At 68.5% G+C, this 45,638-nt stretch carries 44 protein-coding genes; 22 read left to right on the top strand and 22 right to left on the bottom strand.

Annotation, left to right across the window (positions count from 1 at the left end; all coding sequences use genetic code 11):
• A partial coding sequence (locus ON39_RS41985; RefSeq protein ID WP_040742598.1) for an IclR family transcriptional regulator occupies positions 1-603 on the bottom strand: 603 nt, incomplete at its 3' end.
• 40 nt (positions 604-643) lie between these two features.
• Positions 644-1,432: an IclR family transcriptional regulator gene (locus tag ON39_RS41980; protein ID WP_040742597.1), complete on the bottom strand. Its 789-nt coding sequence runs from the start codon at positions 1,430-1,432 to the stop codon at positions 644-646.
• Between the two features lie 108 nt (positions 1,433-1,540).
• Here ON39_RS41980 and ON39_RS41975 point away from each other — a divergent pair, with 108 nt between their 5' ends.
• From ON39_RS41975 to ON39_RS41945, 7 genes are read left to right on the top strand one after another with little or no spacing between them, the layout of a single operon-like run.
• Positions 1,541-3,163 (top strand): FAD-dependent monooxygenase, encoded by a 1,623-nt coding sequence (locus ON39_RS41975; RefSeq protein ID WP_246002706.1) that lies wholly within the window; start codon positions 1,541-1,543, stop codon positions 3,161-3,163.
• Positions 3,156-4,085 carry a VOC family protein gene (locus ON39_RS41970; RefSeq protein WP_040742596.1) on the top strand — a complete coding sequence of 310 codons (930 nt, stop codon included), beginning with the start codon at positions 3,156-3,158 and terminating at the stop codon, positions 4,083-4,085. Before ON39_RS41975 ends, ON39_RS41970 begins: the two co-directional genes overlap by 8 nt.
• A 3-nt stretch (positions 4,086-4,088) precedes the next feature.
• On the top strand, positions 4,089-4,931 hold the full coding sequence (locus ON39_RS41965) for a fumarylacetoacetate hydrolase family protein (protein ID WP_040742594.1): 843 nt from the start codon (positions 4,089-4,091) through the stop codon (positions 4,929-4,931).
• Positions 4,928-5,920: a TAXI family TRAP transporter solute-binding subunit gene (locus ON39_RS41960; protein ID WP_051187793.1), complete on the top strand. Its 993-nt coding sequence runs from the start codon at positions 4,928-4,930 to the stop codon at positions 5,918-5,920. Before ON39_RS41965 ends, ON39_RS41960 begins: the two co-directional genes overlap by 4 nt.
• Positions 5,917-6,567 carry an MBL fold metallo-hydrolase gene (locus tag ON39_RS41955; RefSeq protein WP_040742592.1) on the top strand — a complete coding sequence of 217 codons (651 nt, stop codon included), beginning with the start codon at positions 5,917-5,919 and terminating at the stop codon, positions 6,565-6,567. Before ON39_RS41960 ends, ON39_RS41955 begins: the two co-directional genes overlap by 4 nt.
• A gap of 10 nt (positions 6,568-6,577) precedes the next feature.
• Positions 6,578-7,282 (top strand): class II aldolase/adducin family protein, encoded by a 705-nt coding sequence (locus tag ON39_RS41950; RefSeq protein WP_040742591.1) that lies wholly within the window; start codon positions 6,578-6,580, stop codon positions 7,280-7,282.
• On the top strand, positions 7,279-8,352 hold the full coding sequence (locus ON39_RS41945; RefSeq protein ID WP_211336241.1) for a quinone oxidoreductase family protein: 1,074 nt from the start codon (positions 7,279-7,281) through the stop codon (positions 8,350-8,352). The genes ON39_RS41950 and ON39_RS41945 overlap by 4 nt, the downstream gene beginning before the upstream one ends.
• A gap of 9 nt (positions 8,353-8,361) precedes the next feature.
• Here ON39_RS41945 and ON39_RS41940 read toward each other — a convergent pair whose 3' ends face one another.
• From ON39_RS41940 to ON39_RS41885, 12 genes are all read right to left on the bottom strand, one after another.
• Entirely contained in the window at positions 8,362-9,327 is a 966-nt protein-coding gene (locus ON39_RS41940) for a VOC family protein (protein WP_040742590.1), read from the bottom strand.
• Between the two features lie 21 nt (positions 9,328-9,348).
• Positions 9,349-10,437 (bottom strand): 4-oxalomesaconate tautomerase, encoded by a 1,089-nt coding sequence (locus ON39_RS41935; RefSeq protein WP_040742589.1) that lies wholly within the window; start codon positions 10,435-10,437, stop codon positions 9,349-9,351.
• Positions 10,430-11,143 (bottom strand): 4-carboxy-4-hydroxy-2-oxoadipate aldolase/oxaloacetate decarboxylase, encoded by a 714-nt coding sequence (locus tag ON39_RS41930; protein WP_040742587.1) that lies wholly within the window; start codon positions 11,141-11,143, stop codon positions 10,430-10,432. The genes ON39_RS41935 and ON39_RS41930 overlap by 8 nt, the downstream gene beginning before the upstream one ends.
• Position 11,144: 1 nt before the next feature.
• Positions 11,145-11,963 carry a DUF1932 domain-containing protein gene (locus tag ON39_RS41925; RefSeq protein ID WP_040742586.1) on the bottom strand — a complete coding sequence of 273 codons (819 nt, stop codon included), beginning with the start codon at positions 11,961-11,963 and terminating at the stop codon, positions 11,145-11,147.
• Positions 11,960-12,646 (bottom strand): class II aldolase/adducin family protein, encoded by a 687-nt coding sequence (locus tag ON39_RS41920; RefSeq protein ID WP_040742585.1) that lies wholly within the window; start codon positions 12,644-12,646, stop codon positions 11,960-11,962. Before ON39_RS41920 ends, ON39_RS41925 begins: the two co-directional genes overlap by 4 nt.
• Before the next feature lie 16 nt (positions 12,647-12,662).
• Positions 12,663-13,307, bottom strand: a complete 645-nt coding sequence (locus tag ON39_RS41915) for an MBL fold metallo-hydrolase (RefSeq protein ID WP_040742584.1) — start codon at positions 13,305-13,307, stop codon at positions 12,663-12,665.
• Positions 13,304-14,401 (bottom strand): alcohol dehydrogenase catalytic domain-containing protein, encoded by a 1,098-nt coding sequence (locus ON39_RS41910; RefSeq protein WP_040742583.1) that lies wholly within the window; start codon positions 14,399-14,401, stop codon positions 13,304-13,306. Before ON39_RS41910 ends, ON39_RS41915 begins: the two co-directional genes overlap by 4 nt.
• A complete protein-coding gene (locus tag ON39_RS41905) occupies positions 14,398-15,390 on the bottom strand; it encodes a cupin domain-containing protein (RefSeq protein ID WP_040742582.1) in 993 nt (330 codons plus the stop codon). Before ON39_RS41905 ends, ON39_RS41910 begins: the two co-directional genes overlap by 4 nt.
• A 44-nt stretch (positions 15,391-15,434) precedes the next feature.
• Positions 15,435-16,391 carry a TAXI family TRAP transporter solute-binding subunit gene (locus tag ON39_RS41900; RefSeq protein ID WP_040742580.1) on the bottom strand — a complete coding sequence of 319 codons (957 nt, stop codon included), beginning with the start codon at positions 16,389-16,391 and terminating at the stop codon, positions 15,435-15,437.
• Positions 16,388-17,125 (bottom strand): PIG-L deacetylase family protein, encoded by a 738-nt coding sequence (locus tag ON39_RS41895; RefSeq protein ID WP_040742578.1) that lies wholly within the window; start codon positions 17,123-17,125, stop codon positions 16,388-16,390. Before ON39_RS41895 ends, ON39_RS41900 begins: the two co-directional genes overlap by 4 nt.
• Positions 17,126-17,294: 169 nt before the next feature.
• Positions 17,295-17,951: a GntR family transcriptional regulator gene (locus ON39_RS41890; RefSeq protein ID WP_040742577.1), complete on the bottom strand. Its 657-nt coding sequence runs from the start codon at positions 17,949-17,951 to the stop codon at positions 17,295-17,297.
• Between the two features lie 73 nt (positions 17,952-18,024).
• On the bottom strand, positions 18,025-18,810 hold the full coding sequence (locus ON39_RS41885; protein ID WP_211336240.1) for an IclR family transcriptional regulator: 786 nt from the start codon (positions 18,808-18,810) through the stop codon (positions 18,025-18,027).
• A gap of 210 nt (positions 18,811-19,020) precedes the next feature.
• Between ON39_RS41885 and ON39_RS41880 the strand changes: the two genes are divergently transcribed.
• The 5 genes from ON39_RS41880 (at position 19,021) to ON39_RS41860 (ending at position 24,527) form a co-directional block, all read left to right on the top strand.
• Entirely contained in the window at positions 19,021-19,893 is an 873-nt protein-coding gene (locus ON39_RS41880; RefSeq protein ID WP_040742576.1) for a fumarylacetoacetate hydrolase family protein, read from the top strand.
• A gap of 2 nt (positions 19,894-19,895) precedes the next feature.
• A complete protein-coding gene (locus ON39_RS41875; RefSeq protein WP_040742575.1) occupies positions 19,896-20,822 on the top strand; it encodes a VOC family protein in 927 nt (308 codons plus the stop codon).
• A 31-nt stretch (positions 20,823-20,853) separates the two neighbouring features.
• Positions 20,854-22,434, top strand: a complete 1,581-nt coding sequence (locus ON39_RS41870) for an FAD-dependent monooxygenase (RefSeq protein ID WP_083895029.1) — start codon at positions 20,854-20,856, stop codon at positions 22,432-22,434.
• On the top strand, positions 22,431-23,684 hold the full coding sequence (locus tag ON39_RS41865; protein ID WP_040742573.1) for an MFS transporter: 1,254 nt from the start codon (positions 22,431-22,433) through the stop codon (positions 23,682-23,684). The genes ON39_RS41870 and ON39_RS41865 overlap by 4 nt, the downstream gene beginning before the upstream one ends.
• 303 nt (positions 23,685-23,987) lie before the next feature.
• The gene (locus ON39_RS41860; protein ID WP_040742572.1) at positions 23,988-24,527 is read left to right on the top strand and encodes a hypothetical protein; all 540 of its coding nucleotides are present in this window, start codon (positions 23,988-23,990) and stop codon (positions 24,525-24,527) included.
• 49 nt (positions 24,528-24,576) lie between these two features.
• Here ON39_RS41860 and ON39_RS41855 read toward each other — a convergent pair whose 3' ends face one another.
• A complete protein-coding gene (locus tag ON39_RS41855) occupies positions 24,577-25,062 on the bottom strand; it encodes a GNAT family N-acetyltransferase (RefSeq protein WP_040742571.1) in 486 nt (161 codons plus the stop codon).
• A 273-nt stretch (positions 25,063-25,335) separates the two neighbouring features.
• Between ON39_RS41855 and ON39_RS41850 the strand changes: the two genes are divergently transcribed.
• Positions 25,336-28,518: an MMPL family transporter gene (locus ON39_RS41850; RefSeq protein WP_040742569.1), complete on the top strand. Its 3,183-nt coding sequence runs from the start codon at positions 25,336-25,338 to the stop codon at positions 28,516-28,518.
• Between the two features lie 15 nt (positions 28,519-28,533).
• Here ON39_RS41850 and ON39_RS41845 read toward each other — a convergent pair whose 3' ends face one another.
• A complete protein-coding gene (locus tag ON39_RS41845) occupies positions 28,534-31,302 on the bottom strand; it encodes an AAA family ATPase (protein WP_169335964.1) in 2,769 nt (922 codons plus the stop codon).
• A gap of 793 nt (positions 31,303-32,095) precedes the next feature.
• Here ON39_RS41845 and ON39_RS41840 point away from each other — a divergent pair.
• Positions 32,096-33,298: a cytochrome P450 gene (locus ON39_RS41840; RefSeq protein ID WP_040742565.1), complete on the top strand. Its 1,203-nt coding sequence runs from the start codon at positions 32,096-32,098 to the stop codon at positions 33,296-33,298.
• Between the two features lie 144 nt (positions 33,299-33,442).
• Here ON39_RS41840 and ON39_RS41835 read toward each other — a convergent pair whose 3' ends face one another.
• Together ON39_RS41835 and ON39_RS41830 are read right to left on the bottom strand one after the other, a co-directional pair.
• Positions 33,443-34,108, bottom strand: a complete 666-nt coding sequence (locus tag ON39_RS41835) for a dioxygenase family protein (protein WP_040742610.1) — start codon at positions 34,106-34,108, stop codon at positions 33,443-33,445.
• Between the two features lie 495 nt (positions 34,109-34,603).
• On the bottom strand, positions 34,604-35,293 hold the full coding sequence (locus tag ON39_RS41830; RefSeq protein ID WP_157195628.1) for a (d)CMP kinase: 690 nt from the start codon (positions 35,291-35,293) through the stop codon (positions 34,604-34,606).
• A 124-nt stretch (positions 35,294-35,417) separates the two neighbouring features.
• On the opposite strand from ON39_RS41830, the gene ON39_RS47945 reads away from it, so the two are divergent.
• Entirely contained in the window at positions 35,418-35,936 is a 519-nt protein-coding gene (locus ON39_RS47945; RefSeq protein WP_083895025.1) for an HIT family protein, read from the top strand.
• Here the strand turns inward: ON39_RS47945 and ON39_RS41820 are convergent.
• Together ON39_RS41820 and ON39_RS41815 are read right to left on the bottom strand one after the other, a co-directional pair.
• Complete coding sequence (locus ON39_RS41820) at positions 35,933-36,538, bottom strand: class I SAM-dependent methyltransferase (RefSeq protein ID WP_051187790.1); 606 nt, start codon at positions 36,536-36,538, stop codon at positions 35,933-35,935. The genes ON39_RS47945 and ON39_RS41820 overlap by 4 nt on opposite strands.
• A complete protein-coding gene (locus ON39_RS41815) occupies positions 36,538-37,143 on the bottom strand; it encodes a hypothetical protein (RefSeq protein WP_146251003.1) in 606 nt (201 codons plus the stop codon). The genes ON39_RS41820 and ON39_RS41815 overlap by 1 nt, the downstream gene beginning before the upstream one ends.
• A 355-nt stretch (positions 37,144-37,498) precedes the next feature.
• On the opposite strand from ON39_RS41815, the gene ON39_RS41810 reads away from it, so the two are divergent.
• Both ON39_RS41810 and thiL read left to right on the top strand, forming a co-directional pair.
• Positions 37,499-38,173 (top strand): HIT family protein, encoded by a 675-nt coding sequence (locus tag ON39_RS41810; RefSeq protein WP_040742562.1) that lies wholly within the window; start codon positions 37,499-37,501, stop codon positions 38,171-38,173.
• 2 nt (positions 38,174-38,175) lie between these two features.
• The gene (thiL, locus tag ON39_RS41805; protein WP_040742561.1) at positions 38,176-39,225 is read left to right on the top strand and encodes a thiamine-phosphate kinase; all 1,050 of its coding nucleotides are present in this window, start codon (positions 38,176-38,178) and stop codon (positions 39,223-39,225) included.
• A gap of 140 nt (positions 39,226-39,365) precedes the next feature.
• On the opposite strand, the gene ON39_RS41800 is transcribed toward thiL, so the two are convergent.
• The gene (locus ON39_RS41800; RefSeq protein ID WP_246002704.1) at positions 39,366-39,734 is read right to left on the bottom strand and encodes a hypothetical protein; all 369 of its coding nucleotides are present in this window, start codon (positions 39,732-39,734) and stop codon (positions 39,366-39,368) included.
• A gap of 318 nt (positions 39,735-40,052) precedes the next feature.
• Here ON39_RS41800 and ON39_RS41795 point away from each other — a divergent pair, with 318 nt between their 5' ends.
• The gene (locus ON39_RS41795; protein WP_146251001.1) at positions 40,053-40,568 is read left to right on the top strand and encodes a hypothetical protein; all 516 of its coding nucleotides are present in this window, start codon (positions 40,053-40,055) and stop codon (positions 40,566-40,568) included.
• A gap of 146 nt (positions 40,569-40,714) precedes the next feature.
• A complete protein-coding gene (locus ON39_RS41790; protein WP_051187789.1) occupies positions 40,715-41,914 on the top strand; it encodes a glycoside hydrolase family 76 protein in 1,200 nt (399 codons plus the stop codon).
• 32 nt (positions 41,915-41,946) lie between these two features.
• On the opposite strand, the gene ON39_RS41785 is transcribed toward ON39_RS41790, so the two are convergent.
• Positions 41,947-42,567 carry a TetR/AcrR family transcriptional regulator gene (locus ON39_RS41785; protein WP_040742558.1) on the bottom strand — a complete coding sequence of 207 codons (621 nt, stop codon included), beginning with the start codon at positions 42,565-42,567 and terminating at the stop codon, positions 41,947-41,949.
• A 97-nt stretch (positions 42,568-42,664) separates the two neighbouring features.
• On the opposite strand from ON39_RS41785, the gene ON39_RS41780 reads away from it, so the two are divergent.
• From ON39_RS41780 to ON39_RS41770, 3 genes are all read left to right on the top strand, one after another.
• Complete coding sequence (locus ON39_RS41780) at positions 42,665-44,260, top strand: MFS transporter (protein WP_040742556.1); 1,596 nt, start codon at positions 42,665-42,667, stop codon at positions 44,258-44,260.
• Positions 44,261-44,510: 250 nt separating this feature from the next.
• Entirely contained in the window at positions 44,511-44,780 is a 270-nt protein-coding gene (locus ON39_RS41775; RefSeq protein WP_040742555.1) for a hypothetical protein, read from the top strand.
• A 163-nt stretch (positions 44,781-44,943) separates the two neighbouring features.
• Positions 44,944-45,638: cytochrome P450 (locus tag ON39_RS41770; protein WP_169335963.1), on the top strand; the 695-nt coding region annotated here is incomplete at its 3' end.

Genomic DNA, 45,638 nt, shown 5'->3' with positions numbered 1-45,638 from the left:
GCCACGGGTGACGGCGATTCCGTCGCGCCGCATGGCCGCCAAGCGCTCGCGCAGCACCGAGCCGTCGGTGACGGTCGCGTCGGTGAGCTGCGGCAGCGCGCCCTTGCCGACGATGTCCGCGATCTCCTGCTCGTCCGCCCAGGCCAGCAGGATGAGCGCGGCCGCGCCCGCGTTGATGGGCAGCACGTGGCCGCGTTCGTAGGACAGCCGGACCGGGTGGGCGGACTCCTCGCGCTCGAGACAGACCACCGTCGCGCCCGCGCGACGAGTGAGCAGCACGGTCTCGCCGACCTGGCCGACCAGTGCGCGCATCACCGGCCGGGCCACCTCGGACAGCCCGAGCCCCTTGCGGGCGAGGCGGGCCAGTTCGAACACGCGCGGCCCGAGCCGATAGCCCGCGGGCTTCTGCTCCTCGGCGAACCCGGAGGACACGAGACTCTGCAGATATCGATAGGCGGTCGAGCGCGCGACGCCGAGTTCGTCGGCGACCTCCTGCCCGCTGAGCACCAGCCGGTGGTCGTCGAACAGCGCCAGAATGTCGAGTGCGCGGTCGGCGGTCGAGTTCCGCTCCCGGTAGTTGCTTCCCCGCCCTTGTCCTGCCATGCAGGAAAACCTACACGCTATGCAGGTCTGGCGCGCCGCGTTACGAATCGCGAAGCGTGAGCCGCTGGGTGATGGCGGTGGCCGCCGTGTGCACCGCCGTCACCACGCTGCCGAGCCGATCGCGCGGAATCCGCGCGGCGAGCGCGGCCACGCTGACGGCCGCGCACACCGATCCGGCCGCATTGCGGATGGGCGCGGCCACACCGAGGATGTGGTCGTCGAGCTCGCCCTGGGAGACGGCGACACCTCGTTTCCGGATGTGCGCCAAGCGGATTCGCAGCAGCTCCGGGTCGGTGAGGGTCTTCCTGGTGAAGCGCTGCAGCGGCGCCTGGGCGAGCACGGTGGTCACCTCGCCGGGATCCGACCAGGCCAGCAGCACCTCGGCGGCGGCGCCGGCGTTGATCGGCAGCACGTGCCCGCGCTCATAGGAGAGCCGCACCGCCTGCTGGGCTTCGACGAGATCGAGGCAGACGATGGAGCGGCCGGAGCGCCTGGTCAGCAGCACGGTCTCGTCGAACTGGGCGGCCAGCGTGCGCATGGCAGGCAACGAGATCTCCGACAGCCCGAGTCCGGCGCGGGCCAGCCGCGCGAGGTCGAAAACCCTTGGGCCGAGCCGCAATCCACCGTCGGCCTCCTCGAGAAACCCGGAGCCGACGAGGCTTTGCAGATAACGGTAGCCGGTCGAGCGGGCCACGCCCAGCGCAGCGGCGATGTCGGGGCCGGTCCATACCGGTTTGTCCGCGGTGAACAGCAGCAGGATGTCCAGCGCGCGATCGGCCGTGGAGTTGCGTTCCCGGTAGCCGCTGCGCGGGGTGTGATGCCCGGTCATGCTAGCACCGTACGCCATGTCCTGTAATCCAGGACAGCACTTCCTAAAAACAGGACACACTCCGTACGGTGAGGCCGAACCGACGAGAACCGGAAGAGGGTGAGGCGTGTGACGCCGAGTGTGCGAACCGGCGGCCGGGCGGTGGTGGTGTGCGGCGCCGGCCCGGTGGGCCTGACCGCGGCCGCGCTGCTGGCCGCCCGCGGCGTCGCGGTGACGGTGCTCGAACAGCGGGCCACGACCAGCGACGAGCCGAAGGCGATCAGCATCGACGACGAGGCGCTGCGGGTGTTCCAGCAGGCCGGGATCGTCGACCGCATCCTGCCGGTGCTGGTGCCGGGCATTGGAACGCGCTACTACGGCCGCGACGGGCAACCGCTGTTCCACGCGCGCGGCCCGCGACCGCTGCGGCTGGGGTACGCGTTCAAGAATCCGTTCGCCCAACCGGATCTCGAGCGGGTGCTCGCCGCCGCGCTGGCCGAAATGCCAAGGGTAGACCTGCGTTTCGGCACGCGCGTCACGGGCTTCGAGCATCGGCCCGACGGGGTGACCGTGACCGCCGTCTCGGCGGACGCGAAGGAGATCGCGCTCGAGGCGGCCTATGTCCTCGGCTGTGACGGCGGGCGCTCGGCGACGCGGCTGTTGCAGGGCATCGGCATGACCGGGCGCAGCCACGACGAGGTGTGGCTGGTCGCCGACACCCTCGACGACCCGCACACCGAGCGGTTCGCGATGCACTTCGGCGATCCGCGCCGTCCGCACGTCATCGTGCCCGGACTGGACGGCCGCTGCCGCTACGAGTTCCGATTGTTCGACGGCGAGGGCACCCCGGAACAGCCGCCCGCGTTCGAGTTGATCGAACGGCTGGTCGCGCCGTACCGGCCGATCACCCCGAATCAGGTCGAGCGCGCGGTGAATTACCGATTCAACGCCGTCGTCGCGGACGAATGGATGCGCGGCAGGTCGTTCCTGCTCGGCGACGCCGCGCACATGATGCCGCCGTTCGCCGGTCAGGGCCTCAACTCGGGCATCCGGGACGCGGCCAACCTGGTCTGGAAGATCGCGGAGGTCCTCGACGGACGGCTCGATCCGGCGATCCTCGCCACCTATCAGGCGGAGCGAATTCCGCACGCGCAGGCCACGGTTCGGATGTCGGAGCGACTCGGGCGGGTCGTCATGACGACCTCGCCGAGGCTGGCCGAGCGGCGCGACGCCTATGTCGCCCGGGTGCTCGACACCGGTGACGGACGGGCCTATCTGGAGCAGATGCGCTATCGCCCGCCGCAGCGGTACGACGAGGGTCTCATCGCGCCGACCGACCGGCCCGAACTCGTCGGCGTCCCGATCGGTCAGCCGCTGGTGTTCGACACCGATAGCCACACCATCCGCCGCTTCGACGATGTCCTCGGTCCCGGCTGGGCCGTGCTGGGCATCGGCGTCGAGCACGGCGACTGGACGGCCGTGGACGCCGTCGTACGCACGCTGACCGCGGCGGCGGTACAGGTCGCCGTGGCCGACCGGATGCCGCGCACCCGCCGCCGCGTCGTCATCGACGTCGACGGTCACCTGCTCGATGAATTCGCTGTCTACACAGGGCGATTCGTACTGCTTCGACCCGATCGCTTCGTGGCCGCCGCGTGGTCGCCGTCGGACAGCGCCGACGTCGTAGCCGCGGTCCGGTCGTGGACCCCGTCCCCCATTCGAACACTGGAGAAAGCCCTCAGCCATGAATAGACCATTACGAGTCGTGCTGCCCGAGAACGGCGCGGCCGGAGCCCTGACGCGTACCGCGGTGTCGCACATCGGTTTCGCCGTACCCGACGTGGCGGCCACCGTCGACTTCTACTGCCGCATACTCGGTTTGACGGTGCACGACGAACTCCCCGACGGAGGCGTGCGGCTCGGCTGGGGGAGCGGGCACCACGTCATGGAACTCGTCACCGGGCCGAAGGGCCTGCGACACTACGGTTTCGAGGTCCGCGACGCCGACGGCCTCGACGGCATCGCGAAACGCCTTGTCGCCGCCGGGCACTCGGTGGCCGAGCTGAGTGCGGAGTACCTCGATCACGCGCCCGCCACGGCGCGGGGCCTCACGGTGACCGATCCGCACGGCACCGAGGTGCACTTCCACACCGCCGTGCGCCGCCACGGCGAGAGCGCCGCCGACACCGGCCGCCGCCCGATCAAATACCAGCACATCACCCTCGGCACCGACGATGTCGCCGCCATGGTCGCCTTCTACGTCGACGTGGTCGGATTCCGCATCTCCGATCAGCTCGACGACGGCGGCTTCGCCTGGCTGCGCAGCGACCGCGACCATCACAGCCTGGCCGTGGTGCACGTCGGGCGGGGCGGCGACATCGACCACTTCTCCTTCGACCTCGCCGAATGGGCCGACTTCAAGGCCTGGTGTGACCGGCTCACCGACGAAAACGTCGACGTCACCTGGGGTCCCGGGCGTCACGGCCCCGGCAACAACCTGTTCGTCTTCTTCGACGACCCCGCGGGCAACCACATCGAGTTGTCCGCCGAGATGGAGAAGTTCCACGACGACCGCGTCACGTATGTGCCGCGCCGCTGGAAGCCGATCCCCAACACCGTCAACCTGTGGGGCGGCCAGCTCGCCTCCTGGCGCACGACCAGCGAAGGAGCATGACCCGTGGCGTACGCGACCTACGAATATCACGGTGCTCGCCACGTCGGCGAGGTCCAGGACGACACGCTGGTGCCGCTGACCGGCGTCGGCGAGCTGAGCGCCGAGACGACGCCCGAACGACTGCGAGAGGCCACCCGCCGGACCGATGCGCGCGTCGCGCTGGCCGACGTGCGCCTGCTGCCGGTGGTCCCGCGCCCGGCGAAGATCTTCTGCGTCGGCCTCAACTACCACGCGCACGTCACCGAGACGCACCGCGAATTGCCCACCTACCCGGTGCTTTTCCCGAAGTTCGCCGACAGCCTGCTCGGCCCCGACGACGATATCCTGCTGCCACCCGAGTCGACCCAGGTCGACTACGAGGGCGAACTGGTCGTCGTCATCGGCCGTGCGGGCCGGCGCATCGCCGAGGCCGACGCCGCCGCGCACGTGCTCGGCTACACCGTCGCCAACGACGTCACCATGCGCGATTTCCAGTACAAGACCCACCAGTGGATGCAGGGCAAGGCGTGGGACGCCAGCACCCCGGTCGGCCCCTACCTCGTGCCACCCGACGAGGTCGACCTCGAAAAGGCCGGTATCCGAACGATTCTCAACGGTGAGACGGTGCAGGAGGCGGACCTGTCCATGCTGATCTTCTCGATTCCGCGCCTGATCGCCACCCTCTCGACCTTCACCGCGCTGGCCCCCGGCGACCTGATCCTGACCGGAACCCCGGGCGGCGTCGGCTACCGCCGCGACCCGCAGGTCTTCCTCACCGACGGCGATCGGATCAGCGTCGAGGTCGACGGGGTCGGACGCTTGCACAATCTGGTCCGCGCGACCACACCCGACGGAGGAGACCGATGACCGCCCCGCGCCCCGCCGCGCCCAGCATCGAACGCTCGCTGACCCTGCACCTGCGCGGCGACTGGGGCATGGCCAACCTGCACCGCGTGTGCGGGTGGATCGCCCAGGAGCTGACCGACCGCACCGAGCCCGGGTCGCGGATCGCGATCTGGAACGGCCGCGGCTTCGCCGACTCGGTCCGGGCGGCCGGGCATCGCCTGGTCGACGTCGCGCTCGCCACCCCTGCGGCGTTCGCGGCCGCCGCGATCGACGGCCGCGGCATCTACGGGGTCGAGTACTTCCCGCAGCTGCGCGCGCTCGGCGTTGTGCCGCAACGCGATCGGCTCGTCGTCGGCGTGCACCGATCCCTCGGCATCAAGACGTTCGCCGAGCTCCGCGAGCGCGCGCCGCGATTGACCGTGGCGACCGGCAAGCTCGACGGGATCAACCATGTCGGCCTGGCCGCTCGGGCGCTGCTGGACCGCGCCGGGGTGGACATCGCCGGATGGGGCGGCGGCTACCTCGACGACGAGCGACCCGCCGAGGCGTTCGAGCACATCGCGTCCGGTCGTGCGAACGCGATCGTGCAGGAGGCCGTCATGCTGCCGCAGTGGCAGCGGTTCGGCGGTGATCTGCACTTCCTCGAGGTCGAGCCCGACGTGCTCGCGGCGCTCGAGGCCGAATTCGGTTGGCCCGCCGCCACTGTCGAAGAGGGCTACTTTCCCGGCGCGCCCGCGTTTCGCACCTTGGACTTCTCCGACTTCCTGCTGTGCACCACCACCGAGCTGCCGGACGACGTCGCCTACGCGATCGCCTGGATTCTCGGCGAGACCCGGCTGCTGCTGGAGCAGCAGTACCGTCACTTGACGCCGGAGCGGAGCCCGGTCACCTATCCGCTGGACCCGGTTGCCATGGGGCGCACGCCCATTCCGCTGCACGACGGCGCGGCCCGCTACTACAACGCACTGCCGGACCACGAATCGGGCGCTACCACAGGGGATTACGCATGAAAGTCACTCACTTCGGTCACGCCTGTGTGCTCGTCGATCTGGTCACCGACGCCGGGCCTCGTCGGGTGCTGTTCGATCCCGGCACTTACTCGCGCGATTTCGAGAGGGTATCGGGCATCGACATCGTTCTGGTGACCCATGCGCATCCCGACCATCTCGATGTCGATCGGCTAGGGGGCGTTCTCGACGCGAATCCCAGTGCGGCCGTTGTGCATGGAGCAGGGGCTGTTTCGGCGCTGGCCGACTATGGGGACCGTGCTCGGCTCGTCCGGCCGGGCGAGGCGGTGCGCGTCAACGACGTCGAGGTGCGGGTTACGGGTGGCGAACATGCCTGTGTGCACGCGGATCTGCCGGCGTCCGACAACAACGGCTATCTCCTCGGCGGCGCGGTGTTCCATCCCGGTGACGCGTTCGACTCGCCCCCGGCGCCCGTCGATGTGCTGCTGATCCCGGCCGCCGGCCCGTGGATGAAGATCGCGGACGGCATCGACTACTTGCGCGCCGTCGCGCCGCGCATCGCCATCCCGATCCACCAGGCGGGTCTCGCCGAGGTCCATCAGCGGATGCACCATCGGCTGCTGACGGAGCTGGCCCCGCCCGCCACCACGGTGAGGGTGCTGGAACATGCAGTGCCGCAGTCGTTCTGACAGGAGACCCATGGACGAGGTACGCCGCCTGGTGATCCAGGCGAGCCACGCGCTGGCGGCCGCGGGGCTCGGTGACATGGTCTGGGGGCACGCCTCGGTGCGTGACCCCGACGGCCGCGGCGCGTGGATGAAGGCCGCCGGCTGGGGGTTCGAGGAGATCGATGAAGATCGGGTCGTGCTCGTGTCACCATCCGGGAGCGTGCTGGACGGGACCGGTCGGCGTCACCTCGAGTACCCGATCCACACCGAGATCATGGCCCGCCGCGACGATGTCGGCGCGGTCGTGCACACTCACGCACCGGCACTGGCGGCGTTCGCGTCGTTGGACCGTGTGCTGCACCCGATCTCGCACGACGCGGTGCCGTTCACCTATCCGCAGCTCCCGCGTTTCACCGAAACCGGGGCCTTGATCGCCACGCCCGAACTCGGCGGCGCGCTGGCTCGGTCCCTCGGCGACGCCGACGCCGTGCTCATCCCGAACCACGGCGCGGTCACCGTCGGCCCCGACGCGGCCACCGCGGTCATGTATGCCGTGCTCCTCGAAAGAGCCTGCCGAACAGAGCTTCTCGCCGCCGCCGCGGGCGGCCCGATGGTGTGGTCCGACGAGGACGAAACCCGCTTCAAGCGCGAACAGGTCTGGAATCCCGCTCAGCTCGACGCGGGCTGGCACTACCTCGTCCGGCGATCCGGACCCTTTCCTACGGAGGGACATTGAGCACCACCAAGGCCGTGCGGGTCTTCGAGCACGGCGGGCCCGAAAAGCTGATCTACGACGACTATCCGCTCGAGCCGCTCGGACCGCACAGCGTGTTGGTCGCGGTCCACTCGGCCTCGGTCTCGGGGTGGGATCTGAAGTACCGTTCCGGGCAGCTCTCGGGTGTCACCCTGCCGGGACGTCGTCCGTTGCCGATGCCTCAGCAGCTGGGCCGGGAGGCGTCGGGCACCGTCGTCGCCGTCGGCTCGGCGGTCACCCGCTTCGCGCCCGGGGAAAACGTTGTCGCCGTGGTTCATCCGGAGAATCCGTACTCCCCGCAGACATACCGTGGGCTGGGCAACCTGTCGATCGGCATCGATGTGCCCGGCCACGCCGGACTCGGTTCGTACGCACAGTATCTCGTCCGTGACGAGCGAATGTGGTTGCCGCTGCCCGAACACGTCGACCTCGAACAGGCCGCCGTCGTGCTGTGGCCGTACGCGACCGCGCACCGGCTCGTCCGCGATCGGCTCCGGGTACGGCTGGGGGACACCGTGCTCGTCTGCGGGGCCTCCGGCGGAATGGGCGAGGCGACAGTGCATTTGGCCCGCCTGGCCGGTGCTCGGGTGGCGGTCACCACGCGGCACGCGGACAAGACCGAACTGCTCGAGCAACTGGGCGCCGAGCTCGTCGTCGTCACCGCCGACCACCAGGCGGCCCGGGAGCGGCTGCGGGAGTGGACCGCCGGAGAGGGCGTCGACCACGTGGTCGACTACACGGGCGACCCGGACCTGTTCCGTCTCGGCGTCGACAGCCTTCGCCTCGGCGGCAAGATCTGCCCCGCCGCGGGCAACCAGCGCGGTGGTGGCTCGATTCCGTTGACCATGAACGACTTCACCCGCTTGGAGATGACCGTCGTCGGTATCCGCGGCGCCCGCCACCACGACGCGCTCACCGTGCTGGACCTGCTCGCCCGCGAGCGCATCGGCATCCGCATAGCCGCCCGCTTCCCGCTGTCGGACGCCGCCTCGGCCCACACCCTCCTGGAGGACAGCACCACCCTCGTCGGCAGGGTCATCCTCCAACCCTGACGCGCGGAGTCAGTCCTCGAGGGCGAGTTCGTCGGCGGTGGGAGTGCCTCGGGTGTGGAAGGATTCGATGGTTTGCAGGCCCCAGGCCTGTCCCTTGGCGCGCTCGGCCTCGGTCCAGTCGATGGGCCGCCAGTCGGGGGCGAGGATGAGGCGGGCGCCGGCGTTGCACAGCTCTATGCGGTTGCCGCCGGGCTCGTAGACGTAGAGGAAGAAGGTCTGCTGGATGGCGTGTTTGTGCGGGCCGGTCTCGATGAACACGTCCTGCTCCAGCGCGATGTCGCAGGCGCGCAGGATGTCGGCGCGGCTGTCGGTGGCAAAGGCGATGTGGTGCAGTCGTTTCGACAGGCCCAGGTTGTCGCGGGTGTAGACGAGGTCGTAGCTCTTGTTCGTGAGGGTCGTCCAGGTTCCGGCGACGGTGCCGTCGTTCAGGACGATCTGCTCGGTCACCATCGCGCCGAGCATGTCCACCAGGAAGTCGCGATTGTCGGCGGGGACGCGGCCGAGGAAGTTGACGTGATCGAGGCGGCGCACCCCGACGCCGACGCCCGGATACGCCTCGGCCTGGTTCTTCAGGGAGGGGCGGCTGTCCGCCGCGGGCGTGAACCACTCCGATTCGTAGTAGACGCCGAACTCGTGACCGTCGGGGTCGGTGAACAGATAGGTCGGCCCGTAGCCGGGTTCGCCGTCCACCCAGCCGATTCCGCGTCCGGCGGCGGAGAGCGCGTCCACTCGCCGCCGCAGCGCCTCCGGGCTCGCCGCGCGCAGGTGGGTGCGGCCGATGCCGGATCGTTTGCGCGCGGTGAGCGTGAGGGTGTGGTGTTCGTAGTCGTCCCACGTGCGCAGATAGACGTCGTCGCCGTCGGTCCCGGCGATCCGCAATCCCAGGAAATCGGTGCAGAATTCGACGCTGCGCTCGGGGTCGGGGGTGAACAGTTGGACATGCGCCAGATGCGCGATTTCGTGAGCGGGGGCCATGGGAGTCTCCTTGGAGGCGCGTCAGGTGCGGGGAAAGGCTGTGCCCGCGAACAGTTTTCGGGCGGTCCGTACGACCCCTGCGTGACGCACGCGCGGGGAAGTGGCGGTGGTGTCGAGGTCGACATCGACCACGAGATGCCCGGACGGATGTTCGAGATCCACCCGTCGCGACCAGTCCGCGGTCAGCTGGTGGCCGATCGCGCCGGGGACTCGCATCGCGGTCACCGCGCTGATCGCAGCGAACACGCCGACCGAGGCGTGGGGCCGCACCGGAATGAACGAACGGGTGCACACCTGGCCTCCGTCGCGCGGCGGCGCTATCAGCATGGTCTTGGGAACGGAGGACGCCGAGACATCGCCGAGTCCCATCAAGTGCGCTGCCGCGTGGCGGAGGCGATCGACTCGCTCCAGAAGTGCTGTGTCGGAAGCGAGTTCGTCATGCGTCTCATAACCGGTGCGGCCGAGGCTCGCGGCTTCGGCGACCACCACCGGCATGCCGTTGTCCACGCACGTGACCTCGACCCCGTCGACGACGTCGCGCAGCCGTCCGGTCGGGAACAGGCCGGAAGTCGATGACCCTGCCGTGTCTTCGAAGGACAGCAGCACCGCGGCCGCCGTCCCCGGCACCCCGTCGATGCGGGTGTCGCCGTGATAGACGGGCAGGCCATCGCGAACGGGGAACGTCGCGGTGGCGAGGCCGTCGGAGTTGACCATGCGGATGCGCACCGCGCACTCGTTCCCGACCGCGCGCACCAGGCCGGTCTCCACCGCGAACTGTCCTACGCCGGCGAGGATGTTGCCGCAGTTCTGCGCGTCCGACACCGTGGGCTCGCCGACGCCGAGCTGGAGAAACAGGTAGTCGACGTCCACGCCGGGCGTGCTCGACGCCGAGACCACGGCCACCTTGCTGGTCAACGAGCTGGCTCCGCCCAGGCCGTCGATCTGTCGCGGGTCCGGCGTGCCCATGATGCGCAGCAGCAGGTCGTCGCGGGCGGCGGGATCCGCGGGAAGGTCGTCGGCGAGAAAGAACGCTCCTTTGGACGTACCCCCGCGCATCCATACGCACGAGATGCCCGCTGCCTCAGCGGCTTCAGTGTCGAGCTCACCCACGGCTTTCCTCTTCGGCCCGGTAATCCTGGTGGGAGACATAGGTGATGCCGAAGTCTCCGAGCCGTTCCCGCAATCCGTAACGGTCGAGCCCGAGCTCACCGGCCCGAAAGGCCCTGCGGCTCGCCTCCTCCTTCGCGGCCCGTGCGGCGGAAAGCTCCAGTACCGCAGGCACATCCATGCGCGGCACGCAGACCACGCCGTCGTCGTCGGCGACGATCACGTCCCCGGGCCGGACCAGCCGGCCCTCGACCACGACCGGCACATTGACCGCGCCCGGCGTGGCCTTCACCGACCCCTGCGCGCTGACCGCCGTCGACCACGCGGGAAAGCCCATCGCCCGCAACTCGGCGACATCGCGGACGCCGCAGCCCAGAACGACGCCGCGCACCCCGCGACGGTGCAGCGCGGTGGCGAACAGCTCGCCGAACAGACCGTCGACCGACGGCGAATTCGTCGCCACCACAAGCACATCCCCCGGCCGGCACTGCTCGATCGCCACGTGGATCATCAGATTGTCGCCGGGCCAGCACAGCACCGTGACGGCGGTCCCGCCGATCCGGGCCCCGGGCCACGCCGGTCGCAGCCGCGGGCCGAGGTATCCGACGCGCCCCGCCGCCTCGTGGACCGTGGCGACGCCGTAGGCGCCGAGGCGTGCGGCGTCGTCGACGGACGCACGCGGGGGATCGGTCACCACAACGTTCTTCATGTCAGCACTGCCCTTCTCCGGTATGTCTCGGCTCGCCGTCGGCGATGGCGCGCAGCGCGTCGCGGGTGGCGGTCGCGATCCGCGGCCGGACGCCGAGATCGGCCAATTGCTGTGCGGCGGCGTCCATCTCCTCGGTTCGCCGGGCCGCGTGCGTGTACGTGCCGCGCACGAGCCGCTCCATGGTGTGCGCGTCGAACTTCGGGAACTCGGTGGTCATGTGCTCGCGGAACCAGTCGGCGCACCCTGCTGCCTCCGCGCCCGCGAGCGCCTCGACCACGGCGGCCGCCAAACCCTTGTAGACGACGCTGCGTAACAGCTTCCGTGAACTCGCCGCACCCACTGGGCCGTGGATCGCCTCTACGACGACACCCAGGGCGTCCATGACGGCGGCGAAACGCGCGGCGGCCGAGCCGGATACGCACATCGGCGTGCGCAGTCCCGAGCCCGGCACCGGTGCCATGATCGCGACATCGACAAGGTCCACCCCGCGTGTCTGCGCCAGTGCCGCGAGACGCGCCTTCGCCGCCGGTGCGGACGTGTTCGCCTCGGCCCACAGCGTTCCCGCGCGCAGTCGAGGCAGACAGTCGCGCAACGCCGCTTCGGCCTCGGCCGCCGTGGTCAGACTGAACACCAGCTCGGCGTCCCGGACCGCGTCGGCGTCGTCGACACGCTGCCGAACACCGTGCGGCGCGGCGACTTCCGGATCGAAGCCGCGCACATCCGCTTCGGCCGCGACGAGGTCGGCAGCGAATTCGATGCCAGCCTCGCCGAATCCGAGCACCGCGACCCGCACCGGCTCGGCATACCGCGCCTCGCTCATGCGCCGGATCTCCGGACGAGATACTGCCAGCCCGCGTCGAGCTGGGCGGGATTCCAGACCTGCTCGCGTTTGAAGCGGGTTTCGTCCTCGTCGGACCACACCCTCGGCCCGCCCGCGGCGGCCGCGAGAAGTTCTGTCCGGCAGGCACGTTCGAGCAACACCGCGTACATGACCGCCGCCCGCACGTCAGGACCGACGGTGACGGCGCCGTGGTTGGGGATCAAGATCGCGTTGGCGTCGCCGAGGCGATCGGCGAGCGAGCGGCCCAGTTCCGGCGTCGCGATCAGCGCGCCGGTCTCGGTGAAGCGCGGCAGCTGCGGATAGGTGAACGGGACCGCGTCGTGCGAGATCGGGTGCAGCTCGCGATCCAGTGACGCGAACGCCGCCAAGGCCGGTGCGTGAGTATGCACCACGCTGCCGACCTCGGGTCGCCGGGCCATGATCTCGGTGTGGATGGGGTATTCGAGGTGGCGTTTCCCGGTCCCGTCCAACACCTCTCCCGACGGGGATACCAGGACCACCTTCTCGTCATCGATCTCCTCGAATCCCCAGCCGGAAGCCTTCATCCACACCCCCGCGCCGCCGGGGTCGCGCACCGAGGCGTGGCCCCAGACCATGTCGCTGAGTCCCGCGGTGGCCAATGCCCGGCTGGCCTGCACCACCGAGTTCCTGATGTCGTCCATGTGCCTGCCTCCTAGTTCACAACGTCCGGGCCACCGCGTGTTCCAGCACGATGACCTCGGTGCCCTCAGGAGCCAAACTCCCGAGGAGGTGGTGGTGCATCCGCTGATGGACCTCGGCGAGGCCCGCCTGGTGGATCGGGATGGCGATGCGCGGCGCGACGGCGCGCAGGTAGTCGACGCCTTCACCGACCTTCATCCATGGTCCACCCGCGGGCAGGAGGAGGGTGTCCACGGCGGCGGGCGGTGGGTCGAACGCGTCGCCGGGGTGGAAGACCGCGCCCGCGATGAGATAGCCGTTGTTGTCCGAGCCGGGCAGGTCCGGGTGGACGCACGCGTGTTCGCCTCCGGTGACGGCGATCTCGATCCCGGCGAGCCGCACCGTGTCGCCGGGGTGGGTGAGGTGAGTCCGCGCCGAATAGTCGGCGAGCGCGTCGGCGGCACTGTGGCCGTGGACGATTCGCGCCGCCGGGTTGTGCTCGAGCAGCGCAGGCAGCCGGTTCGTGTCGAGGTGATCGGGGTGTGCGTGGGTGAACAGGATCAGATCGAGGTCACGCAGGTCCTCGAAATCGCGGGAGTAGCTGCCGGGGTCGATCAACACCCGAATCGGCTTGTCGCCCAGCTCGATCAGTACGCAGGCGTGTCCGTAGTGGGTGACGTTCACGGATTGACCACCGTCATCCACATCGGTTCGCTGCGGCGCTGCATTGCCTCGATCGCGGCCACGGTGTCGGCGAGCGCGAAGCGCTGGGTGATGAGCTCATCGGCGACGAGAGCGCCGGAACCCAGAAGCGTCAACACTTCTCGCGCGTCGTTGCGGGTGCACGCCCGGGTGCCGACGTAGCGCCAGCAGTTGATCATCATCGCCTGCGGGGTGAACGGCAGCGGCGTGCTGTTGGCGCCCATGTGCACCAGCGTGCCGCCGGTCGCGAGCGCGCCCATGGCCTGGCCCGTCGCCGGACCGTCCGGGATGTAGTCGAGCACGGCTTCCGCGCCCTCGGGCACGATCTCGCGCAGGCGTCGGGTGAGCCCGTTCGTCGAGGCCCAGTCGGGGAGCTCGTCCAGCGCGACGACCTCGGTGTCGACCCGCCCCGCCAGGCCGCGCACCGCGTCGAGCCGCTGTGCGTCGCGCGCGACCAGCACCAGGCGGCCGACGCCGAAGTGCTCGGCGAGTTTGATGGTCGCGGTGCCCATGGTGCCGGTGGCCGCGGTGACCACCACGGTCGAACCCAGCGAGGGCTCAGCGCATTTCAGCGCGCGCACCGCGTTGGCCAGATCGTGCACCTTGGCGCCGACGTCGAAGCCGACCCGGTCGGGCAGCGGGTCGATCAGCCAGTGCGGGACGCGGACGTACTCGGCGAGGCCGCCGTTGTGGTACTCGTCGTACAGCGGCAGCGCCCGGTTTCCGAAGGCGGCGTGGCCGACCATCGCCTGCTGCGCGCACATCATGTCGCGGTCGGTGCGGCAGTATCCGCAGTCGCGGCAGTTCAGGTTCGGGTGCATCCGCACGCGGTCGCCGATCGCGACGTCGGTGACCTCGGCGCCGATCGCCGTCACCGTGCCCGCGGCCTCGTGGCCGAGGGTGGTCGGAAGGTGTTTGAACGCACCGGATTCCAGCAGCCGCATCATGCCGGTCGCCAATCCGGCGGAGGCGACCTGGACGACCACGTCGACCGGGCCCGGTTCCGGAACCGGAATCTGTTCGAGAACAAGGGCGTTCGAGCTGTGATGGGCGCGGGCGGCGAGCATGGTGGTCATCGGTCGGCCTCTCCGGTGGCGGACGCCAGCCGTTGCGGTGAATAGGGGTCGGCGGTGCGGGCGGTCTCGGCGACCTGGGGAAGTTCTCGGTGCGACAGCAGCGTGATGTACTGCCCGGCTTCGATGTTCACGTTGGCGTGCGCGACGCCGAGGGGGATGCGCACGAAATCGCCCGGGCCGAGATCGACGATGCCGCGCTGGGTGATCAGCGTGCGGCGCCCGCTCGCCTGGTATTGGATCTCGTCGGCGTCGAGGGTGCGGCGGTAGCGACGCGGCGCGCCGGGCTCGACAGTGACTGTGCCGAGCCGCATCTTCGGCACCTCGTACAGCCAGGTCCGGCCGGGCTCGTCGCCGCCGCGCAGGACGGCCATCCGCTCCCGCTCCTGATGGACTCGGTCGAGCAGCAACTGCTCGTCGACGGGGAACATGGTGATGTCGTGGCCGTGCGCGCCCATGCACTGGGTGACCGATTCGTTGACCGGGCCGGGCTCCCAGCCGGGGAACGGCGGCGAAACCGGTTGCGAGGTACGCACTCCCGCGACGAGCTCGGTCGCCGGGGCCGCGAGGTAGAACAGGAGATGGCTGTCCTGCCGGCCGTAGTTGTCGTGGGCGACGCCGCGCGGGATGCGGGAGAACTCGCCGGGCTGGAACTCGATGATGCCGAGCTCGCTCAGCAGTGTGCGTTCGCCGGCGATCTGGTAGCCGATCTCCTCGACGTCGCAGTTGCGATGGTAGAACGGCTGTCTGCCGTTCATCGTCTGCCATTCGACGCGGCTCTCGTCGTTCTCGTAGACGCCGCGGGGTGGGGCGAACGGCCGGGGCTCGTACTGCTGCGGGAAGTGCACCACGGTCAGCGGCGGGTGATCGCTCCACAGCTGCTTGCCGCCTCGGCCGGGATGCGGCGGGGAGAGCAGCAGATGCTCGTCACGCTCGACGCTGTACAGCGGTTGATCGGATCCCATGACCACGACGTCCTCGACGACATGCATGGAGACCTCCTTGTCTCTTTAATCAAATTGCGGCGCTGCGGTTGTCAGGTCGACGGCAGCGCGCGGTAGTAACGCTCGGCGCCCGGGTGCAGCGGAATGGGCGTGCGCCCCATGGTGATCGGGTCCAACGGGTAGGTGATGGGGCTGCGCTCCGGCGGCAGGTGCCGGTATTGCCGTTCGATGACGGCGCGGGTCTCGCCGAGGATCCAGGCGATCGCGTAGGCGACGTCGTCGGGCAGGTCGTCGCGGGTGAGCATCAGGAAGTCGGAGAAGTCCAGCGTGCGAAACGCGCTGCGGCCGGGGAAGAATCCGTCGGCCACCGTGGCGGCGGGCCAGCCGAAGTCGTCGGCGAGTCCGGCGAGCACCTCCGGCTCGACCTCCAGGAAGTCGAAGTCCGGGCCGAACTGCTGCCAGTGCGGCAGCATGACCGCCTCGTGCACGATGACGTTCGCGCGACCGGACAGCATATGGTCGAAGGACTCGAAAGGGCGCTCGTCCTCCAGGAACTCACCACCCCAGCCGACCACGTCGATCCCGGCCCGGGCGAGCAGCAGGTGGGCGGAGAGGCCGACGAGATTCACGCCGTCGTCGATCGAGGTCGCCACCGTCAGCCGTGGTTTGCGCTCCCGCAGTTCGGCGAATGTCGGTGCGCCGAGCGACTTGTGGACGGCGACGACGAGACGATCCCGTTGCGGCACGGTGCCCAGTGCCCGGAGTTCTGGGTAGAACTCGTCGCTGTACACGCCGCGTCCATCCAGCGCGGCCGCCGCGAAGGCGGCCGGCGTCGTCAGCGCGATATCGACCTCGCCGCGGCCGACGGCGCGCACCGAGTCGGCGCCGCCGCGCCCGTTCCAGATGGCGATGCGCGTGTGCGGGCCGCTGCGGTCGGTGAGCTCCTGGGAGACCCATCCGCAGACCCGGTGCAGGTTCGCGGTTCCCCAGTCGCCCTTGAGGTGCAGGGTCAGCGAGCGTCGCAGGCGGGGTTCCTCGGGGCGGGTCACGACAGCCGGTCCGTCACGTGCGGGTAGTGGCGCACGAACGCCTCGCTCCGGGTGCCCTGGCGCACACCGAGATTCGGGCCGGCGTTGCGCTCGAGCTGCATGCCGCGGCGGGCGGCGAGATCCTCGTAGTAGGTCCACATGTGTTGCTGCGCACCGAGACAGCGCATCGCGTCGCGCTTGGTGTCGAACACCTCGGTGATGTCCAGCAACACATCTGGGCGGAACCCCGACATCTCGGATTGATGAGGTTCGAAACTGAACACCGGCGGCGCGCCGAGCGGGTCGCCGGGCGCGTCGTAACCGACGGCCTGGGCGAGGATTCGGGCGTTCATCGCCATGCGCGCGGCGGCCGGATGGTCGCCGTTGTAGGGGTCGACCAGGGTGTGGGTGAGCACCGCCGTCGGGGTGGTCTCGCGGTAGATGCGCACCAGGGAGTCGACCAGTTCGGGCGATTCGACCAGCGGGTAGTCGCCCGCGTCCAGGAAGCGGATGTCGGCGCCGAGCACCTCGGCCGCGCGCTCCGCCTCGCCCCGGCGCAGCTGTTTGATCTCGTCCAGCTTCTTGCCCTCGCGCCAGGCCTTCGCGGACTCGCCGCGTTCGCCGAAGCTCAAGCAGGCCACCGTGACTCGCGCGCCACGCGCGGCGGCCAGTGCGATGGCCCCGCCCGCCCGCCAGACGAAGTCGCCCGCGTGGGCGCTGATCACCAGCAGCGATTCGAATGTGTTCTCGGCCATCGGCCCACCTCACTCGTGCACAACCGGCCCGTGCGGGCCGGTGGACGTCCTCATCGCGCGTCCGTCCACCACCGTAAACGTATGTGAACAGAATCGTCAACAATTTCATCGACAAATTGCCGCGCGAAGTGAAAGGCCTTGTTACCAGCGTCTTTCCGGAAGCGGCTGTTCAGTCCGGGTCGCCGAGGGCGGCGATGACGCTGTCCAGATGGTCGCGCATGGCGCGCTCGGCCGCGGCCGCGTCGCCGGCGATCACCGCGTCCACCACCGCGAGATGCTCGCCGAGCGAGACCTGCGGGCGCCCCGCCCGCAGCGACAACTGGAACTGATGGCGCACGATCTGCGCGTTGAGACGATCGATGAGGTCGGCCGCCGTCGCCTGCCCGGCGATCTCGGCGAGCGCGCCGTGCAGCTCGTGGTTGAGGCTCGAGTACTCCAGCGGCTCGCCGTCGCGCACCGAGGCCGTCAGCCGCTGCGCGTAGTCGCGCAGTCGCTCGATGTCCGCCGGCTCGGCCCGCTCCGCCGCCTTGGCGGCGATCAGCCCCTCCAGCACCTTGCGGCACTCGAGGATCTCCACCGCCTGCTGCCGCGATACCGTACGCACTCTGGCGCCCCGGTTGTGGATCCGTTCGATGAGTCCCTCGGTGATGAGTTCATCGATCGCCGCGCGCACGCTGCCCCGCGTCACCCCGAACTGCTCGACCAGCTCCGCCTCGACCAACCGCTGCCCGGGCACCACCGCGCCCCGCCGGATGACCTGGCGAAGCCGATCCACCGCAATGGCTTTGCCCTGCGCTCCCCGCGCGAGCTCGCTGCGCTCCGACACTGACCGCCCCGTCCTGAGTTATCCGGCAACCATATTGTCGGGAATTATGCCAAAGATATTGGCAACAATTTTGCTACCGCGGCCGTTCCTGGTGGCCGAGCTGCCGCGAGATGGCTCGCGCGACCGCGACCACCGCGGGGCGCAGCGAGGCCGCGTCCGCCGAACCCAAGGGAGCGACCACCGACAGCGCGGCGACCACCGCGCGGCGAGCGCCGATGACCGGCGCGGCCACCGAGACCATCGGGTCCGGGAACGGGCGTGTGGTCATCGCGATGCCCTCCGTGCGCACCTGGGCCAGCAGTCGCCGCAGCTCTTGCGGCGAGCGCACCACATTCTCCGGTTGCAGCGAGAGATCCCCGGCGAGCACCTCGTCCTGCACCTCGCCCGGCGCGTGCGCGAGCAGCGCGAGGCCGACGCCGGTGGCGTGCAACGGCATTCGCCCGCCCACCCGATACATCACCCGGCCCGCCTGATGCGCCGAGAGGCGCTCGATCAGCACGGCCTCGTGGCCGTCGCGCACCGCCAGCAGCACGTGCTGGCCGGTCGCCAGGTGCAGATCCTCGAGGTAGGGCAGGGCGAGGGCGCGCAGGCCGTGGCTGCGCGGGGCGAGGGAGGCGATCTCGTAGAGGCGCAGGCCGATGACGTAGCGGCCCTCGGCGGTGCGCTCCAGCGCGCCGAGCTCCACCAGCCTGGTCGCCATGCGCAGTGCGGTCGACTTGGGCAGGCCGCTGCGCACGCTCAGCGAGGTCAGCGACAGGCTGTCCTCGGCCGCGGAGAACGCGCCCAGCACCCGGAACGCGCGGTCCAGCACCGGCTCTCCCGCGTGCTTGGCCGGTACCGCTGAACCCTCGTCGACCACGACTTCACTCCCATTTGTGCCACTGAGTGGAATAGCGCGACTGTGACGGCTACCACGGGACAAAAGATAGGTCATCGCTTCGAGTCCGGCTCCCGCCGCCCGCGGACCACCGATCGGACTCGCTCGACCGCGCCCAGTTACGTCGCCGCAACGCTGGCGGCGACCCCGCGGGTAGTCGGCCCACACCCACGCGACGAAAGGCACACCACGATGCGCATCGCCAACTACAACGAACGAGCCGCCCTGCTCGTCGGGCCGCGGGCGGAGCCGCGCGTCCTCGACATCGCGGCAATTTCCGACGGTCGATTCGGCCCCGACCTGCCCGCGCTGTACCGCGATTGGGCCGACTTCCTCGGTTGGACAGCCTCCCTGAGCACCGACAGTCAGGGGATTCCGCTCGATCGGCGGCTGCTCGGCGCGCCCTCCCCGTCGCCCAGGCAGGTCTTCGCCGTCGGGCTCAACTATCACGCGCACGCCGCCGAGTCCGGCTTCGCCTCGCCGACCGATCTGCCGCCGGTGTTCACCAAGTACGTCTCCGCCTTTACCGGCCCCGACACCGAGGTCACGCTGCCGGAGGGGGGAAACGTCGACTGGGAGGTCGAACTCGTCGTGGTGATCGGCCGCGAGGGGCGTCGCGTCGACGCGAGCGCGGCCTGGGGGCACGTCGCGGGACTCACCGTCGGACAGGACATCTCCGAGCGGGTGTCCCAACTGCGCGGACCCGCACCGCAATTCGGGCTCGGCAAGTCGTTCCCCGGCTTCGCGCCGCAGGGGCCGTGGCTGGTCACGCCGGACGAGTTCGACGACCCCGGCGATCTCGAGCTCGGCTGCACGCTGGACGGCGAGGAGGTGCAGAAGGGGCGCACCCGCGACCTCATTTTCGATGTCCCCGCGTTGATCTCGGCGCTGTCCCGCACCGTCACGCTCTACCCGGGCGACGTCGTCTTCACCGGCACGCCGTCGGGCGTCGGCGTCGGCCGAGACCCGCAGCGGTTCGTTCAGCCGGGACAGCGGCTGCACAGCTGGATCGAGGGCATCGGCGAACTGAACCAAACCTTCCGGCCCGCAACGGAAACGGAGTAGTCATGGCCCTGCACGGACTCGCCCAGGTCAGCATCGGGGTGCCCAATGTCGCCGAGACCATCGGCTACTACACCGAATTCGGGCTCGAGCACCGCGGCGCGGGAGTCTTCGCCACCAGCGCGGGCGGCGATCAGTTGCGCATCGCCCACGCCCCGACTCGTCGCCTACTCGAACTCACCGTCGCCGCGGACACCTCCGACGACATCGCCGCGACCGCGCGCAGGCTCGCCGCCCACGGCGTCCCCGTCGAGCAGCGCGCCGACGCGGTACGCGCGATCGAGCCGGTGACCGGCACGCCCGTCGTCGTCGCCGTCCGGCCGCGCGTCCACGTCGACCCGCCGGTGGCCCGCCCGCTCTACAACGGACCGGACCGGATAGACCGTTGGGGGAGAGCGCCTTTCCTCACCCGCACCGAGCCGGTCCGGCCGCGCAAGCTCGGCCACGTCGTCATCGGCAGCACCGACCTGCACACCACGCGCCAGTTCTTCACCGACGGCCTCGGCTTCAAGATCAGCGATTACATGGGGGACAAGGCGGCGTTCCTGCGGTGCTCGGTCGAGCACCACAATGTGCTCGTCATGGCCGCGCCCGTCGACTTCATGCACCACACGAGCTGGCAGGTCGACGACGTCGACGAGGTCGGGCGCGGCGCGCAGGCGATGCTCACCGAGCATCCCGAGCGCCACACCTGGGGGCTCGGCCGGCACTTCGCGGGCGCGAACTTCTTCTGGTATCTCAAGGATCCGGCGGGCAACTTCTCCGAGTACTACTCCGACATGGACACCATTCCCGAGGACGAGCTGTGGTCCCCGCAGGTGCTCGAGGGGCTGCAAGGGCTGTACGCGTGGGGTCCGCCGCCTCCGCCCTCGTTCCTGGAGCCCGACGATCTCGCCGCGCTGATGACCGGGGCGCACTCCACTCGCGGGTGACGTAAACGATGTCTACCGAAGGAATTTGAACGTGTTCGAGCACATCCCCGTCTTGGTCGTGGGTGGCGGCCCCGCCGGTTTGGCGACCGCCGCGGAGCTCGCGCATCACGGTGTGCGCTCCCTGGTGGTCGAGCCCCGGCAGGACGTGTCGTGGCTGCGGCCCCGCGCCAAGACCACCTCCGCGCGGACGATGGAGCTGTTCCGCCGCTGGGGACTGGCCGAGACCGTGCGTGCCCGCGCCGCGCTACCCGTGTCGTGGTCGGATCAGGCGGTGTTCACCACCGGGCTGCTGAATCGCGAAATCACCCGATTTCATGGGTGTTTCGGGCTCGACCTGACCGGTGACGATCTCGTCGCGGAGCCCGGGCAGCAGGTGAGCCAGCCGACTATCGAGCGAGTGCTGCGGGAGGCGGTGACCGGCTCGATCTCGGAGCTGCGCCTCGGGTGGTCGGCGACCGCACTGTCCGAGGACCCGGCGGGCGTGACCGCCGTCCTGTCCGGACCGGACGGAGAGGCGGGTACCGTCCGCGCCGACTACGTCGTCGGTGCGGACGGCGCGTGGAGTACCGTGCGCGCCGCCATCGGGGCCGAATACGAAGGCAGCGCGGACGAACGCCCCAACTTCAATATCGTTTTTCGCGCGCCCGGCCTCGCCGAGCGGGTGCCGCACGGGCCCGCGGTGCACTACTGGGTCCTGCATCCCGAGCAGCCGGGTCTGGTCGGACGGTTGGACCTGGAAGACACCTGGTGGTGCATCGCCCAGGGCGTCACCGCCGAGGACGGCGAGCGAGATCCCCTGCGGATCGTCCGGGCGTTGGTCGGCGCGGACATCGACGCCGAGATCATCGCCACCGATCCGTGGAAAGCCAAGCTGCTCTTGGCCGATCGGTACGGCACCGATCGGGTGTTCCTCGCCGGCGACGCCGCGCACCTCAATCCGCCCTGGGGCGGGCACGGTTTCAACACCGGCATCGGCGACGCGGTCAACCTCGGTTGGAAGCTCGCGGCGGTGCTCAACGGCTGGGCGCCGACGGAATTGCTCGCGAGCTACGAGACCGAACGCAAACCCGTTGCGGCACAGACGATCGCCGAAGCGGCGCGGAATATGGCCACGCTCGCGCCCGAACTGACCGATGAACGGTTGGCCGGGACCGAGGCCGAGTTCGAGTCGATCCGTCCCGCGGTCGCCGCCGCCGTTCAGCGGGCCAAGGACGGCGAATTCCACAGTCTGGACCTCGTTCTCGGCTACAGCTATCGGGGATCGCCGCTCGTCATCGGCGAGGCGGGCGGCCGGCTGCCGCACCGATGGCTCGGGCCCGGCGACTCGCTCTACGATCACCTCGGCGACGAGTTCTCCCTCGTCGGAGACCTGACCGAGCCGATCGTCGCCGCGTTCGCCGAAGCCGCTGCGGCCGAGGGCATCCCGCTGAAGCTGGTTGATCATCCGGCGACCGGTCTCGCGCTCGTCCGGCCCGATCAACACGTCGCCTGGGCCGGCGACGACCCCCGCGATCCTCGGGAGGTGTTGCGGCGGGCGATCGGTCATCCGTCGCCGCACCTGGTCGCCACCAGTCACCACGCACACCTGGTCACAGACAAGGAAGTCCCATGACCACATCCCTGCCCGCGCCCCGACGACAAGCGGTCGTCCTGATTCTGGCCTGCGCCATCCTGTTCGTCGACGGCTATGACCTGTTCACCCTCGGCACCATCGGCCCGAGCCTGCTGCACGATCGGTCCTGGGGCGCGAGCCCCGCCACCCTCGGAACCCTCGGCAGCATCACCGCCCTCGGCATGCCGATCGGCTCCATCCTCGCGGGCTGGGCCGCCGATCGGTGGGGGCGGCGCACGCCGATGGTCGTCGCCGTCTGCTGGATATCGGCGTCCATGCTCGCCGCCGCCTTCGTGTCCGACCTGCAAACGCTCAGTGCCGCAAGGTTTTGCACCGGTATCGGCATCGGCGCGCTCGCGCCGCTGGTGAGCGCGTTCGTCACCGACGGGGCGCCCGCGCACCGGCGCACCCTGCACCTGGCGATCGCGCTCGGCTCCATCGGCGTCGGCGGCACCGCCTCGGCGTTCCTCGGCCGATTGCTGTTGCCGGATCATCACTTTCAGACCCTGTTCCTCATCGGCGCCGTGCCGATCCTGCTCGCGCCGGTGATCTGGCGGTGGGTGCCCGCCGAAGCGCCGCATCGTCGCGAAGACGCAGCGCCCGAACGCGTTTCGACGCTGCTCTCGCCGCGTATCCGCCGCGACACCATCCTGTTCTGGATCGCGACCTTCATGAGCATGGCGCTGGTGTACAGCACCACCGCGTGGCTGCCGACGATCATGATGAAGAACGGATACAACCTCAGCTCGTCGCTCGAGTTCCTGATCGCCTTCACCATCGGCGCCAGCCTCGGCGGCCTCGGCGCCGCCGTGTTCGCCGACCGCGGCAAACTCAAACTGGTCACCATGGGCACCTTCGCCCTCGCGGCCGTCGCCCTGCTCACCCTCAGCACCAACCAGCCGCGCCCGCTGCTGCTCATCGTCTCCGCGCTAGCCGGCCTGGGCTCCCTCGGCTGCCAGAACATGGTCATAGCCGCCATGAGCGCCTACTATCCACCCCGCCTCCGCGGCACCGCACTGGGTTTCGGCCTCGGCGTCGGCCGCCTCGGCGCCATAGCCGGCCCCACCTACCTCTCCCTCGCCACCACCCTGATCGCGTCCCCCCGAGCCGGCTTCCTAGCCTTCACCATCCCCGCCCTCCTAGGCGCCGCCACCACCTCCTTCCTCCCCCGAACCCTCACACCCCCCGAGTCCATCACCCCACCAGCCCCCCTCCTCCACCAACCCACAACCCACCCGATACCAGACTGACCGGCGCCGCCCTCGACCCCCGTCGCGAGGGGCGGCCACGCAGAACGCTTACCGTCGAATCATCGATACCTGTCCACATTTCGCCGGTGCGATGAAGTTCGGCGGCTCGCTTCCGCAGGACGCCGAACCATCTATCCGCCACTGTTTCTGGTATCAGTCGAACCGAGGAATCGTCAGGAAACCTCACTTGCCCCTACCGGCCTCCGGTCCGACAGGGCTCGCTTGCACCCCGTTGCGACTCGGCCCCCGGAGGTTATCCGGCTAATCGAACTCGGACCACCGAAGAGTTGGTTGGTGTAGCTGATGAAGCGGATTGCGTGGAGTGTAGGCATTGTGGTGGTTGGTCTGGCTCTGCCCGGCTGTGGTGACGACGCCGCGACGGCCAAGGGTTGGCGTGATATCGATTTGTGCGCACTGGTCGACAAGGCGCAGGTGGAGGCGCTGTCTTACAACTCGAGTGGCGATGTGACTGCCCCGCAGCGCGTCGACCGCACTAAAACGGCGGCCGCGGATGTCGACAGCATCGGTTGCCGTTGGGGGGATTACGTGACGGTCAGCCTGACCGATCGCAACTATGGCCCGGACTCGCCGGTGCGTCGCATGGAGCCTGCCATGCTGCCTGTCCTGCGCACCATGGACGTGGCCGGGAAATCGGCGTTGGTCACGGAGGAAAAAGGCGGAACTTGCAACGCCTCCGTTTTCTACGACGACGCGAGGCTGAGTGTGACGATCGCGCCGGCGACCACCAAGCGAACGGTCGACTTGGACGACACGTCGACGGCCAGTTGCGACGCCCAACAGCCGCTGATCAAGTCCATTCTCGACCGAGTGAAACTCTCTTGAGCACACCGTGCTCGTTCGGCTTGACTGTACGGCCATTGCTCTGTGCCGATTAGAGGTCGCGTTCGAGCGTCAGCTCGTATACCGCTCGTGATCTGCCCGGTCCCTTGAAGTCGGTGATGATCGAGATGTCGCCAATGGTGTTGTCGCCGGGGAGGTTTCGGAAGCCGAGGGCTGACCAGGTGTGGTGGGCGGCGGGGTTGTCTGGTTCGGAGGTGAGGTAGAGGCGGCGGCAACCGAGGTCGGCTGCGCACTGGCGCACGTGGGCGAGCAGTGCCTTGGTGATGCCGCGTCGGCGGTGGTCGGGGTGGACCATTACGTCCTGGATGTACATCTCGTGTGGGTCGTCCTGGCTGCGGAAGGCGGTCGTCGCGCCTACCAGCCGCCCATCGAGGGTGGCCACGGGGCAGGTGGAGGAGAACAGGTGCGCGTACAGCCAGTAGTCGGAGTGGGTGCGCGGGGTGATGTAGGGCGCGCCCCACTGCATCAAGGCGATCAGCTCGGGGATCATCTGCTGGCGCAGCGGCTGGATAATCATCGGATCAGGGTGTCACCCTTCTCGACCGCGACTGTGCCGGGGATGTTGCGCGTGAACCCGATACGGGCAATCCGCCGAAATCCCGACGGGCACCAGGGTGTATCTGGTAAAACATCGGCCGGGTAGCTGCCGGCGGTGGGTTCCGGTGGCGGGAGTGGGTGAGCCCCGTTTCGCGCGTTCGGCGGGGAGGCGTTCGCATGCACGGCGGGCCGCGAAGGTGCTGTATACGGGCCCTGGATTCGCACAGTTCGGTTACCTCTAGGAGAGCCGCTCGTGTCCGTATACCTGTACCGCTGGGGCAGATTCGCGTTCCGCCGCAAGTGGATCGTGCTGCCGGTCTGGCTCGTCCTCCTCGTCCTGCTCGGTATCGCGGGCAGCCTGTTGAGCGAGCCGATGAGCGACGAGTTCAGCATGCCGGCGCTGCCGTCGGAACGCGCGACCGAGATCCTGGACCGGCAGTTCCCCGGCATGTCCGCGCAGTTCGGAATCGACGCCGTCAGCGGCACGTACGTCATCAAGGCGCGCGACGGCACCAAGCTCACCGACAAGAACAACAGCGCCGCCATCGACGCGTTGATCGCCGACCTGAAAACGCTGGCGGTCGAGGACGGCAAGCGCAGGCTCGTCACCGAGAAAGACGCCGCGGCACTGAAGAACCCGGTCGACGCCGCCAAGGCGATGGGTTGCCTGGACAAGCCGGATCCGACGCTGTGCTCCGGCGCGCCGCTCAACGTACTGAGCAAGGACGCCCCGGCCACCGTCGCCGTGCTGACGGTGCCGTTCGACATCGCCGCGTCGATGGACATCGGCCAGGAAGAACGGCACGCCGCCTACGATGTCGCGCGCCCGGCCCGCGAGCGCGGCCTGACCGTCGAACTCGGCGGAGCCATCGAGCAGAAGCAGGAGCAGCCGAGCGGGCGGGCCGAGATGATCGGCATGGGCGTGGCGCTGGTCGTCATGGTGATCGCCTTCGGCGCCGTCGTGGCCGCGTTCGTGCCGATCATCACCGCCGTCGCCGGGCTCAGCGCGGCCATGCTGGTGATCGCGGTGAGCACCTCGATCATCGAGATACCCAGTTTCACCACGTTTCTGGCGTCGATGATCGGTATCGCGCTGTCCATCGACTACGCGCTGTTCATCGTCTCCCGCTACAAGCACGAGCTGCGCGTCGCGCCGAGTCCCGAAGAGGCGGCGGGCATTTCGGTCGGGACCGCCGGATCCGCGGTGGTGTTCGCCGGTCTCACCGTCATCGTCGCCCTCGGCGCGCTGAGCATCGTCGGGGTCAACTTCCTGACCTTCATGGGTCTCGGCGGCGCGGTCGCGGCCTGTTTCGCCGTGCTCACCGCCGTCACCCTCATGCCCGCGCTGCTCGGCGCCTTCGGCCGCTTCCTGTTCACACCGAAGCTGCCGCTGGTGGCCCGGCACGACCCGGAGGACGACACCTCCGTCACCAACGGCATGCGGGTCGGCCGCCTGATCGGCAAACGTCCGTGGGTCGCGCTGCTCATCGCGGTGGCGGCGCTGGCCGCGCTGGCCACCCCGGCGCTCGACCTGCAGTTGGGTCTGCCCGGCGACGACAGCTACCCGGTCGGCTCCACGGTCCGGCAGGCCTACGACATCCGGACGGCGGGTTTCGGCGAGGGCAGCAACGGCGTGCTGACCGTGGTCGCCGATCTGACGAATGTGCCTGCGGGCCAACGTGAAACGGCGGTGACCGCGCTGCGCGACCGGCTCGCCGAGTTCCCGGAGATGGACTACGTCACCACGCCGCAGTTCAGTGCGAACGGTCTCGGCGCGATGCTCGACGGCGTCCCGAGGTCGGGGCCGAACAACCAGCACACCAAGGACCTCGTGCGCGATGCCCGCGCGGCCGAAGGCGAACTCGCGCAGCGGTACGGCCTCGCGTACGGCATCACCGGCACCACCGCCATCTACGCCGACATGGACCACGTCCTGCTCGGCAAGATCGTCCCCTATCTGGCCATCGTGGCGGGCGCGGCCTTCCTCCTTCTGATCTTGGTCTTCCGGTCCATCCTCGTCCCGTTCACCGCGGCGCTTGGCTTCCTGCTGTCCATGGCGGCCACCTTCGGCGCGACCGTATTGATCTTCCAGAAGGGCACTTTCGGCCTGATCGCCGATCCGCGGCCGATCATCAGCTTCCTGCCGATCATGTTGATCGGCTTGGTGTTCGGGCTCGCCATGGACTATCAGGTGTTCCTGGTGACCCGCATGCGCGAGGAGTACGTGCACGGCAAGTCGCCGCGGGACGCCATGGTCGCCGGCTACCACCACGGCGCCCGGGTCGTCACGTCGGCGGCGATCATCATGATCTCGGTGTTCGGCTCGTTCCTGCTGGAATCCGACCTCACCGCAAAGTCCATGGGCTTCGCGCTGGCCTGCGGTGTGGCCATCGACGCGTTCGTCGTGCGCATGGTGCTGGTCCCGGCGCTACTGGCGATCATAGGGCGGCGAGCCTGGTGGATTCCGAAGTGGCTCAACAGAATTCTGCCGGATATCGATGTGGAGGGGGCGAAACTGCGGCAGGCCCAGCCGCTCGTCGCCGAGCAGCCTGCGGAGCCCGCCGAAGAAGTTGCCGCGCACGCAATCTCCGAGCCGGAGCCGATGGTCGCCGCACGATCCGCCGCGAATGGCGTTGGGCTGCACGAGGTATCAGGAGTCGCCATCGACCTGCCGGGCGACAGAACGATCGGCGGCTGTATCCGCCGGGACGACGGACGCCCCGTACCGGACGCGGCGCTGACGCTGATCGACCAACGCGGGCAACAAGTTTCGCGCACCACCGGCGACAAGGACGGCGCATACCTCATCGAGCCGCCCTCGGCGGGCAGCTACGTCCTGATCGTCGCGGCGACCGGGCAGCAACCGGCCGCGGTGAACGTCACCGCCGTGGACGACGGCCCGCACCACGTCGACATCACGCTGCGGGGCGCAGGCGAGCTGTCGGGCGTGGTGCGCACCGCCGCGCGCGAGCCGGTCGCCGGCGCCACGGTCACCGTGACCGATCTCGACGGTGCCGTGGTCGGCGCCGCCGTGACGGCCGCGGACGGCGCCTACGCCTGCCGGGGCGTGCTGGCCGGAACCTACACACTGGTCGCGGTCGCCGACCGAATGCGCCCTGCCGCAACGACATTGACCGTGCCGGAGAGCGGCCGCCTGTCCTTCGACGTGGAGCTGGCCCCCATGGCGATGCTGTGGGGCACGGTGCGCGCCGACGGCCGTGCGGTCCACGACGCCAGGGTCACCGTGCTCGACTGGTCCGGCGCGCCCATCAGCACCACCCGGACCGACGCGCAGGGCCGCTACCGGGTGACCGACCTGCCCGAGGGCGAGTACACCGTCGTGGCCCGCGGCTATCCGCTGGTGACCAGCCAGGTGACCATCAACGGCAGCCAGGTCGACCATGACATCCGGCTGTGCTTCGCCGCCGACGAGTGAACGAAACCGGTTGCGCTACCGTGTCGTCGCGACCACCGGGCCGTCATAGTCCTGGTCGCCCGTCGCGGTCGGCAGGTCGGCCCGGCTGCTGATGCCGAGCTTGCGATACACCTTGGTCAGGTGCTGTTCGACGGTGCTGACCGTGATGAACAGCCGGCGGCTGATATCGCGATTGGTGTAGCCGAGGGCCGCCAATTCGGCGACCCGTCGTTGCGCGTCGCTGAGCGTCGGCGCGGCGTCCTGGCGCTCGTCGGCTCCCTCCTCCTCCGCTCGCCCCTCCGCCATCAGCAGGAACAGCACCCCCGACTGGTGGGTCTTCATCTCCTGCGTCGCGCGCCGCGCCACCGCCCGAGCCTGTTCGAGCTCGCCGACCTCCTGATAGACCTGGCTCAGTTCCGACAGTGCCGTGGCCAGTTCCAGCCGGTCACCCGGCCCGCGCAGGCAGTCGACGGATTGTCGCAGCAGCGCCACCCGCTGCTGCGGCGGACTGCACGCGGCCAGTACCCGCAGCGCGACACCGCGTGTGTGCCGATCCAACGGCACCCGCTGGTTCAGCTGCTGTCGCACCAAACCCCGGGCCACCGCGTTGTGCCCGAGCCGCCGGTTGGCCTCGGCCAGGTCGACCCGCCACGGAATGAAGGCGGGCACATCCAGCTCCCACTCGCGCATCAACCGGCCACATGTCTGGAAATCGCGCACCGCCGCCAGCACGCGATCGGTCGCGAGGTGGTATCTGCCGCGGGCGTGCAGGTAGGTCAGCCCCGTCACGGTGCCGAACATGGTGTCGGGCACGGGAATCGCGGCCGCGGCGTCGGCGGCCTGCACGTTGCCCATGAGGGTGTTGGCCAGCAAGATCGTGGTCAGGGGGTTGCCGATGAGGGCGCCCCAGCCTTCGACGGGCAGCAGCGCCAACGCGGATTCGGCCTGCAGCGCCGCCGACGCCGGATCGCCGCGCCGCAGCAGCACCCCGGCGCGCAGCGCGGTCAGCACCGCCTGCCAGGTAAGGAACTTGCGCCGGACCGCGTCGTCGATGAGCCGGTCGCAGGCGGCGACGGCCTGGTCGAACCGGTCGTCGGCGACCAGCGCCATGATCGCCGCGGCGACGACCTCCAACTCCATGTCGTCGAGCCGGCAGCTCCGCAGCACCTGCTCCGCGCTCGCGGTGGCGGCCGCGCTCGCGCCGTGGGTGAGCACCGTGCTCAACGTGTTCGCCGCCACGGTCCACGGCTCGTCGCCGACCCGCGACGGATTGCCGAACTCCGGAAACCCTTCCTGCCCAGGCCCGTACACCCAGAGTCGCGCGGTACGGATCTGCGCCGCGACGGGTCCGTCCTGCGAGCCGATCAACGGCGGCAGCGCGGTCAGGCACTTCGCGACGATCTCCTTCTCGCCGTTCCAGAGCGCGCAGCGCAGCACCGCGAGCACGTCGCGGGCCTGCAGTTCGCCGCGGTCGAGCGGGCCGTGCAGGGTGGACGCGTACCTGGTCGCGATCGACGGATTCCTGCGCCCGTGCAGCAGGACGAGCTTGCTGGTCATCCGGATCCTGTGGGGATCGGAGGCGCCGGTCAACGCCAATTCGAGGCAGCGGGTGGCGAACTCGATGTCCTCGTCGGCCTCCGCCTGATCGGCGGCGAGGCGCAGCACCCGCACCGCCCACGGGGTCGGCGCGCTGCCCGCCGCCAGCAGCCGCGTCGCGATGGTTCCGCAGGACGCGGCGCGTTGGTACTGCAGCTCGGCGGTCCGTATCTGTAGTTCGTTGGTCCGATCCGCGGACAGGCTCGCCAGCAGGACCTGCTCGGCGACCGGGTGCCGGACGCGGCCGTCGCGCAGCAGGCCCATGCAGGTGAGCATGATGCTCGCCTGCTCGACGACGTTCTGATTGATGTCGGTGATGCGGGCGACCGTGTCGGTGGTGGCGTCGGCGCCGAGCACGGCGACGGCGTGCATCACCTCGATCAGCTGCGGCGCCAACCGGCAGACGAAGCCGATCACGGCCTCCCGATACTTCCGGCCGACCGTGGGCTGGGCGGCATCGCCCGAATCGCCGCTCGCCGAACCGAAGTGCGCCTGGTCCTCGGCCAGCGCCGAGAGCAGCAGCGGATGCCCGCCGGTCAGTTCGTGCCACGCCGGGGCCTGCCGCTCGGCGGTCGCCCGATCCATCCACTGGGTGAGCATGTTCACCACCTCGGCGGTCGACCAGCGCTCGAGCCGCACCGAACGGTGCGGGTGTCGCACGACCGCCGCGTGCCCGACCGACCAGGACGCGGAATAGGGTTCGCGCTCGGCGATGACGAGCAGTATGCGCGAGGAGGTTATCCGCCGTTGGACGGCGAGCAGGAGTTGCAGGGATTCGTCGTCGATGAACTGGATGTCGTCGACGCAGATCACCACCGGCCGGGTCCTGGCGAGATTGTGCAGCACACTGGATATCTCGCGGATCCGCCGCGCGTTTTCCGCAGGCCGATCGCTGGCGTCGCCGCCGTCCGGCGGTTCGGTGAAGTCCAGCAGCGTGGTGACGCGTTCGGTCGCCTCGTCGGGCAGTATCGAGTTGCCGAACAATTGACCGATGACGGCGCCGTGCATGGCCTGTTCCGTTTCGGACGCCGTCGCATACAGCAGCCACGCGCCGGATCGAGCCGCGAGCTGTGCGAATTCCGTGAGTAATGTGGTCTTACCGATGGACCAGCCACCATTGATGAGGACAAATCTGCCCGGACCGCCCATCGCGTCGTCCAGGGAAGCCGATAGACAGTCCAACGCGGCCTGGTATGGCGTCTGAGCCACGTCCGCACCTCTCCCTTTGTCAATACGCCTATCATTCGAATCGCGACGCGAGTCCGCCATGATTAGCCGTTCCCCTCGGGAGCGGGCGCGGCGGGCCGGCCTCCCCGAGCGGCCGTCGCGATGTCTCCGTCATCGATCGACTTTTCCCTCCCCGGACGTCTCGAAGACGTTCCCCGCCATGGGTATCCATCGGCCAGACGGGTCCTACTATCCGAGCCTCCTCGCGGCGGTCGGTGTTGTCAACCCAATAATAGTGGGGCCGATTAAAATGTGCGGTGTAGATCGAAGAGGGTGATTCCGACTTTTCCGGCAATGGGCTCGGATATCGGTCGACTGACCAGTTTCTTGAAAGAGACCGGTCGCCATGAATCATACATATGTATGGATTTCGCGCTCGATCGGGCGGGGTGTGTCCGCGCGTGTTCTCTTCGTGGTATTCGCCGTATTATCCGACATTCAGAAATGAGTCGAATAGCCGCGATAATAGTTTTGCCACCGCGATTGAAAGCCTTTTGGTCATTAGCGTTCGACAGTGGTTGAAAGCGGGCGCAACGGGGTCGGGCAAGGGGTGAAAACAGTCCGGACTGGGGTGCGTCGGACGTTCTCGCAAGGGAACCCCTGTGTCGCTTTTAGCGACCGACAGGGGGATAACGCTTATCGACGCGTGCTGATAATCGGATCGCTTTTCCCGCACCGCCTCGGAGGGTCTGATGAAACGAATGAACAGCAGCGTCGTATTCGACGATTTCCAGTGCCCGGCGTCGTGCGACGCCCCGTCCGGCCGGGCCGTCGCATGACCGCGGCGCCCGAGGTACGCCGATACCCGTTCGGCGCCCCCTTCCGGCTCGAAATCGACCCGAATTTCGTGCGACTCCGCCGGGACGACCCGATTTCGCGCGTACAGCTGCCCTACGGCGGCGAGGGCTGGCTGGTCACCCGGCACGCCGACGCCAAAGTGGTGCTCACCGACCAGCGATTCAGCCGTGCCGTGACGATCGGCCGCCACGACCTGCCGCGGATCATGCCGACGCCGACCCGCCCCACGTCGATCCTGAGCCTGGATCCGCCCGAGCACAGCCGGCTGCGCAAGCTGGTCGCCAAGACGTTCACCAGCCGCAGGGTCGAGGAACTCCGCCCGCGCGTGCGGGAGATCGTCGAGGAGAAGCTGACCGAGATCGAACGATGCGGGCCGCCCGCCGACCTGGTGAGCCGGCTCGCGTTGCCCTTGCCGGTCACGGTGATCTGCGAAATGCTCGGTGTCCCACCGCAGGACCAACACCGGTTCCGGGCCTTCTCCGACGCCCTGCTGACCACCACCGCCTACGATCCCGAACAGATCGCCGCCGCCCGTTCGGCGCTCGACTCCTACCTGATCGAGCTGATCGCGCAGCGCCGGGCGCACCCGACCGACGATCTCCTCGGCGCCCTGGTCCACGCGCGCGACAACGACGATCGGCTGAGCGAGAACGAGCTCATCACCTTGAGTCAGGAGCTGCTCGTCGCGGGCCACGAGACCACCTCGAACGAGGTAGCCAACTTCGTCTACCTGCTGCTCACCAACCGGGACCAGTGGGAAATGCTGTATGACAGAACCGAATTGGTACCCGTCGCGGTGGAGGAGCTGCTGCGTTTCGTGCCGCTCAACACCAGCGGCCAGCTGCCGAGGGTGGCCACCGAGGACCTCGAACTCGGCGGCGTCACCATCAAGGCCGGCGAGTCGGTGTTCGTCAACGCCCAGTCGGCGAACCGCGACGAGGACGTCTTCGCCGACCCCACCGAGCTGAATCTGCTCCGGCAGCACAATCCGCATCTGGCGTTCGGTCACGGGGTGCACCACTGCCTCGGCTCGCAGCTGGCCAGAGTGGAGTTGCAGGAGGCGATCGGCGCCCTGCTGCGCCGGTTCCCGAGCCTTCGCCTGGCGGTGCCGCTCGAGGACGTGCCATGGAAGGTCGGTCTGATGGTCCGCGGGCCGAAAACCCTTGCGGTGATGTGGTGACCGAGGCCTCCACCCGCCCCAGCCGCTACGAGGGGTGATCCAGCCGGTTCAGCGAGGAGGGGAGATCCGGCTGGTTCGTCAGCTGGCTGGCTCGACGGCTGTCGGCGGGCCCTCGGCGCCGGGGCCGGGGCCCGCCGACAGTGGTCAGCGGATGTTCAGAATGAAATCGTAGGTTCCTTCCTTACCCGTGGGCACGGTGCGCACCGTCATCAGCAACCGCCGGTCGAAGATGGTGTCGGTGTTGTTACGCGGCTCATTGGGGAAGTACAGCTGGGTGGTCAGGATTCGCTGGTTGGGCGCCTGCACCTTGACGTGGATATGCCGGGTGCGGCCCGGGTACAGGCCCGGCACGATGGTCGAGAGGCTGAAATGGCCTGTCGCGTCGGTGTATTGGTGCCCGCGCCAGTTGAAGCCGTAGTTGTCGTAGGCCCCGTCGTCGTCGGCCTGCCAGAAGTCCAGCAGTGCCCGGTCGACCGGGCGGCACGAACGAGTGAAAACGTAGCCGCTGACCGTCAGCCGGGTGCCCCGGGCTCCCGGGATCACCAGGTCGCTGCGCTCGGGGGAGTTCGGCTTGAAGTAGGGGCCCTCGGTCTGGGCGATCGTGGGCGCGTCCCCGTCGTGGCAGGCCGGGGTCGGCTCGAGATCGGCAGGCACGGCCTGCGGACCCTCGGTGGCGTTGCCCGTGCTGGTCGCGGTCGCCGCGGTCATCGCCGCCGCGGCCGGTACCAGCAGACCCAACTGCAGGAGGCGCTTGCGGGTGAGCGCCTGGGGGATTTCGGCTTCGTCGTCCGGATAGCGGTTGGTGGTCATGATCTGATCTCCTTGTGGGAACAGGGTGGGCTGGAATGTGTGGTTCACATCCGGTGTTCGCGCGCCTGCCGGTGGGCATCGGCGCGGACGATGGTGGGCGGCATCCGTTTTCGTCTCTTGGTCATTGCGCTCCTCGCAACCCGAACGGGCGGGGCCGGCGTACCGGTCGTTCATCAAACGCCTTGTCGGCGAATGCATTTCGACCTCGAATGTGACAGAACGATAAGCCCGTGCGGCGCGAGCAGGCAAGCGTCCGGGCCCTCGGACATCCATCCCCGACACCCCTCTGTCTCCGGGATATCCAGTGCCATAAGGGAACTGGCGACAACCGCGCACGCGCACCCGCGAGTCCCCAGTGACTCCCCGGTTGTCGAACACGTCAAGAAACGCCATCGGCGCACGCCCACGCCGCCCGGGCTCCGTGATTATCTACGCGCGCAGCATAGTTCGGCTCCGAGCGCCGAACCCGCGCTCGTCATCGCCGACGACCTCGGCTCAGTCGGTGCCCCGGACCCAGTCGGGCCGCTTCTCGCGCACGCACGCGAGGACCCGCGAGACGAGTTCACCGATGTCGAGGTCGCTGGTGTCCAGCACCGCGACACCCGGTCCCGGACGCAGGAAGTCGCTGACCGACGCGTCCGCCGCATCACGGTCGGCGGCCGCGCCCTCGTCGGCGCCGACCCGGCGTGCGCGCACCTCCTCGGTGGCCACGAGCAGAATCTTCACATCGGCCTCCGGCACCACGACGGTCGTCGCGTCGCGCCCATCGATGACGACGCCGCCGAACGCCGACTCGGCGTACCGCACGATCGCCCGCTGCCGGCCATTCATGATGTCCCGCACCGCCCGATGCCGAGCCACCGCGGGCACGGCCCTGCCCACCTCGGCGGTCTTCAGCTGATCGCCGACGTCGCGCCCCATTAGGAGAATCGTCGTGCGGCCGCCGTCCAGCGACACCGTCAGCGGATAGCTCCCGGCCGCGGCCGCGATGCCGTCGGCATCGTCGAGCGCGATTCGCTCGCCGACGCACCACAGCGCAAGGGCTCGATACAGCAAGCCGGCGTTGAAATATGGAAGACGAAGTCGCCGCGCTACCTCGGTGCACACCGAAGACTTCCCGGTGGCGACACCCCCGTCCACCGCCACGACGAGGCGGCTCGGGGCGCGACGTGGTTGAATTCCCACGTACGAAGTGTAGATTCGCGAAGGCCTGTTACTAGCCGAACGCGGGGGCGCAGCATGGTTCGGGAGACGTGTGCCCGGCCGGCCTGTCTGCCCGCACCTGGACCAAGACGGTAGGACGTCAGCCATGTCGAGTAGCGATCGAGCGGTGACCGTCGATCCGGTCGTGCCGCAGCAACTGCTGCTACCGCTGGGCCCGTTGCGGGAATCCGTACGGTCGGATCATGCGGTGGCGCAAGACGATTCGCCCAGCCCGGATCCGTCCTGCCTGTTCTGCCGCCACGCCGACCCCACGGCGAACACCGTGGTCCGCCGGCGCGGCACCATGTACGCCCGGTGGGACAATTTTCCGGCGAGCCCGGGGCACGTCGAGATAGTCCCCTTCCGGCATATTCTCTCGTTCTTCGACATGAACGACCGGGAGACGCGCGACCTCCACATTCTGGCGCAGTCGGTGCGCAATACCCTGTATTCCCGCTATCGGCCCGACGGATTCACCATCGGTGTGAACGACGGGTCGGCCGCCGGCCGCACCGTACCCCACCTCCACATGCACATCATTCCCCGCTGGCACGGCGACGTTCCGGACCCGCGCGGAGGAATCCGCCGAGTCTTCGCCGAATGCGACCCCGACTCCTGGAGTTAATTTCCCCCGGGCTTCATCGCGACCGCGAGCAACCATTCGTTCCGCGACGGTCCGCTGACCGAAACCCCCTCGAACCCGGCCGTCTCCAACCACCCTGCCATTTCCAGCGCACTGGTATAGGTGAAATACCTCCCGTCGCTACGGCGCTCACTCCCCGCCCCCTCCTTCATGCTCACACCGATCGGCGCGCCCGGTCGCAGACTGGCGAAGCATTGCCGCAGGACCACGGGAATCTCCTCGTTCCGCAGATGCAGCAGGCTGCCGCAGGCCCATATCCCGTCGATCGAGTCGGCGACGAACGGCAGCGCGAGCAGGTCTGCGTTGACGCCGAGCAGAGGTCGTGCGGTACCGGCGGCGGCGACGCATCTGCGAAGTAGCGCGAGGCTCGCGTCCACGGCGATCACCGAGTGCCCCGCTTCGGCGATCCGTCGCGCGTCTCGGCCCGCGCCCGAGCCCAGGTCCGCCACCACCGCGCCGACGCGCAGCAGGTGGGTGAAGGCCAGCAGATCCTGCTCGAGGCCGTCGAAGAACTCGAACGAATCGGTGCGCGCGATGTAGTGCTCGGCGTGGCTTTCATACCAGGACAGCGTGTCTCGGTCCATCACATTTCGTCGAATCCGTGCGCCTGCATTCGTGCAGCCAACTCATTCAACAGGGCCGGCACCTCGGAGGCGTCGACCGCGGCGTACTGGCCCTTCACATCCAAGCTCAAACAGCCACGAAAGTTGTGGTTGTCGTCGCGGATGGGCGAGGCGAACACCGCGCCGCGGTGACGGATCTGCCGAAACTGATTCCAGGTCAACCCCATCACCGCCGCACCGCCTTCCGCCGCTCGAATGGCGTCGAAGTCGGCCTCGGTGGCCGCGCGCTCGGCCAACTGCTCGACGTCGAACGATTCCTCCGTGTTACGTTCCCAGCACATGCCGACGACGCCCTGCCCGATGCTCGGCTCGAATTTGCGCAGTACGATATTGCCGCCCAGCCGATAGGTCGCGACTCGCCGGAGCCGCTTTGTGCCGAGGAACCAGCCCGACCGCTTCACCTGCCAGGCATGCAAACCGAGGTCTTCGAATTGAAATCCATCGATTACGCGGTCCGCTTCGCGCAGGATACGGCCGAGTTGAACGAATATCTCCCGCTCCAGTCGTATTCGCCTGAGGACCAAGCTTTGTTGCGCTCGGGCGGCGAACGGACCCAGCGTGAACACCGCCGCGATGATCAGCAGCGCCGGTATCAGCCCGGGTACCCGAGCGGTGATGTCGTCCCATAGCCGCTGCTCGGGGAACCCTTGGCTCCGCGCACCCAGGGCCGCCAGCGCGGCCGTCGCGATGCCCTTGTCCCATGCGGTAGCGGCTCGCGCTCTCACCCTCGGTACCTACCAGTTTCCCTCGAACCCGACACCTAACAGACACACGCGGGCGCGAATGCTACTCCGCCGAAGTGACCGGCGCCACATAGCGACCGGAATGTTTGCGCGACGCCGCGCTGCATGACCTGTCAATTGCTATATCCCCCAAAGGTTTTCGGGGCCGTAATCGGCAATTCCCTGTTACGCTCGTCGGGTGGGGTCAGCGGCAACATGCGATAGATCGGACCTCTGCGCGGAATTCTCCGGCGCGCGGGATACCGAGTTCAGTCGCACATATTCCGCGCTGTCCACGCGCTGCCTGGCGCAGACCGCGGACAGCGTCGCCATCGTCGATCTGTCGCCGCTGGTCGTCGGCCATGTTCTGGTGTGCCCACGCAGGCACTACCTCAGTGGCGCACAGACTCTCGCGGACCCCGATTGTGACTTCCACGCGTTTCTGGTCAGATTTCTCCAGTTGTATACACATATTTTCGGTGGCTTCACCATTCTCGAGCACGGCTCGGCGCCGATCATGCCGACCGCATGCATCAGTCATGCGCATCTGCACGTACTTCCGCTCACTGTGGAACCCATAATCGGACGCATGTCCCGAGACGGACTAGCGCTCTCCGTACTGGACAGTTGGCAGGAAGTGGCCGATTTGTGTGTGGGTGACTCGCCGTATTATCTTGCGGCGGACGGGAAACGCTTCTTCGTCGCTCGGCCCCGGCGGCGCATGATGAGCCAATATCTCAGGGTTGTCGCCGGGGCGAGTGTCGCAATCTCGCCCGAAGAATGCGATTGGGCGGTCGTGGTACGACGCGAGATCTTTCATCGGACTATTCAGTGCTGGGCGGTCGGTGCCGCCAATGAAGGAGTGATGCTGTGACCATGCATGCGGTCGGTTCGAGCACCCCGCTCGACGAACCGTCGAAGATCGCCGAGATCATCGTGCCCACCATGGGTGCGGAGGCGTTGAGTACCGTGCTGACGAACGGCGCGACGGCCGAGCTGCTATTGGGTGCCGGAGCGCAAGACGATTGCGCGGCATTTCGACTGGAAGGTTCCCATGTTCTGGTTACCGGATCGGATTACGTGCGCGGCCCCAAGTTCAGCCTCTACGAAAAGGGCTTTCTGACCAACTACGATATCGGCTGGTATCTCGCGGGCGCGAACATCAGCGATGTCGCCGCCATGGGCGCCATCCCCCTCGGGCTCTTGTCGGTTGTGCGGTATCCGAAGGACCTGCCGGACAGCGATTTCACCGAACTGATGGAGGGTATACGCGACGGCGCTCGGGCCGTCGGAGCGCTCAATGTCGGTGGGGATATCGGCAGCGCGGAGCGAATAATCCTGTCGGCCAGCGCCTTCGGTGTGGTGGAGCCGGCGGGTCTGCTTACCCGCACCGGGGCGCGGGAGGGGCAGTTGCTCTGTGTGACTGGGCCGACGGGGCTCGCCGGGAGTGCGATGAAGCTTGCGAACAATGGTGAGGACGTCGCTCGCGATGAGTACTCGGCGCTGCTGGGGAAATGGCGGCGTGTCAGCCCGCGGGTCGCGCACGGTCGAATCTTTGCGGGCAATCCGGGGGTGACGTCTTGTATCGATACCTCCGACGGCTTGAAAGGAGCGGTCGAGGCGCTCGCTCACGCGAGCGAGGTGTCCATCGTCGTGGAGGAGGGGCGGCTGCCGATCGCCGACTCGGTGCGCCGGGCCGCCGATCGCTTGAGCTGCGACGTACTCGACCTGGTCTTCGGGGACTCCGTCGACTTCGAGTTGGTGGCGACTGTTGATCCGGCTGCGGTCGACGCAGTGTCCGAACAGTGTGGGGCGGCTGGGCTCGATCTCGATGTCATCGGGCGGGTAGAGGCCGGGCAAGGGGTGGGCCTGCGGCGCGGAGCGGTTACCACCGATGTACCGGGGGCGTCTTGGCGCCACACCTAGTTCGAGGTGGCAGTCTGCTTTTCGTGGCGTGGCGTGGCGTGGCGTGGCGTGGCGTGGCGTGGCGTGGCGTGGCGTGGCGTGGCGTGGTGGGCGGAAACCGCACGCACCCCGCCGCTTTCGGCGGCGGGGTGCGGGGGCGGTCAGTCGCGGTAGATCTTGACGTACGCGTTGGTTGCGGTGCCGACCTGGACGGGACCGAGGCAGGTGGCGGAGCCTTGGCCGGTGGGGGCGAAGGAGCCGCCCCATGAGCCTTGATAGGGGCCGAAGACTATGAACGGCAAGGTGTAGGGGTCCAGGTGCAGGCCGGTGCACTCGATGATGAGGGCGTATTCGCGGCCGGCGGGGGCGTCGGTGTCGTGGCAGGTGGCTGTGGCGCTGACCAGGTCTCGTGTGACCACGCAGTCCTGGGGTGCGGCTTGTGCTGTGCCGGAGCCGATTACGGCGGCGAAGCCCAGCGCCGACACGGCGGCCACCCCTATGCGTGCCGCGGCGACTGTGGTTGTACTCATGTGAATCCTCCCGAGCTAGAGTGAAAATCCTCCCGTCATGGGATCATCGAGGGCCGCTCGCGCGGCGTTACGGCCGGGCGCGGACATCGCATGCTGGTCGATAACCGGAAAACCGAAGCGCCTATGGCCGCGCCGATGCTTTCCGAAACGAAACCATCACCGGGAATTGCCCTCTGACCTCGCCTCACGTAAGCAATTGCCGACGATCTGCGCTGCGATGTTTCGCATCGATACACCCGGGTACCAGCTACAAGCCGCACGTTTGCCCGCGGTGAACCACTCCGTCGAGATCGACGACGATCAATAAGGAGAGGATCAATGGCTATACGGAAGATTTGTGCTGTCTCTGCGATCGCGACCGTGATCGCCGCACCACTTGTCGCGGCCCAACCGGCGGTGGCCGAGCCGCTCGGCGGCTGGTGCCCGAAGTCTGTGATGACGTTCGAGACCAACCCACTGGGCATGACCACCGTGCCGATGCAGGCCGGATTCAACGCCGATATCGGCGGGTGCACGGACGCCCCGTCCAGCGACGTGGCCTTCCGGAGCCAGTTCAACGGCAACGGTAGCTGCAACGACGCCATCGGTAACCTCGAGGGCACGCTGAACTGGGCCAACGGCGAGGTCAGCCGGGTGGCCGGGCAGTGGCACGTCCCGGGCGGCAACCCCGCCGCGCCTGTCACCAACGTCCTCAACATCATGGACGGCCCCGGAGCGGGCGGTCGACTGCACATCGATCAGGCCCCGGTGGACAGCGACCCGCTGGTCGGCGCATGCATGAACGGGACCATGACGCATGGCCGCATCCCGATCGCCAGCCTGCACTTCAACTGATCGTGGCCGGTGTGGGTGTCCGGCCGGGCACCCACACCATCCTCGAACAAGATCGCGACGCCGAGCCGAGCGGATCGTGGCGGGATAGAATGTAGCCGCACGATTTCGGCCCGGTGATCGCTGTCCAGTCGAGGGAGTCCGAGCGGATGGATCGCCGGAACAAGGGGATCAGCCGCCGCGATGTGCTGCTGGCGGCCGGAGCCTCGATCGCCCTCACCACGATGGCGCCGCCCGCGCAGGCGATGATGATCACGCGGAATGTGTCCGCCGGACCGGAGGAGCCCGAGAGGCGAGCCGAACTCGCGGAACAGGCGATCGTCCAGCGGCACGTGCGAAGCCTCTGGGGTCAGCCGCGGCACAGCCTCGGGATGCTGGTCTGGCCCAGCTCTTGGATAGATCGATCATTCGTGCGCTGGTGCTATTGGTGGCAAGCCCACCTCCTCGACTGCGCGGTGGACGCCGCGCACCGCGCTCGCACCACCGAACGCGTAGATCGGGTCGCCGCCATCGCCGGCGGCATCCGCACCCGCAATCTCACGGGCTGGACCAACCGCTACTACGACGACATGGGTTGGCTGGCCCTGTCTTTGGAGCGCGCCGAGCGGCTGCTCGGCCTCCGATTCGGCGACGCGGTCGGCGATCTCCGGGCCGATCTGCTGGACGGCTGGAACCCCGCCGTCGGCGCGGTGCCCTGGCGAGCGGGCGACGAGTTCTACAACACCCCCGCGATCGGCCCGACCGGCATCGCGATGGCGCGCCTGGGTGAGCTGTCCCGCGCCGGGCAACTCGCCGACTTCCTGTTCACCCGACTGCACGACTCCGGCAGCGGCCTCATCCTCGACGGAGTCCACGAGCCCGGCGGCCGCGTGGACCGGACCGTCCGCACCTACTGCCAGGGCGTGGCCATCGGCCTGGCGACCGAATTGGCAATGCGCACAGGCGAATCGATCCATCGCCGGCGCGCGGCGGCCCTCGTCGCCGCGGTGGGGGACCGGCTGACGAGCGCGGGGGTGATCGCCGCGGCGGCAGGCGACGACTCCGGACTGTTCATGGGCATCCTCGCCCGATACCTCGCGGAAACCGCACTGGCCCTTGGCGATACGACCGCGGCGAACATCGTGCACGCCTCGGCGCGGGCGGCCTGGCGACACCGGGCCGAGGTCGACGGCCTCCCGCTGTTCGGCGTGGACTGGACCCGCCCGGTCACCGTGCCCGCGCCGCAAGGCATCATTCCCCAGCTCATCCACTCCACATCGGCGGCGAACCTCAGCCGCGACCTCTCGGTACAGCTGAGCGGGTGGATGCTGCTCGAGGCCGACCACCGCCTGACCGCCGCGGGCCGCTGAGCCGAACCGTCAGTGACCGCTCGACGCCCCCGTCAGTGACCGCTGGACGCCCCCGGCGTCAACGTCGGCGCGGTCAGCGACACCATCAATCGCAGCGCGTTCGCCAAATCCTGTCCGCTCGGCGCGCGCTCCGGCTCCACCAGCCACTGCGACATCACGCCCGTGGCCAGGGCCTGGAAGAACGAGCCCATCGCGCGCACGGTCGGCTCGTCCAGGTCCGCCTGGTCCTGTCCGGTGATGGCCTGGAACATCCGCACCATGCCCTCGCGCCCGTCCTGGATCGCCGCGGCCAGCGCCTCGCGCACCTCGGGCACCCGGTCGACTTGGGCGAAGACCTCGAAACTGGCCAGCCAGATCTGCCGCTGGGCGGTGAACTGTTCGACGAGGCTGCTCCAGATGGCCTCGAACCGCTCGATCGGGCTGGCGTCCGGCGGCATCTCGGTGTTGAGCGTGCGGCCCAGGCCCTTGGCCGAGTCCTTGACCGCCTCGATGAGTGCGACGTTGAGCAGCGCTTCCTTCGAGCCGTAGTGATAGACGATCGAGGCGAGGTTGGTGTTCGACGCCGCCACGATGTCCCGTGAAGTGGTACGTGCGTACCCGATCTCGATCAGGCAGCGCTTCGCGCCGACCAGTAGATCCTCCCGATGTCCCATGGGCAACATCCTATCAACGATTCCACACAGTCGTATTAGACATATGTTCTATACAAACGGATTGTACACAGGTATAATACAGGTGTATATTCGCCTCATGACTGATGTGAAACCCCTTGCCGGGCGCAAGGAATGGCTCGCCCTGGGGGCCCTGACGCTCCCGCCGCTGGTGATCGCGATGGACCTCACGGTCCTGTTCTTCGCGGTGCCCTCCATCGCCGCCGACCTGAAACCGACCAGCGTCGAGCAGCTCTGGATGATCGACATCTACGGCTTCGTCCTGGCCGGAATGCTGATCACCATGGGCGCCCTCGGCGACCTCATCGGCAGGCGGAAACTGCTGCTGATCGGTTCCATCGTCTTCGGCCTCGCCTCGGCGGGCGCCGCGTTCGCGACGAGCCCGGAGATGCTCATCGCCGCGCGGGCGGTGCAGGGTCTGGCCGGCGCCACGCTGATGCCGTCGGCGCTCGCGCTGGTGCGCAGCCTGTTCCACGACGACAAGCAGCGCCGCAGCGCGATCGCGGTGTGGTCCACCGGCGTCGCGGCGGGCACGGGCATCGGCCCGGTGATCAGCGGCCTGCTGCTCGACAACTTCTGGTGGGGCTCGATCTTCCTGGTGAACGTCCCGATCATCGTGGCGCTGCTGGTGCTGGTGGTCGCGCTGGTGCCGGAGTTCAAGGTGCCGAGGCACTTGGTCGGCAAGTTCGATCCGCTCAGCTCGCTGCTGTCCCTGGCCGCCGTGCTCACCGTCATCTGGGGCGTCAAAGAGTGGGCCACCCAAGGCTTTTCGCCGGTGCGGGTGGGCAGCATCGCCATCGGCCTGGTGCTCGGTGCGATCTTCCTGCTGCGGCAGCGGCGCCTGGCGAACCCGATGATCGACTCGAAGTTGTTCGCCTACCGCGGTTTCGCGCCGGTGCTCGTGCTCAGCCTGCTCGCGTTCTTCTGCGTGCTCGGCTTCGGTCTGTTCAGCACCCAGTACCTGCTCGAGGTGGTCGGCAAGCGCCCGCTGGTGGCCGGGCTGTGGATGCTCGTCGTGCCGGTCGTCACGGGCATGATGGCCCCGCTCGCGGCGGGACTGGTCAACAAGATTCGGCCCGCGTACGTGGTCGCCGGCGCGTTCCTGCTCATCGCGGTCGGCTTCGCCGTGATGACGCAGCTGCCCTCGGATGGCAACCTGGCGCTCGTGCTGGTCGGCATCGCCGCGATCGGCGGCGGCAGCGGCGCCATCCTGGTACTGCTCACCGACCTGATCGTCGGCATCGCCCCGCCGGAGCGGACGGGCTCGGTCTACGGCCTGCAGCGGACGTTCCAGGAACTCGGCGGCGCGACCGGCATCGCGCTGTTCGGCAGCATCGGCGCGGCCATCTACACGCGCGAGTTCGACGACCACCTCGCCGCCGGGCTGAACGCGACGCTGCCGCCCGCCGTGCACGAAACCGTCGGCGCCGCAACGGCTGTCGGCGGCCAGCTGCCGCCGCCGGAGGGTCCGGAGCTGCTCGACGTCGCGCGGGAGGCGTTCACCACGTCACTGCACACCAGCGCGACGGTGGGGATCGGGGTCGCGGTGCTCGCCGCGCTCTTCGCGGCCTGGCGATTGCGCCACATCTCCTACGCCGACCAGCAATCCGCACCCGCCGCGGCGCCCGCGCCCAATCGGGGTGCGACGGCCAGGCGAGGTTCCGCGGTCAAGTAGGTCATCGACCGCGAGTGAGGAGCGGCCGCGATCGGCTCGCGCACACCGTCGAGCCGCCCGCGGCGCGGTCCGCATCGACCACGAAGTACGAAATACCGAGCTCGATTACCTTCTCCAACGTCTCCACATCATTTCAGCGTATGCAATTGCGTCATCGAACAGGTCGACAAGGCGGATTGAAGTGAATACTGGCTGCACATTTCGATGGCATTCCGGCCGTCCGGCCGGACGCCCGAGCGGGGAGATATATATGCGAGTGCACGCGAGTCCCGGCGTATCCGCCGCGATCCTCGCCGATGGTTCATTGGTACTGACCTCCGAGCTGACCGGCTCCAATTATCAGTACAGCTCGGTGAACGCGGCCATGTGGATCGCGCTGCGCCAGCACGGCGGGGACTGCGACGCGGCGGCGAACATGCTGGCCGTCGTCTGGGGAGCCGACCCCGTGAACGCCCGTGCCGATATGGAGATGTGGGCCGAGGAACTCTGCGACGCGGGCCTGGTGCACATCGGCTGCTGAGCCATCTCGAGGGCGGCGGTCCAGGGGTGGTTAGGGGCTTCGATTAGGGGCTGAGAATGCCGCGGGCGCCGGTAGTTTTTGCACTGTTCGAGCCGAATTATCGGCACGTGAACTCGGGCCGCGAAAGCTTTGCCACCGCCAAAGATCGAAGGGTGTTCTGGAGATGACTGACTTCATCGATGCGACTGCCACCGAATCGGTCGGCGGACCGGACGACACCACACAGCCCTACGACTTCCCGATGGCGCGCCAGTCCTCGTGCCCGTTCGCGCCGCCGCCGGAGTACGCCGAGATGCGGGCGTCCAATCCCGTGGCGAAGGCGAAACTTCGATGGTCGGGCAAACCGGTGTGGCTGGTCAGCAAACACGAGGACGCCAAGCGGGTGCTGGGCGATACGACCATGAGCTCGAACTGGAAGCATCCCGGGTATCCGCTGCAGGTCCCGGCCCCGGACGAGATCATTCAGATGATCGAGCTGCCGATGGTCGCGATGGACCCGCCCGCGCACCGCGCCCGCCGCAGGCTGCTCACGCCCGAGCTGACGATGCAGCGCGTGCAGGCGCTGCGCCCCAGGATCCAGCAGATCGTCGACGAGCACGTCGACGCGATGCTCGCGGCCGGCGGCCCGGTGGATCTCGTTCAGGCCCTTGCCTTTCCGGTGCCCGCGCTGTTGTTCTGCGAATTGCTCGGGGTGCCGGTCGAGGACAGCGAACTGTTCAAGCGCGTCACCCAGACCCTGGTGCGCAGCGATGTCGAGCAGGACGAGATGATGGCCGCGCAGCAGGAGATGGAGGTCTACCTCAATCAGCTGATCGCGGCCAAGGAGAGCGCCGACGCCGACGACGTGATGCACCGGAT

The sequence above is a fragment of the Nocardia tenerifensis NBRC 101015 genome, from assembly GCF_000308715.1.
Taxonomy (GTDB): Bacteria; Actinomycetota; Actinomycetes; order Mycobacteriales; family Mycobacteriaceae; genus Nocardia; species Nocardia tenerifensis.
The sequence above is the reverse complement of the archived record's forward strand: the minus strand, read 5'-3'. Positions and strand labels throughout refer to the sequence as shown.

Bases quoted from the DNA above. Each gene is read 5' to 3' on its own strand.
- ON39_RS41980 (WP_040742597.1), bottom strand. From the start codon at position 1,432: ATGACCGGGCATCACACCCCGCGCAGCGGCTACCGGGAACGCAACTCC.
- ON39_RS41970 (WP_040742596.1), top strand. From the start codon at position 3,156: ATGAATAGACCATTACGAGTCGTGCTGCCCGAGAACGGCGCGGCCGGA.
- ON39_RS41960 (WP_051187793.1), top strand. From the start codon at position 4,928: ATGACCGCCCCGCGCCCCGCCGCGCCCAGCATCGAACGCTCGCTGACC.
- ON39_RS41955 (WP_040742592.1), top strand. From the start codon at position 5,917: ATGAAAGTCACTCACTTCGGTCACGCCTGTGTGCTCGTCGATCTGGTC.
- ON39_RS41950 (WP_040742591.1), top strand. From the start codon at position 6,578: ATGGACGAGGTACGCCGCCTGGTGATCCAGGCGAGCCACGCGCTGGCG.
- ON39_RS41940 (WP_040742590.1), bottom strand. From the start codon at position 9,327: ATGGCCCCCGCTCACGAAATCGCGCATCTGGCGCATGTCCAACTGTTC.
- ON39_RS41930 (WP_040742587.1), bottom strand. From the start codon at position 11,143: ATGAAGAACGTTGTGGTGACCGATCCCCCGCGTGCGTCCGTCGACGAC.
- ON39_RS41925 (WP_040742586.1), bottom strand. From the start codon at position 11,963: ATGAGCGAGGCGCGGTATGCCGAGCCGGTGCGGGTCGCGGTGCTCGGA.
- ON39_RS41920 (WP_040742585.1), bottom strand. From the start codon at position 12,646: ATGGACGACATCAGGAACTCGGTGGTGCAGGCCAGCCGGGCATTGGCC.
- ON39_RS41910 (WP_040742583.1), bottom strand. From the start codon at position 14,401: ATGACCACCATGCTCGCCGCCCGCGCCCATCACAGCTCGAACGCCCTT.
- ON39_RS41905 (WP_040742582.1), bottom strand. From the start codon at position 15,390: ATGCATGTCGTCGAGGACGTCGTGGTCATGGGATCCGATCAACCGCTG.
- ON39_RS41895 (WP_040742578.1), bottom strand. From the start codon at position 17,125: ATGGCCGAGAACACATTCGAATCGCTGCTGGTGATCAGCGCCCACGCG.
- ON39_RS41880 (WP_040742576.1), top strand. From the start codon at position 19,021: ATGCGCATCGCCAACTACAACGAACGAGCCGCCCTGCTCGTCGGGCCG.
- ON39_RS41875 (WP_040742575.1), top strand. From the start codon at position 19,896: ATGGCCCTGCACGGACTCGCCCAGGTCAGCATCGGGGTGCCCAATGTC.
- ON39_RS41865 (WP_040742573.1), top strand. From the start codon at position 22,431: ATGACCACATCCCTGCCCGCGCCCCGACGACAAGCGGTCGTCCTGATT.
- ON39_RS41860 (WP_040742572.1), top strand. From the start codon at position 23,988: ATGAAGCGGATTGCGTGGAGTGTAGGCATTGTGGTGGTTGGTCTGGCT.
- ON39_RS41855 (WP_040742571.1), bottom strand. From the start codon at position 25,062: ATGATTATCCAGCCGCTGCGCCAGCAGATGATCCCCGAGCTGATCGCC.
- ON39_RS41840 (WP_040742565.1), top strand. From the start codon at position 32,096: ATGACCGCGGCGCCCGAGGTACGCCGATACCCGTTCGGCGCCCCCTTC.
- ON39_RS41835 (WP_040742610.1), bottom strand. From the start codon at position 34,108: ATGACCACCAACCGCTATCCGGACGACGAAGCCGAAATCCCCCAGGCG.
- ON39_RS47945 (WP_083895025.1), top strand. From the start codon at position 35,418: ATGTCGAGTAGCGATCGAGCGGTGACCGTCGATCCGGTCGTGCCGCAG.
- ON39_RS41820 (WP_051187790.1), bottom strand. From the start codon at position 36,538: ATGGACCGAGACACGCTGTCCTGGTATGAAAGCCACGCCGAGCACTAC.
- thiL (WP_040742561.1), top strand. From the start codon at position 38,176: ATGCATGCGGTCGGTTCGAGCACCCCGCTCGACGAACCGTCGAAGATC.
- ON39_RS41800 (WP_246002704.1), bottom strand. From the start codon at position 39,734: ATGAGTACAACCACAGTCGCCGCGGCACGCATAGGGGTGGCCGCCGTG.
- ON39_RS41795 (WP_146251001.1), top strand. From the start codon at position 40,053: ATGGCTATACGGAAGATTTGTGCTGTCTCTGCGATCGCGACCGTGATC.
- ON39_RS41790 (WP_051187789.1), top strand. From the start codon at position 40,715: ATGGATCGCCGGAACAAGGGGATCAGCCGCCGCGATGTGCTGCTGGCG.
- ON39_RS41785 (WP_040742558.1), bottom strand. From the start codon at position 42,567: ATGGGACATCGGGAGGATCTACTGGTCGGCGCGAAGCGCTGCCTGATC.
- ON39_RS41780 (WP_040742556.1), top strand. From the start codon at position 42,665: ATGACTGATGTGAAACCCCTTGCCGGGCGCAAGGAATGGCTCGCCCTG.
- ON39_RS41775 (WP_040742555.1), top strand. From the start codon at position 44,511: ATGCGAGTGCACGCGAGTCCCGGCGTATCCGCCGCGATCCTCGCCGAT.